General features: G+C 44.4%; 67 protein-coding genes, 3 riboswitches and 1 other annotated feature (2 of these 71 only partly in view). Of the genes, 13 read left to right on the plus strand and 54 right to left on the minus strand.

What is annotated here, in order from left to right:
* The 11 genes from ACSVDE_RS16625 to ACSVDE_RS16675 form a co-directional block, all read right to left on the minus strand.
* A protein-coding gene (locus ACSVDE_RS16625; protein ID WP_439302090.1) for a CpaF family protein crosses the window boundary here: on the minus strand, positions 1–264 show its beginning. Its footprint begins 1,170 nt before the window's first position; only the first 264 of its 1,434 coding nucleotides appear in the window; the start codon lies at positions 262–264; its stop codon lies beyond the left edge, outside the window.
* On the minus strand, positions 261–1,121 hold the full coding sequence (locus tag ACSVDE_RS16630; RefSeq protein ID WP_439302091.1) for an AAA family ATPase: 861 nt from the start codon (positions 1,119–1,121) through the stop codon (positions 261–263). Before ACSVDE_RS16630 ends, ACSVDE_RS16625 begins: the two co-directional genes overlap by 4 nt.
* Positions 1,111–1,791 (minus strand): Flp pilus assembly protein CpaB, encoded by a 681-nt coding sequence (gene cpaB, locus ACSVDE_RS16635; RefSeq protein ID WP_439302092.1) that lies wholly within the window; start codon positions 1,789–1,791, stop codon positions 1,111–1,113. Before cpaB ends, ACSVDE_RS16630 begins: the two co-directional genes overlap by 11 nt.
* A 9-nt stretch (positions 1,792–1,800) precedes the next feature.
* Complete coding sequence (locus ACSVDE_RS16640) at positions 1,801–2,727, minus strand: pilus assembly protein TadG-related protein (protein WP_439302093.1); 927 nt, start codon at positions 2,725–2,727, stop codon at positions 1,801–1,803.
* Between the two features lie 16 nt (positions 2,728–2,743).
* The gene (locus ACSVDE_RS16645; protein WP_439302094.1) at positions 2,744–3,127 is read right to left on the minus strand and encodes a TadE/TadG family type IV pilus assembly protein; all 384 of its coding nucleotides are present in this window, start codon (positions 3,125–3,127) and stop codon (positions 2,744–2,746) included.
* Complete coding sequence (locus tag ACSVDE_RS16650; RefSeq protein WP_439302095.1) at positions 3,124–3,639, minus strand: A24 family peptidase; 516 nt, start codon at positions 3,637–3,639, stop codon at positions 3,124–3,126. Before ACSVDE_RS16650 ends, ACSVDE_RS16645 begins: the two co-directional genes overlap by 4 nt.
* 76 nt (positions 3,640–3,715) lie before the next feature.
* The gene (locus ACSVDE_RS16655; protein WP_439302096.1) at positions 3,716–3,913 is read right to left on the minus strand and encodes a Flp family type IVb pilin; all 198 of its coding nucleotides are present in this window, start codon (positions 3,911–3,913) and stop codon (positions 3,716–3,718) included.
* Positions 3,910–4,272 carry a DUF192 domain-containing protein gene (locus ACSVDE_RS16660; protein ID WP_439302097.1) on the minus strand — a complete coding sequence of 121 codons (363 nt, stop codon included), beginning with the start codon at positions 4,270–4,272 and terminating at the stop codon, positions 3,910–3,912. Before ACSVDE_RS16660 ends, ACSVDE_RS16655 begins: the two co-directional genes overlap by 4 nt.
* An 83-nt stretch (positions 4,273–4,355) precedes the next feature.
* Positions 4,356–4,442: riboswitch (cyclic di-GMP riboswitch) on the minus strand.
* A gap of 466 nt (positions 4,443–4,908) precedes the next feature.
* A complete protein-coding gene (locus ACSVDE_RS16665; RefSeq protein ID WP_439302098.1) occupies positions 4,909–5,415 on the minus strand; it encodes a GNAT family N-acetyltransferase in 507 nt (168 codons plus the stop codon).
* 14 nt (positions 5,416–5,429) lie between these two features.
* On the minus strand, positions 5,430–5,747 hold the full coding sequence (locus tag ACSVDE_RS16670; protein ID WP_439302099.1) for a YbjQ family protein: 318 nt from the start codon (positions 5,745–5,747) through the stop codon (positions 5,430–5,432).
* Between the two features lie 185 nt (positions 5,748–5,932).
* Positions 5,933–6,487, minus strand: a complete 555-nt coding sequence (locus ACSVDE_RS16675; protein WP_439302100.1) for a nucleotidyltransferase domain-containing protein — start codon at positions 6,485–6,487, stop codon at positions 5,933–5,935.
* A 121-nt stretch (positions 6,488–6,608) separates the two neighbouring features.
* Between ACSVDE_RS16675 and ACSVDE_RS16680 the strand changes: the two genes are divergently transcribed.
* The 4 genes from ACSVDE_RS16680 to ACSVDE_RS16695 all read left to right on the plus strand — a co-directional run bounded on the left by ACSVDE_RS16680 (position 6,609) and on the right by ACSVDE_RS16695 (position 11,320).
* The gene (locus tag ACSVDE_RS16680; protein WP_439302101.1) at positions 6,609–8,387 is read left to right on the plus strand and encodes a metallophosphoesterase family protein; all 1,779 of its coding nucleotides are present in this window, start codon (positions 6,609–6,611) and stop codon (positions 8,385–8,387) included.
* Between the two features lie 361 nt (positions 8,388–8,748).
* Positions 8,749–9,495 carry a metal ABC transporter ATP-binding protein gene (locus tag ACSVDE_RS16685; RefSeq protein ID WP_439302102.1) on the plus strand — a complete coding sequence of 249 codons (747 nt, stop codon included), beginning with the start codon at positions 8,749–8,751 and terminating at the stop codon, positions 9,493–9,495.
* Positions 9,492–10,349 (plus strand): metal ABC transporter permease, encoded by an 858-nt coding sequence (locus tag ACSVDE_RS16690; protein WP_439302103.1) that lies wholly within the window; start codon positions 9,492–9,494, stop codon positions 10,347–10,349. The genes ACSVDE_RS16685 and ACSVDE_RS16690 overlap by 4 nt, the downstream gene beginning before the upstream one ends.
* A 17-nt stretch (positions 10,350–10,366) precedes the next feature.
* Entirely contained in the window at positions 10,367–11,320 is a 954-nt protein-coding gene (locus tag ACSVDE_RS16695) for a metal ABC transporter solute-binding protein, Zn/Mn family (protein WP_439302104.1), read from the plus strand.
* A 57-nt stretch (positions 11,321–11,377) separates the two neighbouring features.
* Here ACSVDE_RS16695 and ACSVDE_RS16700 read toward each other — a convergent pair whose 3' ends face one another.
* Positions 11,378–11,968 carry an HD domain-containing protein gene (locus ACSVDE_RS16700; protein ID WP_439302105.1) on the minus strand — a complete coding sequence of 197 codons (591 nt, stop codon included), beginning with the start codon at positions 11,966–11,968 and terminating at the stop codon, positions 11,378–11,380.
* A 39-nt stretch (positions 11,969–12,007) separates the two neighbouring features.
* Positions 12,008–12,478, minus strand: coding sequence for a redoxin domain-containing protein (locus ACSVDE_RS16705; RefSeq protein WP_439302106.1), 471 nt, complete (start codon positions 12,476–12,478; stop codon positions 12,008–12,010).
* A gap of 175 nt (positions 12,479–12,653) precedes the next feature.
* Here ACSVDE_RS16705 and ACSVDE_RS16710 point away from each other — a divergent pair, with 175 nt between their 5' ends.
* On the plus strand, positions 12,654–13,025 hold the full coding sequence (locus ACSVDE_RS16710) for a cytochrome-c oxidase (RefSeq protein WP_439302107.1): 372 nt from the start codon (positions 12,654–12,656) through the stop codon (positions 13,023–13,025).
* A gap of 43 nt (positions 13,026–13,068) precedes the next feature.
* Here the strand turns inward: ACSVDE_RS16710 and ACSVDE_RS16715 are convergent, their stop codons facing one another.
* The 7 genes from ACSVDE_RS16715 to ACSVDE_RS16745 form a co-directional block, all read right to left on the minus strand.
* A complete protein-coding gene (locus ACSVDE_RS16715; RefSeq protein ID WP_439302108.1) occupies positions 13,069–14,379 on the minus strand; it encodes a lysine N(6)-hydroxylase/L-ornithine N(5)-oxygenase family protein in 1,311 nt (436 codons plus the stop codon).
* A 233-nt stretch (positions 14,380–14,612) separates the two neighbouring features.
* Positions 14,613–16,751 carry a peptidoglycan D,D-transpeptidase FtsI family protein gene (locus ACSVDE_RS16720; protein ID WP_439302109.1) on the minus strand — a complete coding sequence of 713 codons (2,139 nt, stop codon included), beginning with the start codon at positions 16,749–16,751 and terminating at the stop codon, positions 14,613–14,615.
* 125 nt (positions 16,752–16,876) lie between these two features.
* The gene (locus tag ACSVDE_RS16725; protein ID WP_439302110.1) at positions 16,877–18,013 is read right to left on the minus strand and encodes a hypothetical protein; all 1,137 of its coding nucleotides are present in this window, start codon (positions 18,011–18,013) and stop codon (positions 16,877–16,879) included.
* 93 nt (positions 18,014–18,106) lie between these two features.
* The gene (locus tag ACSVDE_RS16730; RefSeq protein ID WP_439302111.1) at positions 18,107–18,829 is read right to left on the minus strand and encodes a M15 family metallopeptidase; all 723 of its coding nucleotides are present in this window, start codon (positions 18,827–18,829) and stop codon (positions 18,107–18,109) included.
* A 429-nt stretch (positions 18,830–19,258) separates the two neighbouring features.
* On the minus strand, positions 19,259–20,473 hold the full coding sequence (locus tag ACSVDE_RS16735) for a D-alanine--D-alanine ligase family protein (RefSeq protein ID WP_439302112.1): 1,215 nt from the start codon (positions 20,471–20,473) through the stop codon (positions 19,259–19,261).
* A 12-nt stretch (positions 20,474–20,485) separates the two neighbouring features.
* Complete coding sequence (locus ACSVDE_RS16740) at positions 20,486–22,075, minus strand: Mur ligase family protein (protein ID WP_439302113.1); 1,590 nt, start codon at positions 22,073–22,075, stop codon at positions 20,486–20,488.
* Positions 22,068–22,844, minus strand: a complete 777-nt coding sequence (locus ACSVDE_RS16745) for an alpha/beta fold hydrolase (RefSeq protein ID WP_439302114.1) — start codon at positions 22,842–22,844, stop codon at positions 22,068–22,070. Before ACSVDE_RS16745 ends, ACSVDE_RS16740 begins: the two co-directional genes overlap by 8 nt.
* Positions 22,845–23,428: 584 nt before the next feature.
* Here ACSVDE_RS16745 and ACSVDE_RS16750 point away from each other — a divergent pair.
* Positions 23,429–23,659 (plus strand): hypothetical protein, encoded by a 231-nt coding sequence (locus tag ACSVDE_RS16750; protein WP_439302115.1) that lies wholly within the window; start codon positions 23,429–23,431, stop codon positions 23,657–23,659.
* On the opposite strand, the gene ACSVDE_RS16755 is transcribed toward ACSVDE_RS16750, so the two are convergent.
* From ACSVDE_RS16755 to ACSVDE_RS16765, 3 genes are all read right to left on the minus strand, one after another.
* Positions 23,643–23,930, minus strand: coding sequence for a hypothetical protein (locus ACSVDE_RS16755; protein ID WP_439302116.1), 288 nt, complete (start codon positions 23,928–23,930; stop codon positions 23,643–23,645). The genes ACSVDE_RS16750 and ACSVDE_RS16755 overlap by 17 nt on opposite strands.
* Positions 23,931–23,948: 18 nt before the next feature.
* Positions 23,949–24,182: a helix-turn-helix transcriptional regulator gene (locus tag ACSVDE_RS16760; protein WP_439302117.1), complete on the minus strand. Its 234-nt coding sequence runs from the start codon at positions 24,180–24,182 to the stop codon at positions 23,949–23,951.
* 125 nt (positions 24,183–24,307) lie between these two features.
* Entirely contained in the window at positions 24,308–24,556 is a 249-nt protein-coding gene (locus tag ACSVDE_RS16765; protein ID WP_439302118.1) for a hypothetical protein, read from the minus strand.
* A 115-nt stretch (positions 24,557–24,671) separates the two neighbouring features.
* On the opposite strand from ACSVDE_RS16765, the gene ACSVDE_RS16770 reads away from it, so the two are divergent.
* Together ACSVDE_RS16770 and ACSVDE_RS16775 are read left to right on the plus strand one after the other, a co-directional pair.
* Entirely contained in the window at positions 24,672–25,583 is a 912-nt protein-coding gene (locus ACSVDE_RS16770; protein WP_439302119.1) for a helix-turn-helix transcriptional regulator, read from the plus strand.
* Positions 25,584–25,653: 70 nt separating this feature from the next.
* Complete coding sequence (locus tag ACSVDE_RS16775) at positions 25,654–25,905, plus strand: zinc ribbon domain-containing protein (protein WP_439302120.1); 252 nt, start codon at positions 25,654–25,656, stop codon at positions 25,903–25,905.
* A 327-nt stretch (positions 25,906–26,232) separates the two neighbouring features.
* Here ACSVDE_RS16775 and metG read toward each other — a convergent pair whose 3' ends face one another.
* The 8 genes from metG to ACSVDE_RS16815 form a co-directional block, all read right to left on the minus strand.
* Positions 26,233–27,858, minus strand: coding sequence for a methionine--tRNA ligase (metG, locus tag ACSVDE_RS16780; protein WP_439302121.1), 1,626 nt, complete (start codon positions 27,856–27,858; stop codon positions 26,233–26,235).
* A 50-nt stretch (positions 27,859–27,908) separates the two neighbouring features.
* Positions 27,909–28,185, minus strand: a binding site (T-box leader).
* Positions 28,186–28,210: 25 nt separating this feature from the next.
* Positions 28,211–28,456, minus strand: coding sequence for a hypothetical protein (locus ACSVDE_RS16785; protein ID WP_439302122.1), 246 nt, complete (start codon positions 28,454–28,456; stop codon positions 28,211–28,213).
* Positions 28,457–28,566: 110 nt separating this feature from the next.
* Positions 28,567–29,355 carry a carbon-nitrogen hydrolase family protein gene (locus ACSVDE_RS16790; protein WP_439302123.1) on the minus strand — a complete coding sequence of 263 codons (789 nt, stop codon included), beginning with the start codon at positions 29,353–29,355 and terminating at the stop codon, positions 28,567–28,569.
* Between the two features lies 1 nt (position 29,356).
* Positions 29,357–29,728, minus strand: coding sequence for a DnaJ family domain-containing protein (locus tag ACSVDE_RS16795; protein ID WP_439302124.1), 372 nt, complete (start codon positions 29,726–29,728; stop codon positions 29,357–29,359).
* A 106-nt stretch (positions 29,729–29,834) separates the two neighbouring features.
* Complete coding sequence (locus ACSVDE_RS16800) at positions 29,835–30,284, minus strand: pyridoxamine 5'-phosphate oxidase family protein (RefSeq protein WP_439302125.1); 450 nt, start codon at positions 30,282–30,284, stop codon at positions 29,835–29,837.
* 47 nt (positions 30,285–30,331) lie between these two features.
* On the minus strand, positions 30,332–30,832 hold the full coding sequence (locus tag ACSVDE_RS16805; RefSeq protein ID WP_439302126.1) for a hypothetical protein: 501 nt from the start codon (positions 30,830–30,832) through the stop codon (positions 30,332–30,334).
* A gap of 51 nt (positions 30,833–30,883) precedes the next feature.
* Positions 30,884–31,597 (minus strand): 5-formyltetrahydrofolate cyclo-ligase, encoded by a 714-nt coding sequence (locus ACSVDE_RS16810; protein ID WP_439302127.1) that lies wholly within the window; start codon positions 31,595–31,597, stop codon positions 30,884–30,886.
* A gap of 15 nt (positions 31,598–31,612) precedes the next feature.
* Complete coding sequence (locus ACSVDE_RS16815) at positions 31,613–32,023, minus strand: hypothetical protein (RefSeq protein ID WP_439302128.1); 411 nt, start codon at positions 32,021–32,023, stop codon at positions 31,613–31,615.
* A 102-nt stretch (positions 32,024–32,125) separates the two neighbouring features.
* On the opposite strand from ACSVDE_RS16815, the gene ACSVDE_RS16820 reads away from it, so the two are divergent.
* Positions 32,126–32,842, plus strand: a complete 717-nt coding sequence (locus ACSVDE_RS16820; RefSeq protein ID WP_439302129.1) for a YwaF family protein — start codon at positions 32,126–32,128, stop codon at positions 32,840–32,842.
* Positions 32,843–32,999: 157 nt separating this feature from the next.
* Positions 33,000–33,959, plus strand: a complete 960-nt coding sequence (gene rarD, locus ACSVDE_RS16825) for an EamA family transporter RarD (protein ID WP_439302130.1) — start codon at positions 33,000–33,002, stop codon at positions 33,957–33,959.
* 10 nt (positions 33,960–33,969) lie between these two features.
* On the opposite strand, the gene ACSVDE_RS16830 is transcribed toward rarD, so the two are convergent.
* The 21 genes from ACSVDE_RS16830 to ACSVDE_RS16930 form a co-directional block, all read right to left on the minus strand.
* Positions 33,970–34,623, minus strand: coding sequence for a hypothetical protein (locus ACSVDE_RS16830; protein WP_439302131.1), 654 nt, complete (start codon positions 34,621–34,623; stop codon positions 33,970–33,972).
* Between the two features lie 112 nt (positions 34,624–34,735).
* Positions 34,736–35,629, minus strand: a complete 894-nt coding sequence (locus tag ACSVDE_RS16835; RefSeq protein WP_439302132.1) for a manganese catalase family protein — start codon at positions 35,627–35,629, stop codon at positions 34,736–34,738.
* An 18-nt stretch (positions 35,630–35,647) separates the two neighbouring features.
* Positions 35,648–35,851, minus strand: coding sequence for a YuzF family protein (locus ACSVDE_RS16840; protein ID WP_439302259.1), 204 nt, complete (start codon positions 35,849–35,851; stop codon positions 35,648–35,650).
* Positions 35,852–36,312: 461 nt separating this feature from the next.
* The gene (thiE, locus tag ACSVDE_RS16845) at positions 36,313–36,969 is read right to left on the minus strand and encodes a thiamine phosphate synthase (protein ID WP_439302133.1); all 657 of its coding nucleotides are present in this window, start codon (positions 36,967–36,969) and stop codon (positions 36,313–36,315) included.
* Positions 36,966–37,775, minus strand: coding sequence for a bifunctional hydroxymethylpyrimidine kinase/phosphomethylpyrimidine kinase (gene thiD, locus ACSVDE_RS16850; protein ID WP_439302260.1), 810 nt, complete (start codon positions 37,773–37,775; stop codon positions 36,966–36,968). The genes thiE and thiD overlap by 4 nt, the downstream gene beginning before the upstream one ends.
* A gap of 18 nt (positions 37,776–37,793) precedes the next feature.
* On the minus strand, positions 37,794–38,813 hold the full coding sequence (locus tag ACSVDE_RS16855) for a thiazole biosynthesis adenylyltransferase ThiF (protein WP_439302134.1): 1,020 nt from the start codon (positions 38,811–38,813) through the stop codon (positions 37,794–37,796).
* Complete coding sequence (locus ACSVDE_RS16860) at positions 38,810–39,577, minus strand: thiazole synthase (protein ID WP_439302135.1); 768 nt, start codon at positions 39,575–39,577, stop codon at positions 38,810–38,812. The genes ACSVDE_RS16855 and ACSVDE_RS16860 overlap by 4 nt, the downstream gene beginning before the upstream one ends.
* A 2-nt stretch (positions 39,578–39,579) precedes the next feature.
* On the minus strand, positions 39,580–39,783 hold the full coding sequence (thiS, locus tag ACSVDE_RS16865) for a sulfur carrier protein ThiS (RefSeq protein ID WP_439302136.1): 204 nt from the start codon (positions 39,781–39,783) through the stop codon (positions 39,580–39,582).
* 14 nt (positions 39,784–39,797) lie between these two features.
* Positions 39,798–40,922: a glycine oxidase ThiO gene (gene thiO / locus ACSVDE_RS16870; protein WP_439302137.1), complete on the minus strand. Its 1,125-nt coding sequence runs from the start codon at positions 40,920–40,922 to the stop codon at positions 39,798–39,800.
* Positions 40,906–41,532 (minus strand): thiazole tautomerase TenI, encoded by a 627-nt coding sequence (gene tenI, locus ACSVDE_RS16875; RefSeq protein ID WP_439302138.1) that lies wholly within the window; start codon positions 41,530–41,532, stop codon positions 40,906–40,908. The genes thiO and tenI overlap by 17 nt, the downstream gene beginning before the upstream one ends.
* A gap of 86 nt (positions 41,533–41,618) precedes the next feature.
* Positions 41,619–41,722, minus strand: a riboswitch (TPP riboswitch).
* Positions 41,723–41,772: 50 nt separating this feature from the next.
* Positions 41,773–42,570 carry an energy-coupling factor transporter transmembrane component T family protein gene (locus ACSVDE_RS16880; protein WP_439302139.1) on the minus strand — a complete coding sequence of 266 codons (798 nt, stop codon included), beginning with the start codon at positions 42,568–42,570 and terminating at the stop codon, positions 41,773–41,775.
* A complete protein-coding gene (locus tag ACSVDE_RS16885) occupies positions 42,571–43,998 on the minus strand; it encodes an ABC transporter ATP-binding protein (protein WP_439302140.1) in 1,428 nt (475 codons plus the stop codon).
* Positions 43,991–44,584 carry an ECF transporter S component gene (locus ACSVDE_RS16890; RefSeq protein ID WP_439302141.1) on the minus strand — a complete coding sequence of 198 codons (594 nt, stop codon included), beginning with the start codon at positions 44,582–44,584 and terminating at the stop codon, positions 43,991–43,993. The genes ACSVDE_RS16885 and ACSVDE_RS16890 overlap by 8 nt, the downstream gene beginning before the upstream one ends.
* Before the next feature lie 2 nt (positions 44,585–44,586).
* Positions 44,587–45,285, minus strand: coding sequence for a thiaminase II (tenA, locus tag ACSVDE_RS16895; protein ID WP_439302142.1), 699 nt, complete (start codon positions 45,283–45,285; stop codon positions 44,587–44,589).
* Between the two features lie 104 nt (positions 45,286–45,389).
* Positions 45,390–45,499, minus strand: a riboswitch (TPP riboswitch).
* Positions 45,500–45,787: 288 nt separating this feature from the next.
* Positions 45,788–46,420, minus strand: a complete 633-nt coding sequence (locus ACSVDE_RS16900) for a response regulator (RefSeq protein ID WP_439302143.1) — start codon at positions 46,418–46,420, stop codon at positions 45,788–45,790.
* Positions 46,413–47,462 carry a sensor histidine kinase gene (locus tag ACSVDE_RS16905; protein ID WP_439302144.1) on the minus strand — a complete coding sequence of 350 codons (1,050 nt, stop codon included), beginning with the start codon at positions 47,460–47,462 and terminating at the stop codon, positions 46,413–46,415. Before ACSVDE_RS16905 ends, ACSVDE_RS16900 begins: the two co-directional genes overlap by 8 nt.
* On the minus strand, positions 47,459–48,190 hold the full coding sequence (liaF, locus tag ACSVDE_RS16910; RefSeq protein ID WP_439302145.1) for a cell wall-active antibiotics response protein LiaF: 732 nt from the start codon (positions 48,188–48,190) through the stop codon (positions 47,459–47,461). The genes ACSVDE_RS16905 and liaF overlap by 4 nt, the downstream gene beginning before the upstream one ends.
* Positions 48,191–48,317: 127 nt before the next feature.
* The gene (locus ACSVDE_RS16915) at positions 48,318–48,965 is read right to left on the minus strand and encodes a PspA/IM30 family protein (protein WP_439302146.1); all 648 of its coding nucleotides are present in this window, start codon (positions 48,963–48,965) and stop codon (positions 48,318–48,320) included.
* A gap of 27 nt (positions 48,966–48,992) precedes the next feature.
* Complete coding sequence (locus ACSVDE_RS16920) at positions 48,993–49,343, minus strand: flagellar basal body rod protein (protein ID WP_439302147.1); 351 nt, start codon at positions 49,341–49,343, stop codon at positions 48,993–48,995.
* A gap of 493 nt (positions 49,344–49,836) precedes the next feature.
* The gene (locus ACSVDE_RS16925) at positions 49,837–50,595 is read right to left on the minus strand and encodes a C40 family peptidase (protein WP_439302148.1); all 759 of its coding nucleotides are present in this window, start codon (positions 50,593–50,595) and stop codon (positions 49,837–49,839) included.
* 242 nt (positions 50,596–50,837) lie between these two features.
* Positions 50,838–51,914 carry a nitric oxide synthase oxygenase gene (locus tag ACSVDE_RS16930; RefSeq protein WP_439302261.1) on the minus strand — a complete coding sequence of 359 codons (1,077 nt, stop codon included), beginning with the start codon at positions 51,912–51,914 and terminating at the stop codon, positions 50,838–50,840.
* A 170-nt stretch (positions 51,915–52,084) separates the two neighbouring features.
* Between ACSVDE_RS16930 and ACSVDE_RS16935 the strand changes: the two genes are divergently transcribed.
* Positions 52,085–52,462, plus strand: a complete 378-nt coding sequence (locus ACSVDE_RS16935) for a DUF4440 domain-containing protein (protein WP_439302149.1) — start codon at positions 52,085–52,087, stop codon at positions 52,460–52,462.
* A gap of 50 nt (positions 52,463–52,512) precedes the next feature.
* Complete coding sequence (locus ACSVDE_RS16940) at positions 52,513–52,719, plus strand: YwbE family protein (protein ID WP_439302150.1); 207 nt, start codon at positions 52,513–52,515, stop codon at positions 52,717–52,719.
* 222 nt (positions 52,720–52,941) lie between these two features.
* On the opposite strand, the gene ACSVDE_RS16945 is transcribed toward ACSVDE_RS16940, so the two are convergent.
* Together ACSVDE_RS16945 and ACSVDE_RS16950 are read right to left on the minus strand one after the other, a co-directional pair.
* Positions 52,942–53,685, minus strand: coding sequence for an SAM-dependent methyltransferase (locus ACSVDE_RS16945; protein WP_439302151.1), 744 nt, complete (start codon positions 53,683–53,685; stop codon positions 52,942–52,944).
* Between the two features lie 18 nt (positions 53,686–53,703).
* On the minus strand, positions 53,704–54,843 hold the full coding sequence (locus tag ACSVDE_RS16950) for a DEAD/DEAH box helicase (RefSeq protein ID WP_439302152.1): 1,140 nt from the start codon (positions 54,841–54,843) through the stop codon (positions 53,704–53,706).
* Positions 54,844–55,017: 174 nt separating this feature from the next.
* Between ACSVDE_RS16950 and ACSVDE_RS16955 the strand changes: the two genes are divergently transcribed.
* Positions 55,018–55,703: the 5' portion of a cytochrome P450 gene (locus ACSVDE_RS16955; RefSeq protein WP_439302153.1), read on the plus strand. It continues 556 nt past the right edge of the window; the window shows 686 of its 1,242 coding nt (coding positions 1–686); its start codon is at positions 55,018–55,020; its stop codon lies beyond the right edge, outside the window.

The following is a 55,703-nucleotide window of genomic DNA, read 5'->3' on the forward strand; positions in this document are numbered from 1 at the left end:
TTGAGGGATGATAGTTTCTACATCATCGTTACTGTTCATTTCTTCTAAGATTTTTTTATGTAGACGATTCTTAAGTTCTTGGTGTTTATTGAACTTTTGTTGTTCTTTTTCTTGAACCTTATCTTCTTTTACTTGCTTTTTCTGAGGTCTGAAGCTTGAAACAAGATCGTTTTTCTGGACGGTTTGTGTATCCGAATCATCGAGCTGATCGTTATGAACTGACTTTACCTGGTTTTTCGCTTGCACTTTTTGCAATAAACTCATTCTTTCCCCTCCTTATGGTTTGACCTTTGAAAGATTTTTGAAAAGAATGAAGGTGGTTTGGTTTCATAAACTTTTATTTCTCTTCTTGAGGTAATTTGTTCCGCCATTTTCAAAACAGCTTTGGCTATTTCCGTTTTCCCCTGATTTATTACAAAGGGAATGCCGATATTTAAAGATTGAGAAGCAATTTGAAAGTCGTTTGGAATATATTGAAGTTCTCGATTCTCCAAAATATCTGGAACATCAGATGCATTAATAACGCTTTCCATTGTTGACCGATTAACTACAGTTGTAACTTTATCCTTTAAATCAATAGCCTCTAATGTTTCCAGCATTAGCTTTGTGTTTTTAAGAGTTGACATTTCCAAATTCGTTAACATCAAAATCTGGTCAGCCTTTTCAAGTAATGGCAGAGTCTGTTCTTGTAAACCTACACCAGTATCCACAACTACATAATCAAACTGAGTGAGCATGAGATCTAATATTTTATTAACATGGTTTCTGGTCACTAGCTCAGAGTACTCCGGCCGGTCTGGAGCAGCTAGCACCCTAGCACCACTCTCATGTCGGCTGAAATAGCTTTCCAATGTCACTTCATCTAAATCATCAATATCTTCTATAACATCTTTTAATGTAAAAGCAGATTGTAAGTCCATAGCAAGACTTACATCACCGAACATATAATCGCCGTCCAATATTCCGACTCTAATATTCTTTTTACATAATGAAACGGCCAAGTTGACCGTCATCACTGTACGGCCAACTCCACCTTTCGCACTACATACAGCAATCATTTCGCCACGCTTACGTTTTTGGGTTCCAGTAGATTCCACTGTTTCAATCGTATCAGTTGTCATCCGAAGCAGCCTCCTCACCAGATTTGACCCTGCTTCTAAGTGCGAGGTGTAATGGACCTGATTCCGTTGCATTTGCAAGATTTACCGCTTCATTTGGCATTACTTCCAGGGTTACTGAAGTATATTCAACGTATTCTTCGCCCTCCGTTGTTTCTACCATTCGCCTCCCTACTGCTAGTACGGTCACATTTTCGACGACAACCTTTGAAACAAGTTTATCTCCTTCTTTAACCGTATTGATAACGTCCACTTGATCTTCAGGCTCCAACAAATTTGATACGGATTGAGGTAAATTCACCCCAACTGACACAGCCCGAAAACCATCACGAATTTTTCGAGAGACAAACAACTTCTCCTCTTTTGCACTTTGTAGATGGTTTGAAAGCAATGCCTCACCTCGAGCGATATCCGCAGTTGAAAACTGTCCAATCACAGAATCCAACTCCGTAAGTGCATTAGTATGAATTCCTTCTTCAGGTAAAAGTTTTGTCTCTATCATCTCTTTAGTGATGGACACATTCCGTTTGATTTCCTGAGCTGCAACTACAACCTCGACTTTACTCTTATTTGCCACTGTCTGGGCATCGTATTGCTTCATATAATTAAAAAACAGTACTGTAGTAATTAATCCCATTAAAATTGCTAACGTTAAAACAAGTTTTGACCTCAATATGTTCACCTACTCTGTTAGTCTAATTCCATACGCCCCGTTGTTTTCAACTGTTTCATCTACATGACCAGTACCTGTACGTTTGATGAACATCCCTGTGATTTCTGTACTTTTCTTATCCATAGGTTCTTTCACATAAAAGTAAGCAAAACCTGTAACCTTGATTGACTTCATCTGGTTCTGGTCATTATCGTAAGGTTCATAGACAGGGATTAATAAGATCCGCTTACAGTCGCGAGGGTTTGCTCCTGACTTCATCTCTTCTTCCGATACTGAACATGCATTTACAAGCTCGGTAATAACGGATCTAGTTTTTCCAGCTATATTTCCTGTTTGAGTATCTATGATGTCCCCAATAGTAACTGGGTTTTGGTAGCCATTTCTCAAGTTCTCTTCATATGTTTTTGCACCTGTTCCACCTAGTGCAAGTACTCCAAAAACGCCAGATTCATTATCATGAGGTCCTACTTTCAGTTTATACTCTTTATAAAATTCCAAAGGAACAGAGTCATCAATTCCTAGTGGTGCAGCACCCTTTGCTTCAGACATCGCTCTAATAATCGCTGCAGATTGCACGTTGACTGGAACAGTTTCGAACCCAAATAATTTCGAAAAATATAAAGGCACGTCTTTCATAAGGGTTACCCGAACCTCATCTTGTAACTTTATTGATAAAGACTCAAGACTAGACTTTTCAGTATGTTCATCCAACACTTTATGAACGACTTTTTCTACTTCATATTCATCTGTTACAAGTTCTTGTGCTCCTGATAAAGCTGCTGCATTCGCCACTTTCTGTAAGTGGCTTTTTGTCATATAGAGAGAACCACCGTCCATGACCAGTCCCAAAATGGCTATAAGAGCTACCATTGCAAGCCCAACTAAAACAATTGAACTTCCAGTCTCATCTTTTAATAGATTTAATTTATTCTTCATATAAACTACCTCCCAATCACTCTACTCTGATAGTAGAATCCGTTTTTACTAATATGGGTGAAGGCAGTACTTTAGAAATAAGAGGAGTTACATATTCAACAGGGTATTCGAGTGTAACAGTCATATAATCCCCAGATTCACGCATAGTGTCATTCGGTGAGATGTTAACTTGAAGATTCGAAGAGTCCCCAACATGAACATAATCCCTAGCAAACTGTGCAATGGCTGCATCATCCCGACCTAAGCCACCTAGCCTTACACTCTCTTGAGTCGCCAATTGAAGATGCATATATGTATACATGATTCTACCGAAATCAAAGATTCCTATTAATATTATTAATAACACCGGGAGAACCAGTGCCATTTCCACAATAGATTGACCATTTTCCTTTTTAATCATGAAATCCACGCCTTCCCTACAATGCTAAGGATTGCACCACCTGCTATCGCGACCCCATATGGATAGGTGGATTTCAAAGAGTCTTTTGTCATAGCCAATGGAACAGTCAACCCACTTTTCTTTGCGTAGAGCCAATGGAAATAATACTTTAGTCTACTGAATGCTCCTCCATTGAAGATGAGAATACATATGGCTATTACTCCACCCAATAGTGCCATATATATGGACGTATTGAGTACAAATAACGGACCCTTTAACGCCCCGATCAGAGCAAGAAGTTTAACATCCCCTGCACCTATGCCCCCCATAAAATATGGAATCAAAAGAATACCAATTCCAATAAGGAAACCCAGTAGCGATGCCGCTAATCCAGACCAACCATTTAAGATAAGGTGCAAGATAAGTGATAAAATGAGTGCAGGGAAAATCACCTTATTATAAATCAGTCGTTTTCGGATATCGGTAACTACACATATGATCAGTACAATGATTAAAACCATGTTAAATACCATATGAAAACCCCTTGTATTTTTTGAAAAAATGGCCTTACGTAAAAACTACGTAAGACCATTGAAAACTGTATAAGCCTTAACTTCCGCCTGCAGTTCCACCAGTTTCTCTGTTTGTAACCATATCTTTTACATCCGTAAACATTTCAATGATTTCCGTTCTCAGAAGTGCTAATGCTCCAACTGCAGCGACTGCAATCAATCCCAATACTAATCCGTACTCAGTCATACCTTGTCCTTGCTCTTCTACTACTAATCCTTTTAATTTTTCCATCATGATACTCGCTCCTTTAAATTTTGGATTTGTAATGCTTGTCCGGGTTCTACCTTAGTCTTATGAATGGTTCCAGCTGGCAGCTCAATGACGGATGACGTCCCTTTGTGATGTTTTCCGATTGTTCCAGGACGGACGTAACATTCGGCTGCAATGACTTCATTTGATGCATTCAAATACAGTACGTCAATTTCGAACTTCATAAAATACGTATGGATGGAACGGCAGGGTTTGATGTGGACGGCATAACCTTCCTCGAATGAAGAAGTAAACATAAGTCCTTTAAGCCTTTTAATAAATGAGTAAGCAGGAATCATTTTATCTGCAATGATCTTGCCAGTAGAAAGGTTAACCAATTCCATTCCGACACCTCCTTCTCCAACAAAAAATACCCTGCCTTTACCGAAAGGAGGGTACTTCTTAACGTCAAACACCCCTTGGATCTTTCGGTAACTGGCTGGCTTAGTGCAAGTGCACCTTAGCCCCTCTAGCTTTGCGCCGCTGGTTTTCACCAGGTTTGCCTTTATCGAGATTCAGCGTAGTTTGTCGTTGAATCCGATATCTTGTAGTTTCATCTTACGAAAACACCCATTGTTAATCATCAGTCTATATTATTAAATTTTTCAGAATATTTAGTAATTAAATAGTCCTATCTAAAAATTTATATACCTACAATAGTCTGCTAACTCCCCGCAAATCGAGTTTTTACATATCTTGACTTGAGGACTTTATACTTAAAAAAGCCCCATTTACTTCTCTTTTACTTAAAAAATTTCAACATAAAACCGATAAACCGTATTCTTATAAGTACAAAAGTCACCCCCACAAGAGAATCAATTAAGCTTTCGCTTCGGAACAATTAGATGACATAGCCTACTTTTTGGTACAACAGATAGGTAATTTAGGATAGTATGTGGGAAATCACGGTAAAAAGGATGCTTTTTGGAGGGGTAAAATAGAAAGAGACTGAGCCGTTCAATCGGATCAGTCTCACTGGTTCATTTTTTTAAATGGAATTTCATCAACATTTCATCGTAGTAATGCCCTTCGATTTTCAACGAGCGCTCTTCGACACCATACGATTCAAATCCGATCTTCTCGTAAGAGCGGATCGCTGAGCGATTTTCTGTCATCACGGTCAGCATGATCTGTTCAAGGTCCTCGATCTTACTTGCTTCTTCAACTAAATTTTCCAAGAGCTTGAACCCGATACCATTTCTTTGTACATGCTGACTCACATAAACTCCAACAATTTCACCTTTGTGCTTCATTTTCTTTTTTGTATGTTGAAAAAAGGTTCCTATACCGACGAGTTCTTTCCCATAATAGGCACCCACCGTAAATTTGTCACTCATCTCAATATTCTTCTTCACATCTCCAACTGATCGGTTCACTTCTTCTTCATAAGATGATGCGAAGGCTTCAGGATAATTTTTCAACCCTTCTAATCTTAATTGATAATAATCTGCTGCATCTTCTGATCCGAGCTTCCGGAATTCAATCATGGTCGTTCCCCTCTCTACTCGTTAATGTACACCGCCGTTCCGTATGCAACGATCTCGGATGCATTTGACATAACAGATGATGTTTGCAGACGGCAGGCCACAATCGCATTCGCCCCTTTTGCCTTTGCATCTTCCACCATTCGGGAAATGGCAATTTTACGAGCCTGTTCCATCATTTCGTTATATTCTCTGATTTCTCCTCCAACGATTGTTTTCAAACTAGCAAGAATATCTTTTCCGACATGCTTGGCTTGAATGGTACTACCCTTCACAAACCCCTTCAGTTCAATGATTTCTTTCCCAGGAACAGTATCAGTAGTCACTATAATCATTTTGATCTTCCTCCTCTTTCTCTCTTATTCGTTCAATGATTAGTAAAATGAATAACACGAGCATAGCCACTCCATATAAAAGGAAAAGCGTGATGGAAACCCAGAAGTTGATAAACAAAAAAATGATAGCCGCTCCCTGCGAGACAACCGTTAATAGCAAGATTATGGATTTGTATTTAGACATTTCACACCTCGTTCAGAAGACGCATTGTCCGGTCTATGATTTGGTCGGGTAATGGCTGCTCAAGCGCCTTTCTCAAAATAAATGGATGAAGAATCCCGTTTTCTTTCCAATATAATTCGATCAGATTCGCCTTATCACCTTTATTCGGGATTAATTGATATAAGATGAACCAATCTTCTAATGAACTGAGTGGCAATGAGTACCCATCCACTACAACCTGTTTCGTTAAGGACTCATTATTTAGATGAAAACGATAGATTCCCTTCTCATGTTCGATTGCAAAACCTGCCATAAAGTCGATCTCCGTTTCATCCATCAGGTACCTTCGAAAAATTTCCGTCCTGAACGGAGTATAGGACTCAGCCTCTATAGGCGAAGCACTTTCTTCAATCAAGTGCGACGCTTTCTCCACATCATTTATGTCAATCAGTAAATCAATATCCCGTGGTGACTTAATCAAGCCATATTGAGCAAGGACGTTGGAGCCTCCGGCCGCCCAACGAACATTCGACTCGCATAATACTTTAGTAATATAGCTCAATACATACCTTTGCATTACATCCTCCTAGTAAATTATGGTTGAATTTGTTTTGTAATTAAAAATTAACAAGTATTTCACAAAAACTTGCTACGATTATTGTCGAACACAACAAAGAGACAATGAGGAGGATCCAAACGTGAAGCATAAATTCAAAACCATTGCTGCCGTTTTTACAGCAGCTGCACTTATCGTTCCAACCTTGGGGGCTAATGGTGCCATCAATGGACCGTTAGGCACAACAGGTAAACAGGATGGTGGAATCGGCAACTCAACGAACTACCTGGATGATGTTCCAAATATCAAGGTAGACCAGAAAGTCAATGATATCATTTATCCACTGTTCGGAAACCCTGCAATCAAAAAGCAAGGTGAAACTGTCACTGTAAAAATCGATAGTCAAGGTAAGGAAGCTGCTGGCTGGGATGTTAAATTGAAACCAACCAATCATTCTGCATTTACTGAAACATACGATCTTCCTGTTCAGAAGGTTTCAATGGGTGAATCACACTGGAAAAACAGTGAAAAAATTTATGATGTGACTGTCCAAATTCCTGAGAATGTACCTGAAGAGTTGTATGATCTTGAAGTTTCTTATACAGCATCTGGTCAACGCAAAACGGATGAGCAACCGCATTCCGTTAAAGTCGTTAAAGAATACAAGAAAGACTTTGAATTCTTACATCTGACAGATACACACGTTGGTTCTCCACGTAACCTCGGAAACCACGATGACGTATCAACTATAGACCCAGGTCGTTTGAAAGAAGCTGGAATGTGGGATGCGAAGGAAGAAGATCGTTGGCTATACCTTCAAAAAGCCATTAAAGAAGTCAACTTGAAGAATCCTGATTTTGTTGTTGTTACCGGTGACCTTATGTATGGTCAGATGAATCCGCAAGAATATATCTATGAATATGAAGAAACGTATCGCATTCTTCAACAATTGGATGTACCTGTATACCTTGCACCTGGTAATCATGATGCCTACGCGCAAGATGCAACTCTAGCGGACGGCGCAAAATATTGGGAGCAATATTTCGGACCTCAATACTTCTCATTTGATTACGGCCCGTATGCACACTTTATCGCATACAACTCGTTCGACTGGCATAAGTTCGACCGAAGCGGTCACGGAACGGTTTCCGTACCAACTTGGGGTGGACAAATCCGCGAACAACAGCTTGACTGGGTCAAGAAGGACCTAGAAGAAAACGCGAAGACTGCACAACCGGATCAGATTACTGGATTGTTCTCTCACCACAATCCACTATGGCGTGACCGTGATATCTGGCCATCTGATGATCCAGACGTCCAAAAGTATTGGAAGCAATACGACGAGCAGCACAACCCGCAAAATCTTGAAACATTGATCCTTGGAGAAAAGCTCGGTATCCAATATGACCAGCAATGGCATGGTGAAAATGCCCATGAATTGATTGAAATCATGAAACAGAATGATGTGGATATCAGCCTTCATGGCCATACGCACATCGACAATGTTACAGAGCAAGATGGAATCCTTTATACAACAACGACTTCACTTGAACTCAGCGGTAAGCCTTGGGTTGGATTCCGTCCACTAGAAGTGAAGAATGGTGAAATTACGAATTACAATTATGAAGAGCCTGGTGTCTCCGTCCCTGTATATGAAAATGGAAATACTGAAGGCGGCGTGATGGCACTGGAATCTCAATATGAGAAACCGAACGACGGACATGCTACTGAGCAAACCGTTACTGTCTACAACCGCTTGAAAAAGGAAATGACAGTCACGGTGCCGATGTATCTCGTCAAAGGGGAGTACGATGTTTCTGAAGGAACAGTGAAACAAAACGTAGCCTCTGGAGATAAGCAGTACGTTGAGGTTGAAATCACAGTTCCTGCGAAAAGCACAAAAGAAATTACAGTAAAGTGATTTTTAATAAAAAGCACCTGAGCCGCATAGGCTCAGGGCTTTTTATATGGAAATAAGTTGCTCCCCTCAACCTGGTCATAACATGCATAACCACATTCCCCAACGGGTAAAACAGAAGAGATATCTTTGTTTTCTACAATTGAATAGGAAGTGTTGCTGCAAAAGTTACAGTCACTTTTTTGTTGACAAAAATATAAGAATGATTTAAGTTTTGTCTATAGGAAACATTTTTATAACTGGGCATATATTATGACTGTTACTAAAAAGGTCATTTTCTTTTTAAATAAATGTTGCGCATGTACAACTTTTGTTTCTAAGGTGAATGTTGTTAGTTATACGCACAAGAAAGGAGTGAATTAGGATGCCGAATGTGTTGAACGTTAATAATCTGAACGTATCTTACCTCGGAAACGTCGCATTGACGAATATTTCATTTCAAGTTGAACAAGGAAGCCTGGTCGGCATCATCGGTCCGAACGGTGCTGGTAAATCTACATTGATCAAAGCGTTGATGGACCTCATTCCATCGGAAGCCGGTAAAGTGGAAATCTTGGGGAACCCAGTTAAAAAAGTACGGAAAAAAATCGCATATGTCCCCCAACGAAACGACATCGATTGGGATTTCCCGATCCTAGTGATCGATGCTGTTTTGATTGGCACATATCCACACCTCGGCCTATTCAAGCGTCCAAAGAAAAAGCAACGGGAATGGGCATACGAATGCCTGAAGCGTGTAGGCATGGAGGAATACAGCAAGCGCCAGATCGGTGAGCTATCTGGAGGACAACAACAGCGGGTGTTCTTAGCACGTGCACTTGCACAACAAGCGGATATCTTTTTCCTGGATGAACCTTTTGTCGGAGTGGACGTTTCGAGTGAAAACACGATCATCCAAATTCTGAAGGAACTACAGAAGGAAGGAAAAACGATTCTCGTCGTACACCATGACTTGAGCAAAGCGAATGTGTACTTCGATGAGTTGATCCTGCTGAACAAAGAGTTGATTGCAAAAGGTGAAGTTCGCCAAGTGTTGGATTCACAAACCATCCAGAAAGCGTATGGAAATCCTCTTGCATTCATGAATGATATGGGAGTGAATCAAGCATGAACTTCATAGAAGCAATTATTCAGTATGAATTCCTTCAAAAAGCATTGATCACCTCTGTAATGGTCGGAATCATTTGCGGGGTCATCGGATGCTTCATCATTCTCAGAGGAATGGCATTGATGGGAGACGCGATTTCACATGCTGTCCTGCCAGGTGTTGCCATCTCTTACATGCTTGGGATCAACTTCTTTTTCGGCGCCGTATTCACTGGTGTGCTAACGGCTATCGGCATCGGGTTCGTCAGCCAGAACAGCCGATTGAAAAACGATACCGCGATCGGAATACTCTTTACATTCGCGTTTGCGGCCGGAATCATCCTGATTACATTCATGAAGAGTAGTACGGATCTGTATCACATCCTGTTCGGTAACGTACTTGCCGTTCGCCCATCAGACATGTGGGTCACACTCGCAATCGGTATTCTTGTCATTGGAGGCGTCTACTTCTTTTACAAAGAGTTACTTGTCACCTCCTTCGACTCCACGATGGCACAAGCCTATGGATTATCGACTAGAGTCATCCATTACCTGTTGATGACATTGTTGACGATGGTTACGGTCGCTTCCCTGCAAACGGTTGGAATCGTCCTTGTTGTTGCGATGCTCATAACACCAGCAGCAACAGCTTACCTGTTAACCGACCGACTCTGGGTCATGATTTACCTAGCAGCAGGATTCGGAACCGTCGCTTCTGTGATTGGGTTGTATTACAGCTTTACGTATAACCTGCCATCAGGAGCAACAATCGTGCTCACATCAACAATTTTGTTCATCGCTGTGTTCATGTTGTCACCGAAACACGGCTTCATAAGAAAATTTGTAAAATCAAGAAAGAAAGCTTCATACGCAAACTAGAGAGGGGAATAGGAACTATGATGAAAAAAATGTATGCATTATTTGTAGGGGTGTTGATGATCTTCTTGCTTGCTGCTTGTAGCGGTGATGGAGAAGCAGAAGGCGGTAAGAAAGATGGAGAAAAAATTCAAGTCGTCACAACGTACTCCATTCTGTATGATATGGTCAAAAACGTTGGTGGAGATCAAGTCGAAGTACACAGTATGGTCAAAATCGGCTCAAACCCGCACGAATATGATCCACTACCGGAAGACGTCAAAAAGACAGCAGACGCTGACGCAGTCTTCTACAACGGATTGAACCTGGAAGCAGGTAACTCATGGTTTGAAAAATTACTAGGCACAACTGGCAAAGACGGCGAGGATGCACCTGTCTTTCGTCTAAGTGAAGGCGTAGAACCAAAATACTTAACGACGAAAGGTAAAGAGGGTGAAGAGGATCCTCATGCTTGGCTGAATGTTGCGAACGGTATCAAATATGTAGAAAACGTCCGTGACGGACTGATCAAGGTCGACCCGGATAATAAAGAAACGTATGAAAAGAACGCAGAAGAGTATATTGCAAAGCTTGAAAAACTGCATGAAGAAGCGAAAACAAGCTTCAGTGAAATTCCGAAAGAAGATCGTTACCTCATCACAAGTGAAGGTGCTTTCAAATACTTCAGTGATGCTTATGACATCGAGGCCGGTTACATTTGGGAAATCAACGCAGAGAACCAAGGAACACCAGATCAAGTACGACAAGTTGTCGATCTTATCCGTGAAAAAGACATTAAAGTCCTTTTCTTAGAAACGAGTATCGATGCACGTAGCATGGAAACTGTATCACGTGAAACGGGTGTACCAATCGGAGGTAAAGTGTTCACAGACTCTCTCGGAGAACCAGGTGAAGACGGAGACTCCTACATTAAAATGATGGAATGGAACATTAACATCATCAAAGAACAACTTCAAAAACATTCTTCTAAGTAAAATGAGTAAGGGATGAGCCGATGAAATCGGTTCATCCCTTTTCTTATGGTGAGTAACTTAGCGTAAATATCCGTTTTCAACGGCATCCTCGATGACAGCCTGTGCATATTCCCAGAGGTCTTCTGACCCTTCTGCGATCGTTTTGTTTCGGCTTAACACCTGTTCCTTCCGAATATCGTGCTTTTTCCAGGTGAGTCCTTTCGATTGATGATTAAGAAGCATCGGATGAAGGCGGTCAAGTGTCGCAGCGAATCGCGCTTCAGGTGTTTCACGATCCTCGAACTCCCTCCACAAACTGTACATCGCATCGGCTTGATCATCTGGCAAGATAAAGAAAATCCGATTTGCCGCCTCTTCTTCTCTCTCCTGTTTATCTTCATGACCTTTTTCATCATAAGCGAATGTATCACCCGCATCGATTTCTACGAGATCATGAATCAGCAACATTTTAATGACATGAAGAATGTCGATGTTTTTCTCATTCGCATACTCTTCAAGAGTAAGTGCCATCAACGCTAAATGCCAGGAGTGTTCTGCATCATTTTCTTGCCTTGAACCATTTGTAATGTACGTCTGTCTCAGTATGTTCTTCAGCTTGTCGATTTCAAGCAGGAATCCCATCTGTTGCTGCAAACGATTGATATCCATTAGAATCATGTCCCCCTTTGTGAATCATACCCTATCTCATTATACACAAAGGTCTTTACAACATTGGAAAACTTGCATGTACTGCTCTCGATCGTCAGCATCGAACTCCGTGTTTTTGAATCGGATGATTCCTTCCTTATCAATGAGAAATACAGAACGTTCTGCAGTCTGATCCTTTTCATTCAACACACCATAATCTTTAGCAGTCGTTTTGAACCAATCGGATACAAGTGGATATGGCAATGTTCCAAGGCTTGCTGCAAACACATTATGGGCATAGATATGATCTACACTGATCGCCAATACTTCTGTTTCGCTTTCAATAAATGTTTTGAAATCCTCTTTCCAAGAGGTGATTTCCTTTATTCATCCAGGTGTGAAGTCTAGCGGATAGAACGCGACAAGAACATGCTTCTTCCCTCTATAATCGGATAATCGAATCTTCTCTCCTGTCGTAGATGACAAGTGAAAGTCTGGAGCTTCTTGTCCAATCTCAAGTTGTTTTCCCACAAGTTTAACCTCCTTTTACAAACATCTCTTTAAAGTATTTCTTGATACCTTGTCCACTACTCATAAAATATGTAGCTAGACTGCGTCTTGCGCTATGACAAATGTGCTAAAAGTTCTATTTTCAACGTATACATTAGGGAACAAGTCTTGTTTCATCCTAGAAAGGAGAATGTGTATGGGTATTAAACTGATCAAGATTTCAGCTGTCTATTTTGCAATTGGTGCGGTCTTAGGGATGTATATGTCGATGTCTCATACGTTTAATCTGACACCGGTTCATGCGCACATCAACTTACTCGGTTGGACAGCACTCACGTTAGCGGGTATCATTTATCATTTATTCCCAAAAGCATCCGATTCCTCTCTTGCCAAAATCCACTTCTGGGGGCATAATATCGGGCTTCCAGTTATGATGCTTGGTCTGACACTATTCGTTTACGGGCATGAGCAATTCGAACCTGCCATCGCAGTAGGTGCGACGATCACTGTCATCAGCATTCTGATCTTCGTCGTCAATGTTTTGAAGAATGTGAAGGCTGAAGAATAGCGGTCTCAAAATCAAAGGTTGAGCCAAGTAGGCTCAACCTTTTTTATTTGGATTGAAATTGTTGAAAAACGGTATCATGATTCACACGGAAAATCTCTTTGCCACAAATCGTGTTGAGGATCTTTTGATTCCGGTAGACCGACAAACCAAGATTCGTTGCGCCAGCTCCATGGGAGTGCTCCAAGTTGGTTAAAGTGAAGATATGGTTCTCCCGGTCATCTTTAAATTTCAAACGATAATCAAGTGAGACCTTATATCGTTTGTCATCCTCCCATTCGATTTGATCACTGAACTTTTCGATCCAATCGGGTATATGAGGCTTGTATCCGGTAGCAAGAACCACCTTCTCAGAGTGATGGGTGAACGCTTCTCCCTTTTGCCATTGGTTGCACTTCAGCTTATAGCCATCTCCATCATCAGAAGGCTCGATCTTCTTGACCTCTGTAAGAGGTTGAATCGTAACCGGTTTTGTCTCTCCATCAACCGACCGGTGATAGAGGAGGTCATAGATCTGTTTCAGGGTTTCAGGGTCGATGCCTTTTCGGAGTTGCCCGAGCGTTGAAAGGGCATCCTTCCGCTCATCAAATGTGAGCTGATGAAAGTACGCAACATAATCCGGTGAGAAAACTTCCTGTCCCAGCTTCGCGGATTCCAATTGGAGAAATCCAGCTGACCTCGTAAACCACGTCAGTTCATAATCGTATTTGTTTTCATCCACTAACAATTCATAAAAGACTTCCGCCGCGCTCTGACCCGATCCGATGACAGTAATGGATTTCGTTTGTTTCGCTTCCTTTTCATAAAAGCGATACTGACTGGAATGGAATATGTCATCTCCAGAACAACCTTCGATATCCATCGGCACAAGAGGTACACTACCGGTTCCCATGACAATATGTCTTGCATAAAACTTCTCTACCGCCTGTGTTTCCGTATCATGAACGACTACTTTATAAACCGGTTCGTCTTGTTGTATGTAGTCCACTTTAATGACGCGTTTGCCAAACAGACAATTGTCTAATTGATCAGCAACCCACGCCGCATAATTGTTATACTCACGCCTCGGAATATCAAATCGGTTAAAGAAAAAGAACTTATACAGACGGTTGTTTTCATGGAGGTAATTCAGAAAAGAATAAGGACTTTTCGGATTTGCTAATGTTACAAGATCTGCAAGGAATGGAACCTGCAAATCGGTCCCTTGAATCAACATGCCTGGATGCCATTCGAATTTGGACGTCTGATCAAAAAAGAGGGCATCTACGTCTTCCACCTCATCGGTTAGAGCAGCAAGACTTAAATTGAATGGACCAATCCCAACTCCAATAAAGTCATAAATCCTATCCTCGCTCATTAGACCACTTCCTTTGCTATGTTCGACAATTATTTTATTTCCTTAAACAAATGTTTGATTGATTGGGTAAAACCTTGATGTTGCAAGGGGGAGAAATTTAAACAAACGTTTGATTGAGTAACTGAGTTTTTTGTCGAGAAGAATAGTAGGTACTCCTCTTCTCTACTTTCACCTAAAACAAGGTAGTTAAACAACAAAAAGACCGACACCCGATTGGATGCCGATCTCCCCTATTATTGCTCTTCTGTCGTTTCTTCTGTGGTTCCCTCTTCACCTTCGGAAGTTTCTTCTTCAGTACCTTCTTCGCCTTCTGGAACTTCTGGTATAGGACCCTCGTTATAAGCCTTTACGATTTCGTCAACAATTTCAACGTTCACATGTCCGCCGTTAAGACTTGGGACAACAACCGAGAATGCGATTTCTGGGTTATCATATGGTGCATATCCAATGAACGTAAGATTGTAAGCACCAGGACCGACTATCCTTTGTGCAGTCCCTGTTTTGCCTGCAATCATCGTATTTTTCAACTCTCTAGCTGTGCCTCTGGTGCCATGGGTTACGAGGTAAAACCCTTCTTTCACACGATTGATTTCTTCTTCCGAATTATCAATACGGTTAATTACCCTAGTTTCATATTTAGAAACAAGTGGACCGAGATCCTCTTTCCCCGTAGATTGACGTACTTCTTTCAACAGATGCGGTTGTACTCTATATCCACCATTTGCAATTGTTGAAGCGTACTGTGCCATCTGGATTGGGGTATAGGTGTCAAACTGACCAATTGTATAGTTGAACAAATTTCCTGCTTCAGTATCTTCTATATTACCTTCATAGCCCAATGCTTCCTCAGGCAAATCAATCCCTGTTTTTACACCCATTCCAACCGAAGCATAAACATCTCTCAACTTATAAAAGGTATCTTTATACTTTTGTTTTCTATTAACATATGCTGTGTAATATGTGCCGTGATCTACGATATTGAATCCAGCTATACGACCAATTCCAACCCCCATGTATACGTTAGAGGACTGCTCTAATGCTTGTTTATCATTTACTCTTCCTATTCTATTTCCACCGTAAGAATCAAAAGGTTTTCTACCTTTCATTCTTACAGGGTTATCTTTAAGAACAGGTGCATTACCCATTTGATGCATAGCAAGAACAGTTGCACCTTTAACTGTGGATCCCATTTCAAATGCTTTTTGTAGAGTTGCAAAAGAGTCATCCGTGAATTTTCCACCCTTGTATTCCCTACCAACCATTGCAAGAACTTCCCCAGAGTTCGGGTCCATCATCACAACATACGCACTATCTACTGGACCATCACCACGGCTACGTGCAAGAGTAATTTTTTCTTCAAGGATCTTTCCGACTTTCTGTTGTAAGTTCATATCAATTGAGAGTACAAGGTCGTGTCCTCTTGAACCAGGTGATACGACAGGTGCTCCAATGGGTTGACCTGCTTTTGTCGTCGTAAATGTATAGGTCTTATCTTTACCACTCAGAATACCTTCATATTGCTTCTCCAGGTAACTTGTTCCGACTCGATCGTTACGAGCATATCGTCTAAGTAGATAATGGTCCAGCTCTTCAGAAGGGATATCTTTTATATTGCCAAAAAAGAATTCCTTTCCAGCTGGATAGCTACGCTCGGCTGTCGAAGATATTCCGAAACGTCCCTCGAGCTCACCAAGGTGCTCCCCGATGACAGCCATTTCTTTTTCTGTCAGGTCTTTTTTGATGAAGCTGACCTCGAGGTTCGTCGCTTTATCCAACTCCCGTTTGATGGCTAGGATTTCAAGGTTGCGGGTCTTGTCGGTTCCATCCATTTCTTCCCCATAAACCCCTGCATCCTTTAGATCTTCCTCTGTAATCCGATCAAGCACAAGCTTATAAAGGATCTTATCTTTATCCTCATCTTCACCGTATTCTTTGTCTCTTTCCTCTTGCGTAAGCTTTTGCTCATACGCTTCCAGCATGCCGGTTTCTACAATCCAAAAGTCTTCCCGGTCCCGTTCGGTAATTTTATTTAGAGGCATTTCAATCATAGGAGCGATTTTCTCAGCATATTTCATGTGCTCCTCTTGCCCCGTTCCTTGAATCCGAATGTACGTCAAAGCAAAAGAGGGAATGTTGGATACAATCAATCGTCCATTACGGTCAAACATTTTCCCACGCTCGGTTTGGACAGAGGCTTCAATGTTCGTGGTCATTTCAGATTGCGATCTGAAATGCTCCCCATGGACGATTTGGATGAATCCAAGACGGATGATCAACACTGTAAATAGCAAGAAAACAAACAAGAATAGTAGGTTTATCCTTGCTGGCAGAAATCTTTTCCTCTTCCTTTTTTGTTCTTCAATGCTATCCATTAAAATCTCCCCTTTTTTGCTCTAGCTGCTAAAGACCCCTCGTAGAACTTGGTATCTATTCCAATTATTTCATATAAAGGGTACAAAAGAAACTGCTCTTTTGGAGCAGTTTTGAACATTTTTTTTCAATTTTTGAGGATTGCTTCTACTGGTTTGATAGGAGCTCCTTTTTTAACATCGTCCCATACGAACACCACACCTGCACGAGGCAACACCCATTTATCAAGTTCAACCTTAACTGTATCATTAGGCAACGTACTGATGGCTTCTGCATCATCGAAAAAAGGAATAGCAATGACATCTACCTGATCTTGCAAATGTGAAAAGAGGATATCGACTGAATAAGTAGGTTCAGAAATGACTGCAATAAACTTTTTCTGAGATTTCAATTGTGGCATTTGGAACTTGATTTTAAACTTATGTTCACTTCTCTGGTCTTTATGAGGGGCTTTGGGAAGATGAAAATGCAGATAAAATCCTTCAATCTCCTTATCGTTTCGAACGGTATAAGCAATCTCTTCATCGTCCAATTCAAAACGGAAGTTCAACACATCCTTCACAAACATATGCATTTCTTCATTGCTGAAACCCTGGAGAAGATCAATATGATTATCATTCACCCACAAGTTTTCACGGAAAAAGAAATTTTTTCGATCATACAAACCGTCCAATGTCCTTTCCTTATATGAAAAACCTACAGATATGCCGTTGTCTTCCAGATGATCCTGACTCACATTTTTGAAAAAGGATAATTCCTGCTTCACCCAATCATATGCGGCATCATCGATTACAAACCATTCACTTCTCAGCGGAACATGATTTGTGTAGGATATGTAATACTTAAAATTGCGTCTGAAGCTATACTGATTGTTAAGGTAGGGTTCAATCATCGTACTGTATAGCATGTCACCCTCGGTCTTTCCAAGTAACGACTCTGTCGTGTTTTTGATGAACTGTTTTTTCGTATCATCTGAAAATCGACCAATCAGTTCTTGTTTGAAAACGAGCGCTTCTGTAATTCTGTCAGATACTTCTCGGTTATGATATGTCTTCGTGAAATGATCATAGAGGATATTGAATAATACGAGTGGAATCATTACTCCGATTAAAGAATTAATGACAGATATGTATAAAGAGTCCCAGGTGAATGTTTTCATGAAGATGTTTAAGAAGATGGCAATGATTAATAGCAGACACATGGAAATGAAGAATAAAAGACTAATATTTTTGTACGATTTCCGGTATTCATTTTCATCAAACATGGTTGAATCCCCCTACACACATTTCATTCTACATCCTATATTTTACAACTTTTTTCGTTGTTCGGATAGATGGAGATATAGGGGGAGATTTTCTCAAATTTCTAATTTTACTAATCCGTACTTCGCAGCTGGTTCTTTCCGTTGTTTGGCCCACCATTGGTTTCCATGATCGAAATGCCACCACTCTGCTGAGTAATTCGTAAACCCGGAGGTTGTCATGATATGGTGAAGAAGCCTACGGTTCTGAAGGTATGTTTCTTCCTCTTCACTTAACGTTTCTTGCTTCTTCTTTTCTTCGTAATATCTCGTGTATGCATGTTCACCAAAATCATCGAAGTCCGTTCCCATCGGTAAAACTGAACCATTGTTGTCAACAATCGTGATGTCAACAGATCCTCCAGTGAAGTGAGGAGATGGCGCTTTTTCATCATCTGTTGGATAAGAGACGAATTGACGGGCGCCTTCATGAAGACGTTCCTCTGACCATTCTGGATAATCATTTGTCAACTTATCCAAATAAGAATCGTAAAGCTGTTTCTGAACCGAAAACGGTCGCCATCCGTCCCAAACCATCAGCTTGAATCCATTTGGAAGTTTACGTGCTGCTTCTACCAGTTGGATCGCCACCTCTCGACGGACGTAACAATCATTCAATGCACCTGGAATCCCTAGCTCATGATACTTAGGATTTACAATCAATAAGCCATGTTCGATACTTTGGATCGACACCAATTCTTCTTTGTTCTCATGAATCGGTACCTGTCTCCAATCCTCAATCGGATGGACATGCGGTAATGGGTAATCGTTTCGGTTCATCAGAAAGCCTCCATTCTTTTAATCTAAAAACTAAGATGATGTACAATCAGTACAGTATTCGAGGTTTGCCAAAGGAATCTGTTCGTGAAACCAGATAATGGTACTCTGATTTAAATCATCACTTATGAGTGACGTTCTTAAAAACTTCCATACGTAGCAGGCAAAATCCTTTTTTGGCCGAAAAGCGCAAGCCCCTTGTCTAGCACATGGATGTGCTGACTTCGACGTTATCACAGGAAGTGATGTGTTTAGTCGAAGATTCCCTTTCATTGGAAGTCCAACGAGGAGGCTGTTGCCGCCGCAGTAGGACTGAAGTGAACCAAGAGTCTTGGCGCTGAGCTAGACACCACACCATCGCATCCAAACATTTATACCTTCTTTTCTACTAAAAAAAGGGAGTGACCATACAGTGGTCCTCCCTTTCATAATTTATGAATTGGATCCTAATTTGCTTTTCGAACCGCCTTTAGCGCCACCGCTATGCATCGCGAATAGGTTCGTATCGACAGAGAACGTCAGAGATTCCCGTTCACGCTCACGCTTCAACGCAACTTGAATCATATCAGACGTCAATTCTTTGAACGACTTTCCAGTCGGTTCCCATAGGTAAAAGGAAAGCGATCCAGGAATCGTATTGATCTCATTGACGAATACTTGCTCAGTATTTTTATCAATCAAGAAGTCGATTCGAGACACACCTGCGCAACCGAGGGTTTGGAATGTGTCTTTCGCCAGCTTCTGCACTTCTGCTGTCTTTTCATCAGACATCTCAGCAGGGATCTTACGGTTCGTGCTTTCCATTCCTTTGGATGAACCGCCGCCTTTTGAACTTCCTCCGCTTTGGTACTTATCCTGATAAGTGAGGATATCTGTGCTGCTCAACACTTCTTCACATACGGAACTTTCCGCTTCTTCATAGTCACCGAGTACGGAACAGTTGACCTCTTTCAAGTTGGTCACCATTTTCTCGACGACGATTTTTTTCGCGAATTCAGTTGCAAGCTCAACAGCTTCCTCTAGCTCTTCACGGTTTGTCGCTTTACTGATTCCGACACTGGAACCGAGATTCGCAGGTTTGACGATGACTGGATAATTCAGTTCACTCTCGATTTTCTCGATAAGTGCATCTTGATCGTTCAACCAGTTTGAGGAATAGAACCAATGGTAGTCAAGGATTGGCAATCCAGAGTCACGCAGGATTTGCTTCATCATGACCTTATCCATCCCGACTGCGGATGAGAATACGTCACATCCGACATACGGAAGGCCATGCAATTCGAAATAACCTTGTAAAATGCCATCTTCCCCATAGGTTCCGTGAATGACCGGGAAAGCAACGTCGATCTCAGAGATGAGCTTTTTACCGAACATACCTGTTGTGTGACGGTGGATGACCGGACGGCCTTGGTCGTTGGTCGTGATGATGATCCGCTCGCACTGCTTGAGCAGGCTATCTATGTTCTTATAATTCTCGATTTCTAATAAAGCTTCACCGGTATACCAGTTTTTATTTTTAGCAATATAGATCGGAATCGGTTCGTACTGGTCCCGATCGATTGCATTGATTGCTTGTAAGGCTGATATGACAGATACTTCGTGTTCTACAGATACGCCTCCAAAAAAGACGCCAACTTTTACCTTCATCTATTCCAACCCCTATTCGTTAAATGTATCTGGAAGGTCGTTTTCTATGAGTACAATCGTGTTTTCTTTCGCGATTTCATTCATTTTCGCAATCGCATCATCCAGATTTTGCGCCACATAATATTGACTCTCTGGATATTGTTCTTCCTTCAACCCATCTTGCAATGGTACCGTCTGCTTTTTACCGACAAGGATGACGAAATCACAGACACCTGCAGCATGCTGACCGAGCTTCTTGTTCAAGTTATACTCTTCTTCACCCAGCTCGATCATTCCTGGTGTAATGAGGACTTTATAGCCTTCCATTTGTCCAAGGACTTCGAGTGCCATTTTCGATCCGACCGGGTTCGAGTTGAACGCATCGTCGATGATCGTGATGTTCGCTGAATGTTTCTTGATTTCCATACGGTGCTCGACCGGCTGGATCTTTTTCGATGCAACAGAAATCTTCTTATCTGGCACGCCTAGTTCAGAAGCAGCTGCTACCGCTGATAGGATGTTGTAGACGTTATGTTCGCCAAGAAGCTTCGTCTGAATTTCAATTCGGGTCCCGTCCTTTTTCACAACGTCAAAGGAAGTACCTTTATTCGATACTCGGATGTTCTCCGCCTTATAATCGAGGTCATCCGCATAGATTCCGTAAAAGACGATACGCGCGTTGCTTTTCGGGCCTCTAGACATGATGTTTTGATCATCTTTATTCAAGAAACCGACGCCATCATCCGGGAGGCTGTCGATCAACTCGTATTTCGTCTTCTTAATGTTATCAAGTGTTTTGAACGTTTCTAAATGCTGTTCCCCGATCGCCGTCAGAATTCCGTACTTTTGGTGAACGAGGTCACAGATTTCCTGGATGTCATTCTCCTGCTTCGCACCCATCTCCGCTATGAAAAATCGGTGGAACGGACGAAGCATGTTCCGGACCGTGATCGTCACACCTAGCTTCGTATTATAGCTTTCAGGAGTCATCAACGTATTGGCATGGGAAGAAAGAATCGTATGCAGGATGTGCTTTACGCTCGTTTTCCCGTAGCTTCCAGTAATCCCGATGACTTCTGTGTTTTTGGACTCGTTGATGATGCGTTCCGCGTCATCGAAATAGCCTTGAGCGATCTTTTTCTCAATCGGCATGTTGATGGTGTTCGCTAGTAAAATTACATAATAGGAAACAATCGTCAGCACCACATATGTGAGCAACAGTGGGACGAGTGCTACGTTATAAATCAGTTCGAAATAGAAGCTCAAGCCTGCGATCAATGCGACGACAATCGCTGTCGTGACCATAAGCCTTTTGACACGGGCTGTAACGACCAGCTTCTTCTTCTCTTTTCCGGTCTCTCGAGTAAGATATAAGACCAAATAAAGGGCAATAAACAATAGAATCGCAACGTTATCCAAAAAGTTCACGAATGCAATTAGTGCAGTGATGATCGGAATGAAGTCACGCTTTTTGAAGACTTTCTTGCGGTTTTCCTTCATCCATCTCAAAAACCGCTCATTGCGATACGAGTTCTGTTGCAACATATGGATGGCTCTTCTCAACCTTGACCAAGTGTACAGGGCCCAGAAAATGACCCCGATCATAAATAAAAGACTAAGCATCTTTCCACTCCTTATCTTTTTCAAGGAAGTTATCGATAATAACGAGGAATTCGTTCAATTTTTCTAAGTATGAATAGTGTCCGACGCCTTTCAGTACGACAAGTCCCGCATTCGGGATCGCTTTTTCCATGATCCTTGCGTCTTCCACTGGGGTTGCTGTATCGTTTTCACCCCAGATGAGCAGTGTCGGAGCCTGGATGTCTGGCATGAACCGTTGCAAGTCTTCGTTCACGACCTTGACCATCGTCTGTTGCATGACACCAGACGCATTCTTGTAGTCAGCAGAACCGACCTTGCCTTTCACTTTCGTCAGGATTTCTTCTTTATGTTTTTTCAAGCCTGGCAGGTCCAGGACTTTCTTGAGTGTTTTGTAAGTATACACCTTATAGTAGTATTTCATTGATCGCTTCGGCTTAACACCCGCTGCATCCACCAGAATGATCTTATGGACAGGATGGTGCGCTGCATAACGAATGGACACTCTTCCGCCAAAAGAATGTCCAACGAGGATTGGATCTTCGATGTTCAACTGAGTGATGAACTCGCGCAGCATGTTCGTGTACGCTTCTACATCCCATGCTTCCGGTGGCTCCTGGCTTTCTCCGAACCCAGGAAAGTCGATGGAATACACTTTGAAATGCTTCTCGAGGTTATTGTGAACAGGCTCAAAACTTTTCAGGCTCGTGCCCCAACCGTGCAGGAGTAAAATGCTTCTCCCTTCGCCTGATACACGGTAGTTGACGTTAACTCCCCTGATCTCTATATTCATCTATAAAAACGCTCCTTAAAAAATCATCTACTGTTAATCATATACTTTATTTATATTATCATACCTGATGCTTTCTAGGACATCTACTGACGCGATTTTTCGCCTCTATCCCAATATATTTCAATAGCCTAAAATCGGTACAATAAAACCACTTCGTTCAATTCATTCTATACTGTTCGTAATGAGCGGCTGTTTTAAGGAGTTCTTTTGGGGTATTTCTGTTGGATTGGGGGGCCGGGAGTGCTATCTTGCCGTGGTAACAGCGTTTCTTCTGTTTTTGGGAAGGATAACTGCTCTATCCTTCCCGAAATCAGCTCTCTTTTCGTTTTGGGGAAGGTTAACTGCTCTATCCTTCCCGAAATCAACGCTCCTTTCGTTTTAGGGAAGGATAACTGCTCTATCCTTCCCGAAATCAGCGCTCTTTCCGTTTTGGGGAAGGATAACTGCTCTATCCTTCCCGAAATCAGCGATCTTTCCATTTTGGGGAAGGATTGACCAGCTGAACTCCATTTTATCTTAGGTAATTAACATTTTTGCAGGAGCAAGCTATAATAATAACAACCACAAATTAAGGAGTGATTGAAATGGGTAGAAGTAACGCTTATAAAAAGCGGCGGAAGCTCGAGCGTGAAGGTCGCCGTAATCCAGCGAAAAATCGTAGTGATTATGCATTCATGGATCTTCAAACCAGAACAACGAAAACGAAGAAAGACAAATTGTTTCAGCACAAACATAAAGGCCGATTATCTGACCGGAACTTCGATCATGATAACGGCCTTTTTATTTTACCTTTATACCTTAGAATTGTTTTTTAAATCTAAAGATTAAGAAAGCGTGAACCGTGGCCAATAGTCCATATACGATGGCCAAGACTTGAATCAGTTGTTCCACTGATAATGAAATCATCGCTTCTACAATAACTGTTGCCACAAAACCAACGGTGACAAGGATATATGTATAGATACTTGCTTTCCCCATTATGAGTTGCCCTCTTTCGTCTTTCCCTTCTGTTGCAACAAAGCTCCCAACATAGAAAACAGAGAAAGCTAACATAATCGTCGTAATTGTACTAAGAATAGAAATCATATTTACCCCCTGATAGATTTAAGCATTCTCATCTTCTTGATCTTGGTGGTAAGTGAATAGTTCTGTGATGTCAGTGTCAAGAACACGAGCAAGTTCAAACGCTAAGATTAGTGATGGATTGTAGCGGTTCGCTTCCAATGAAGAAATGGTTTGTCTACTTACCCCAACCTTCTTGGCCAGATCCCCTTGAGACCATTTCCGTTCAGCACGAAAAACATGTAACCGATTTTCAAGACTGCCTTTCTTTTTCATATTCACCCCTCATTTCTTAACTTAAGCTTATTGTAATGTATTTTTACCTAAATGTCAAAAATATATTACATTTAGTAAAAAATATTTTACCTTTAAATGCAAAATTAAAACAGCCTTAGGCTGCTTTAACTGTTTCCATTCGTACTAGAGGAATGACTTGACCACAAAGAGACTGCTAGAATGAAGATTGCAATCACCATGACGATTGCTGAGTATCGTGTAATGTTGAAGAAGAAATCACTATAAGAAACAATCTCTGTGACATAATCATTCGGTCCTTCCTCATACCTGTGTTCTCTTGGAAAAAAGATGAGAAAACCTATAAACGAGATGATAAAACTATAGATCCCCGTTTTTACCAACAACTTCTCCATTTCGAAACGTCTCCCCCTTGTACACTGCTAATCTGAATATATCTCATTTTCAATATTATGGAAACGGTAACTTTTGATACAATGTGTGTAGTTGAACATTCGGAGTGTGGTTTTTATGAAAACAGAACGCTTACTCGCCATTGTCATCAAACTCTTGAACAGGAAAAAGATGACGGCTAAAGAACTGGCGGATTATTTTGAAGTTTCCGTTCGAACGATTCAAAGGGATATGGAAGCAATTGAACTTGCAGGAATCCCGGTTGTTTCGGAAAAAGGGCTGAATGGCGGTTATTCCATATTAGAAAACTATAAAATTCATAATAGCTACTTCAACGACGTCGAGCACCAACTTCTCATGACGGCATTGGATGGAGTCTATAAAACCTATGACGACAAAAACTTGAAGAACATCATCGAGAAACTCTCTTCCATTAAAATGCACCAATCGGCCCCTGAAAGCCAATCTCTTATTCTTGATTTCAGTGATTGGGGACCAGAATCTAAAAGGCAAGAAAAAGTGAGATCAATTCAAAAAGCCATTGATACCCAGAAGGTTGTGCAATTTAGATATATAGATATTAACGGCAATTCCTCCACACGCGTGGTAGAACCGGTCTCCCTCATTTTGAAAGTTAATAAGTGGTATTTATACGCTTTCTGTACTCTTCGAGAGGATTATCGCTTGTTCAAAATCGGAAGAATGGATGACGTTCAGATTACAGAAAAGAGGATCGATCCAAGCAGAGAAGTCCCACCGTTCGACTTTACACATGATGATAGGGAAAGAGTACGCCTACGGCTTAAATTCCAAAAACAAGCCTTAAATCAGTTGGAAGATTATTTCGAACTTGATGGTCTGGAATTTCATGAAGATGGATGCATCTATGTCACGGAGTATTTTCCTGAAGATGAATGGGTTTATGGCATGATTCTACACTTTGGAAACCAGGTGGAAGTGCTTGAACCAGAGCATATCCGATCCATCATCAAAGAGCGCGCTGAAAAAATTTTAGAAAAGTATATATAATTACGACATAATGGTGTCGTATTACCCTCTTTATAATGAGCTTAGATCTTATTAATAGGAGGAATTATAAATGAATCAACCAGTATGCCAGAGTTGTGCAATGCCAATGGAAGAAGAAAAGATGTTGGGAACAAACCAGGACGGCTCTAAGAATGAAGAATACTGCGTGTATTGCTATGAAAATGGAGCATTTACTTCGAATGTCACCATGAATGAAATGGTCAATATTTGCGTGCCTCACCTAGTGGAAGAAGGCATGAAGGAAGCCGAAGCTCGTAAAACGATGGAAGACATTTTACCTAAGCTGAAGAGATGGGCCTAATCATGAAAAAGCGGAACCTTCATCATGGAGGTTCCGCCTTTCTTTATGCGCTCTCTTCGTTTTTGCTATCGCTTTTACGATTTTCTATTTTCTCTTGATAGAAATAGAGCGAAACACAAGTAACCACAATCAACATAACAATTCCGGAGTATCTCGTTATTTGATAGAGTGGCTCTTGGTAACCTCGGCCAAGTGGTAAAGGAAAAGCAGCCATGAGAATGAAGAAACAAATAATAAAGCTATAAATGCCAGACTTCACAATGATCTTTTCGATTTTATTCTCCTCCTTTTACATACGGTAAAATGTCTTGAAACCTTCAACCTACCTCAGCTCCCTAACTTGCTTTTCTCCTCCTCAATCCTCTTAATATCAATTCTCTCAAACAGGGGTGATACCTTTTTCAAATGCTTTTGATTAATTTCATTATATGTCCATCCGTTGTGCTTCAAATCCAGAACATCCCTGATTTCTGCTGTTGAGAACGGCAAGAATGGTGATAACAACGTAGAGAGGTTCGCAATGATCTGTACACACGTATTCATCGTCACTTTACAGTTTTCAGGGTCTTCTTTGTATTGAATCCATGGCTGGCGTTCGTCAAAATACTTATTACTCGTTCGGACCAATTCAAATATCGTCTCCAACGCTTTTTTGAATTGTCCCTTTTCAATTAGTTCTCCAACTGTGGCATATACCTTCTTTACCTCTGAGAGAATGTGCTCTTCTGGCTTCGCATCCGGTATCTTACCTTCAAAAGACTTTTCAATGAATTTCAAAGTCCGGTTCACGAAGTTTCCATAAGCCCCGAGCAATTCACTGTTATGACTGTAGATGAACTCACGCCATGAAAAGTCCGCATCCCGTTGTTCAGGACCATTGATGGTCAAGAAATAACGGATGGAATCCGGGTGATCATTCTCCAAAAGATCCGGCACCCAAACAGCCCAATTGCGACTTGTTGAGAGCTTTCTCTTTTCAACAGTTAGATATTCACTGGATATGATATGATCTGGAAGTTGTAAACCACCCAATCCAGACAAAATCGCTGGCCAAATGATCGAGTGGAACGGAATGTTGTCCTTGCCATGAACGTAGTAGGCTTTTGTTTCTTCCTTCCAGAAGTCCTGCCAATCCCGATTTTGATCAGCTGCCCACTTTTTACTTGCTGTTAAATAACCACTTACAGCTTCAATCCACACATAGATTTTCTTAGCCTCAAAACCTTCAACCGGAACCGGTACTCCCAGCTCAATGTCTCGGGTTGCCGCTCTGTCCCGCAACCCTTCTGACAGATATCGCTGTGTAAGATGGTACGCATTTGTCCGCCACCGATCTTCCTTTTCAGCCTCAGACAAGTACCTTTCAAGTTCAGATTGAAAATTCTTCAACGCAAAATAATAATGCTCCGTTTCTTTTACCACAGGCGTGTTGCCGCAAAGCTTACAGACTGGATCAACCAAATCCACCGGGTCAAGGATTGTAGAGCAGTTATCGCATTGATCGCCTCGCGCGTTGCTACCACACACAGGACAAACGCCTTCCACATAACGGTCAGGCAAAAATTGCTGATCTGTTTCACAATAGCTCTGAGCCACCGTTTTGACGTAGCAATGACCTTTTTCGACTAAGGTTGTAAAAATCTCCTGCACCTCTTGATGGTGAAAAGGATGATCCGTGCGGAAGTAATGGTCATAAGTAAAGCCAAGTTCGTTGAAGCATTTCAGGAATTCATTGTGATAACGATCGGTAATGACTTGCGGCTCAACCCCTTCCTGTTTTGCTCTTATCGCGATCGGCGTACCGTTACAGTCACTTCCAGAAACATAAAGGACTTCTTCCCCTTTCAACCGGTAGTATCTGGCTAAAATATCACCCGGTAACAAACTCGCAAGATGACCTAAATGGAGCGAACCATTCGCATATGGCCAAGCTCCTCCAATAAATACACTCATTCTAATTCCTCCTTATATAAACTAAAAAATCCTCGTCCTCAGACGTTTAGTCTAAGGACGAGGATCAACTCGTGGTACCACCTTAATTCGCTGAACGTTCACACGATCAGCCTCATGAAGTACGAAGTGATGCAATCATTGCACACTCTTATACTCTGACATTGTTAACGGATGCCAACTCCCGTCACACATTACTAATGATTAGAATCACGTTCAAAGTGAAGTTCAGAGGCCATTTTCGGTCAAAAGGTCGTTCGCTTCTTTTCAGCATACAGAAGCTCTCTGTCAGAACACCTGGAGACTTACTTTCCTCGTCATAACTTTTGCAAAAGGTTTATAGAGTTATTATAGTCTAACACATACATTTCTGACATGGAATTTCATCAAAGGTCGGTTGGGTTGAATTCCAATACTGGACCCAGTAATAGCTGCCGTTCGTTCCCTTGTTCGTGATGACTTTTTGTACAAAGCTTTCTTCTTTCATCCAATTGCACCTCACCGAGTGCACCTTATTCGAATCATGATCCAAGACAATAAAGTACCCCGTGCCTTGTCGCTTGATGTGTTGGAAATCATTTAAGTGTTTGACAAGCCTCATTCTCGTCACCACCTAACAATGGATTTACAAGCTATTACCCACTAGTATTCCCTATTCATGTCGAAATTCCTTTATTTTTATTGTAAAACATAAGTATTTTCTTAAGTTTATTATACATTTAGTCGATTTATTTCTTTTATTTGAAGGAGATCTGTCCGAGTCTGATCAATATACCAGTTGGACACAGTTGATAAATCCACTTTTACACGCTTCATGATCGTTTCTTCAGAGACGATTTCTTCTAATACAGAGCCTTTTGGCGAGATCGCGATGGTAGGACATCCTTGTTTCGGATGTGCGACGTTTGAACCGAAGATGTATCTTTGATTTTCAGCAGCTCGACTGATCAAGTGACTTTTCCAAACTGGAAGATGATCTTCAGAAATCACGTTTGTGAGATATATCATACATTGCGCGCCTCTCATGCTCAGTAACTTCCACTGCTCTGGAAAACGAATTTCCCTGCATAATTGGATGCCGAAACGAACGATGCCCTCATTCGTTTTCATTTCAAATACAGGTAATCGGTCACCAGCAGTAAACGTCCCTCTTTCATGGATTGCGAGATTCACTTTGTGGTAAGCTTCCCTATTTCCTTGTGGGGATAAGTAGATCCCAGCATTGTACCACTTGCCCTCTTCATATAAGCAGCTTCCGAATATGAGGTGGATTTTTTTCTTTTTTACATATTCAGAAAGTTGGTTGATACACGCTTGTAATTCATGTACATCTAGATTCTCTAAAAAACCTAAATCATCATCATATCCGGACAGTGCTCCTTCTGGTAAAACGAGCACTTCATCTTCGTCCAACTGATCCATCAGTTTTACAATATGATTCAGATTCGCTTTCATGTCAAAGCTTAAAGGAAATTGTCCGATCCATACGGTAAGATTCATCTTAATACAACTTTCTGTAAATTTTGTTTTGATATTGACTGAAGGCTGATGATTGGTTGATTTTCCGCTTTTCCATGAGGTTGTTGAAACGGATGATCTTTTCATTCAAACGTTTGTTTAACTCTGCCCGCTCTTTTTCATCTTTACAACATGCAATCAGTTCTTCGAGTGTGACCATTTCCTTTTTCAATTGGACTTCAGGGGGGACAAATCCTGAATTCTTCAAGATTTTATAGCCGATGCGCAATTCATCCGGTACGCCCGCTAGATCGTCTTTCGGTAACGGTTTACCTTTACCAGGTAAATTGTCGAAATCCCCTTTTCGGAGTGCCGCACGAATTTTCTCTTCTGCAATGCCAGCCGAAAAATCCATATCATCACCTCATTCGAATGGTTATGTTCATTTTACCAGAAAATGACTCCTGATTTGTGACAGAAAATAAAAAAGTGCTGAACCTGAATGGCTCAACACCTACTTCCTATACTTCTAATACTTGTGGGGTTTTCGATCCGCTGTTCATCAGTCGGAACAGGGTCGGCTTGATCTCGAGCACGATATAGTCCGGGTCGTTCGGTCCGTCGAACCATCTTTCCATGCTATCTGACCAAAGTTTATCTTTAATAGCCGAATCATCTCGGATTTCAGCTGTCCCTTCGATCTCCACATACGCATCGCCAAGGCCATCTCCATTATACCCAAGCAAGATGTGTACGTTCGGATTATCGTCGATTTCTTCGGTTTTATGTGTGTCTTTATCGGTCGGTGTATACAGCGTCAAGCCTTCGTTATAAAACGTCATGTAGCGTGAGTGTGGCTTGTCGTTTTTTACAGTCGCAAGTGTACCGAATTTACTGTCTTCCAATACATTGAGCACTTTTTCTTTGAGATCTTTCTCTGTCACGTTAACATCAGCTCCTTTTATGAACATCCGTTAGTAATATACCTTTCCGGAGCTGAAATTAAACAAGGTTACAATTAGGTAGCGGCAGCCGCATTCGATTTGATGATCATCGTAATGCCCATCACCATGGCTATGAGTTCTTCATTGGAGAGATTATTTGACCGGTTCGTACGCTTGTAAGCATCTGATTGGAAAATCCCGCTTGTTTTTACAAAGTGGGCAACTTCTTGTTCGTTTACGTCTAACACGCTGTATTCTTTAGAGAAACTTTCTGAAATGATCGTGTAAATTCCTCGCCCGTATGCTTCGTACTCATATTTTTTTGTAAAAAACGTAAACCGCTGACGCAGCAATCCAATTTCAGTATTAGTTGCATCACTTATGGTCCATTTGCCAGAAAAAAAGCGGAAGCGCCCTTCCGTAAATAAATTCCCGGAAAGATCCATTACGCGGAGGCTTGAGGAAAACGAACTTTTTAGATCAAGCTTTCCAATTTCATTCTGATTTTCATCATAAATACTTGTTAGTCCAGCAGAAAAAAAGTTGTCCGAAAAATATAGGGTACTCGTTTCCATCCTTCTCACCTCTTACCTATTTTACGGATCACTCTGATAATAGTTTCAAATCTAAGAATGAGTCAGCTTATAGATTTCCTCGAGCACCGGCATTTCTTCTCGTTGTTCATCTGTCACTTGATCCCAGAGGATTCCGGTCGGTTTTTCATAGTCGTTTTCAGTTCGGATCAGTTCCTTCTCTGTCGCAATGTAATCGACAGTCAAGTCATAGGCGTCGCGTGGCAAGTCATCGTCTACAAGCTGGGTTGAGTGGATCGACGTAATGACAGCTACCTCCGGATTCCCGAGCTCTCGAATGATCGCATATTCCCGATCAGCATAGCCTTCTCCTTTTCCAAGCCGTCGTCCGTCTCGATGGATAGCGACAGAGCCGACTACGATCAGATCGATTGGCGGCATTTCTGATAATGGGATGACTTTTCCATAGGAGTTGATATGACTGAGGCTTGCGGCTTTCTTCTCTTCGCCGTCCGGGACCCACTCCGGTTTTACCATAATAAAGCCATCTTTCAGCCTTGGAGTCGGAACGAGCAACGTCTTTCCGTCGATTAAAATCTGTTTGCGAAGCGGAATCTGAGGAGAATCTGGATTCACCTTGATAACGTTTGCGTCTTTATAAATATCCATCGCTGTGATGAAGGCTGCTGCTTTTTCAGCCCCTTTAAAGTTCGGGATGCGTCCTTTCAATGGAAAAGGGAATCGGCCGACTTTCTCTTCGGTCATCCGCTCCCATACACTTTCTCTGATTTCTTGTTTTGAACTCACTGTAAAACCTCCTTCTTACGGTCGATAGCCAAATCCGAGACCGAAAATCATTGCAAAGTATAAGAACAAGACGAGTACGATGAGCAAGGTGATGATACTGAGAAGTCTTGACCAGAATCCCTTCCCATAATAGAACCATTTGTAAAAGATGTATGTAACGAGCGCTGCGGTCGGTATGAAATAAAAGTACGATAACTGTTCGACCCATTCTGTATTCTTATCCCAGTAGATGTCCGGCACAGGCGTTGTGTGGTATTGATCTTTGATCGCTTCTCTTCCCCAGATGAAGACCACCGACAGTATGATATAATACGCGGAAATGATTCCTTTTGCATAAATGTTGAAGATCTTCAATGCGAGTACCGGCACCAAGATCAGCACGAGCAAAAGATAGATGGCTGTATACTCCCCTAAAAACCAAAGCACAAAATCCCCCCTTGAAAATTCTCTTTACCTTTATTGAAAAATATGGAAACATTATATCAAACATTGTTCTCGAAAGCATGTCGGATACAGAGGAGCATAAGGATGAACGACCTATTCCACCCGGAACGTTATAAAGATTTCACATTGTTTTCAACCGAACATCTCTTGATGATCGGGTTGCTGTTTGTCGTCGGACTTGTGTTGGTGTTTTCGAGGGACGCCATTCGTAAGCGCCCGACGGTACAGCAGTATATTCGTTGGGGGTTTTTCACCATTCTCCTTGTCGGCAATGTCGGTTATCAGGCATGGAGTATTTGGCATGCGGTTTGGGATGCACGCATCAACCTTCCATTCCAGCTTTGCTCGATCAGTTCGCTGGTGGTGCTATTTTTCCTACTGAAACCGACAGAATCCCGGTTTCAGATCGTCTATTTCATCGCCTTGATTCCGCCATCTTTAGCCGTTTTGACGCCCGATTTGTTGTATGGAAGTCCGCATTATCGCTTTTTTCAATTCTTTATTTTTCACATTACGCTTGTGGCGACCGTCCTCTATTATTTGATCGTTGACAAATATGAGCCGAGGTTCGTTTCAGTGTTGAAGGCTTTCGTTTTTATCAATATCCTGGCGGTCCCACTCGGATTCTTGAACAACTACCTCGGTTCGAATTATTTGTTCCTCGAAGGACCTCCGGCAGCCGATACGTTGCTAAGCTTGTTTGGAAGTGGATACTGGTATTTGATTAATCTGGAGATCGTGATGCTGCTCACGTTTTTCCTGACCTATCTCCCTTTCTACTTGAAGCGGAAATTCCTTTGACCAACTGAAGACTTTCCGATTGTCTTTTAAGCGAATTGGGACTAAAATTGAAATAATTCCGTGCCAGGCACCGAATATAAACCCTTGATATATCAGCGTTTATAAACGGTGCCTGGTACACGTATGGCATTTTCATCAAGAATCGAGGTCCTGAAAGATGACGGAGAATCAAAGAAAAGAGCAGGTTGCCGGGGTGGCGGCTGGCGCTGGGGCTTACATACTGTGGGGGTTCTTACCGCTCTATTGGAAGCTGATCAACCATGTGCCTTCTGAAGAAATCCTTGCCCACCGGATGATCTGGTCTTTCGTTTTCATGCTGATTGTCTTGATGTTTTTACGTCGGATCAAAAAGTTCGTCACTGAACTGAAAGAACTGATCGCAAACAAGAAAAAGCTGGTCGGCTTACTTTTCGCAGCTATCTTCATTACAATCAACTGGTACACATATATCTGGGCGGTGAACAACAACCACGTCGTTGAAGCGAGCCTCGGTTATTACATTAATCCGCTCGTGAGTGTGTTGTTAGGGATCGTTTTCCTTAAGGAACGTCTGTCGTTCTGGCAAATCATTTCGTTCACCTTTGCGGCAATCGGGGTATCGATTCTGACGTTCAACTTTGGGTCCATCCCGTGGGTTGCAATTTCGCTCGCGGTGAGCTTCGGACTATACGGACTCTTGAAAAAGTTGACTGCGCTCGGTGCTTTGACCGGTCTGACGATCGAGACGATGTTCATCACTCCAGTCGCCTTGCTGTACGTCAGCTTCTTAGTAAATGACGGTACGAATTCATTCGTTTTGTCGGAACCCATGACTGCTTCGCTTTTATTCGGGGCAGGGGTCGCAACAGCGATTCCTTTGCTGTTGTTTGCGACCGGGGCAAACCGAGTGTCTCTGTCCATGATCGGATTTTTGCAATACATCGCGCCGACAATCATGCTCGTTCTCGGGATATTCCTATATAACGAAACATTCTCCCAGATACACATGATTTCATTCATCTTCATCTGGATTGCGTTGGCGATCTTCACATTGTCCAACACACGTTTGCTCGCCCGATTCGAGCCGAGGATGACGAAAGAGAAAAGCTATAAAAAACCGGACACCCACGCAGGGTGATCCGGTTTTGTTATTGCCGATCGAAATCTGTTGTTAAAAATTCTGCTCGAAACAGATAAAAGTGATCGTAATCGGCGATGGCTTCCTTTAACTCTTCCTCCTCTAATGAGAGCAAGTCTGCACGAACCTCTAATGAGTCTCCGGCTGTTTCAATCAGGAATGCCAGGTTCACCGGTTGGTCTTTCTGGACTTCCATCTTTTGATCCTGTTGGCCCCACGAGCTCGAGCTTGGGGACTTTGCACTTTCTATATACTGTTCTGCTCTTGAGTATCCATTCTCATCTGAATAAGTGAAGTACACTCGTTTCAGGTTCTGATTTGCTTGTTCCACTGAAGGATTCGCAATCGTAAAGGCAATCCGTTTATTCTTCACTTCCTGCGTGATGCCAGCACCGAATTCACCTTCATTATCTACTTTTACACCTGACTTATAGTGCTCGACGAATAAGTTCATGCGCTTGATAGGCTGTTTGTTCAAATCAACATCGAACACAAAAACCATATCTCCACCGATAGCATTCAATAAATTCTTATTTTCATCACTCAACTGAGCTGGTTGTATCGTAATGTTCTTTTTAGATGTTACGACTTCTTTTACAGGTGAACAAGACGCTAAGATGGATATCACAAATAGGATTACGATGATATGTATGAACCGCTTCAATCTGACTCCCCCTTATCTTCTATTATGATAACAGATATTGGTAAATGGATGGGTCTATTCATATCCGATAAAAACGAAAAAACAGTAGGATTGCACCTACTGTTTTCCTATTTTACAAATCACGAAGCAGTCTTTTCATGATCTGTTCGTAGTGGTCTTTCGTGATGCCTGGTGCGAACTCTTCTGGAAGTCCATTAAGGTCCGGGATCTTCGCGCCTTGTGGAGCGCCTTCTACAACTCGGAGCGGTTGCCCGTTTTCCGGATTCGTTCCTTTCCAGATCTGTCGGATGCCTTGATATTCCCCCGCATCACTCCATGTGTAAAGGACATTTGCCAACCCGCGTTCTTCAAATTTTCTTGCGTAGTCGAATTTCGTATTAGAAAGGTTCGGGACCGGAAGCATCTTCGTCAAATCCGTTCCTGTCGCGATATATATGGCTTTTGCATAAGCGAGGATATGTGTCCCTCCTCGGACAAGTAAGTATCCGATCATTTCTCTTGCAGTCGGATGATCGGTCATCTCGTAAACACGCATCTTATGGGTACGCGCTCCTACCTCCAGGAAAAAGTTATGAATCAAGTCGACGACCAGGTTCCCACTATTAAACACGTAATCTCCCCGCCAGGAGTTCCCCATCGCATCTGCGCCGAGAGCTGTTTGGGCAGTTGCGATAAACTGATCGGCGTTGCGGGCATCGAGCCCATTTTGAAGCGGTGTCAGGTCAGGTGGTGCCGGGAATGAACTTCCTTTTGTCAGTAGATTGATAGAGGTCGAAACGAGTTCAACATGACCGAACTCTTCCGCAGTAATGCTTGCGACTAGATCGTAGAACGGTTTCAGCTTCTTTTTCTCCCGGAAATTGAACGACTGGAACATGTAATTGTTGAGCGTCGACATTTCCCCAAACCGTCCACCGAGCAAGGCTTGAACAGCTGCCGCTGCGTTCGCATCGCCATGTTCCGGAATAGGGAGCTCAATCAACTGCTGGTTGATTCGTTTAAACATGGTCGGCCTCCCCTTGTGTTAGTTTGGAAAAACCCAAACAATCTGCTGAATGCGGACGAAGAACATGGAACTGTTGATCTGAAGGACAATATGGTCCGGCTGCACATCGCAAAGCTTCCCTCTGAGGGAACCTCTCGTCGTTTCCACCGTCAACATCTTCCCGATCACCGTCTGAAGTGTCTGGTATACATAAGGATCCACTAAACTGAAAAGCTGAGGCATCCGTTCATCCACTCTGCACCTCTCCTTTCGCATAAAAATCCCACTATACTAGCGTACGCATCGGGAGGGTTGTCATAGTCTTGCAGAATGGGGCGTACTCTCAGATTGGTGCGTACCAGGTACCGTTCTGAAGTGCGCGTGTAGCAAGGGGTTTGGAACGGTGCCAGGCACTGTCACGAGTTGGTACCTGGCACTGACTCCTTTGGTTTTAGAAAAAAGCTTCGAGGTTTTAGAAAAATGCGTCGGAGTTTTAGAAAAATGGTGCGCTGTTTTAGAAAAAAGCGACTCCGTCTTGTAAAAACAGCGCTCGGTCTTAGAAATCGGGACTTTACTCCTAGCCCCCAACCACTTCTAATAAAGAAGCTGCCGGACCCGGCAGCTTTCATTATGGATAAAAAAAGAACTGCAACCGATGGTTCCCCGTCGGCACAGTTCTTTCTAGGAGTTTACTCATGAATGCTTTATTGTATGTTTGGTACAAGTTTGTTTAGAACTACACAAAATTGTTTTGCCGCATCAAGAGGTGATTCAGCTCCGCTGATGCCTGATATGACAGCAACTCCGTCTGCTCCTGCTTCCATCACTTCATGAGCGTTGCTCGCCTGGATGCCACCGATTCCAACGAGCGGTACCTCATGACCTGCTTCACGAATTGATTGAATGACCACAGGTCCTCGAACCTCTTCGATGTCGTCTTTCGTTTTCGTCATGAACATCGGACCGACGCCGATATAGTCTGCGCCAGCACGGACCGCGGCTTCCGCTTCCTCTACGTTATGCGTGGAAACGCCCAAAAGCTTGTCTCCGATCAGCCGGCGCACTTCTTCAACCGAACCATCTTCCTGACCGATATGAACACCGTCGGCATCCACGTCCAGTGCCAGCTCCACATCATCGTTTACGATGAACGGAACACCACTCGCGTGACAGATCGCCTTCAAATCAAGCGCAAGCTCACGTTTTGCATCACCAGCCAAGCATCCATTCCCTTTTTCTCGGAATTGAAAGAAGGTGACACCCCCGTCAATGGCTTCCTTCAACACGTTACGAGGATCACGCCCATTACAATTCGCGCTCCCCATTACAAAATACAGTCGCAAAGCTTCCTTCAGGTTCATTGAATCGAGACTCCACTCATCCGGAACGCCCAATGGTTCGTCGGTCCGTGACCCGCACCGATCTGTAGCTGTTCATCAATCGCTGCGGAGATAAATTTCTTCGCCACACGGATTGCATCATGGACCGTTCGCCCTTTTGCTAGTTCCGCTGTAATCGCCGCTGCGAACGTACAACCCGTTCCGTGCGTGTTTTTCGTAGGCTTCCGGATGCTCTTGAATTCGTGGAACGCTTCTCCATCGTACAAGAGGTCGATCACATGCTTGTCATCCGTTGAGTGCCCGCCTTTAATGACGACATTCACTGCGCCCATCGCTTTCAATTTTTCCGCTGCCACTTTCCGGTCTTCCATCGTTTCAATCGTGATTCCGGTCAACGCTTCCGCTTCAGGAATGTTCGGCGTCACCACATAGGCAAGCGGCATCAATTTCGTCTTCACCGCTTCTACCGCTTCCTCTTTTAAAAGGGAAGCACCACCTTTCGCGATCATGACGGGATCGACCACGAGCTTCATCCAAGAATTCTTCTCCACGACCTCAGCGACTTTCTCGATGATTTCACTGCTGAACAGCATGCCGGTCTTGATCGCATCGGGCTGTAAGTCTGTCGCAATAGAGTACAATTGCTCTCCAACTGCCTCCACCGTCATCGGATAGACGGCTTGGACACCGAGCGTGTTTTGCGCAGTGACCGCCGTAATGACGGACATTCCGTACACTTCGAGCTCTTGAAACGTTTTCAAATCCGCCTGGATTCCGGCCCCGCCACCGCTATCTGAGCCGGCGATCGTCAATGCTTTACTAATCATCATGAACCTCCACCTCTGTTAGCCTAAATATCGATGGTACAACGACTTCGCTTCCGCTATGTCCTTCGTTCCGTGAATGAGTGCGCGTCCATCTTTAAACAACACGATCCGTTGCTCTCCTTTTGAAAAAGAGAGGAGAAACGGGTTTTGCTCAATCGTGCCACCTTGCGCAGACAGCCTTTCTGCCACTTCATCCAGATTCCGCTCCTGACGTTCCGGCGGTCGGATCTGTACAGAGTCCCGTCCGCACAACACAGCGGTTTTCGTTTGATTTTCATAAGACAAGTGAGGATACGTCGGTTCTGCTCCGCAAGATAAGCAGTTGTCCTTTTTCGCCTTCGACACGTTGATGGCCGTCTGCTGATTGCTCCATAGATCGAATGAGACTAACTTCTTCCGTAAAGCGTCCCAATCCTCCACTAAAATTTTCAGCGCTTCTGCCGTCTGATAGGCGACGACCATTTGCACAGTCGGACTGATGATACCCGCCGTGTCGCACGTCAAACCGCCAAGCGGCACACTTTCCAACAAGCAGTTCAGGCAAGGAGTCTCCCCAGGTATGACGGTAAAACTGATACCATAACTGCTCACACAAGCGCCGTAAATCCATGGAACTTCGTATTTCTGAGAAATGTCGTTGATCATCATTCGTGTGTCAAAATTGTCTGTGGCATCAAGAATCAAGTCCACGCCATCCACGAGCTGCTCCAATTCCTGAGGTGTCGCATCTAAAATGTGCGCTTCAATCTCCACATCCGAATTGATTTCGCTCAACCGATTTTGCGCCGCCACAGCCTTCGGAATGCGTGCATCCGCATCTTTTTCCGTATACAATTGTTGGCGCTGGAGATTGCTCCACTCGACATAGTCCCGGTCGACAATCGTCAGTTTCCCTACACCTGCTCGTACAAGCGCTTCCGCGTTCCCAGTACCGAGCGCTCCAGCCCCGATGATGAGTACGTGCTTCTGTTTGATCTTTTGTTGTCCTTCTTCCCCTATCGGTGTGAATAGGGTTTGTCGTGAATAACGGTCGCTCAACCTATGCTCATTCCTTCCATAGGGCTGCTCGCTGTTGCGTAACGCTTCTTCGGGATCCGACCTGCTTCATAACCGAGACGACCTGCCTCAATCGACAATTTCATCGCTTCGGCCATTTTCACTGGATCTTCTGCTGCAGAAACGGCCGTATTCAACAACACACCGTCTGCACCAAGTTCCATCGCTAATGCGGCGTCAGATGGTGAACCGATACCAGCATCGACGATCACAGGTACATTCGATTGCTCGATGATAAACCTCAAGTTAAGCGGGTTGATGATCCCTTGCCCTGATCCGATTGGAGATGCACCTGGCATGATCGCATGTGCGCCAAGCTCTTCTAGCTTTCTAGCCAGGACGACATCATCGGACGTATAAGGCAGAACCGTGAATCCTTCCTTCAACAGCTCTTCGGTCGCTTTCAAAGTTTCGACCGGATCCGGCAACAACGTCTTGTCACAGCCAATGACTTCTACTTTCACCATATCACAAAGTCCGGAAGCTTTTGCGAGTTTCGCGTGACGGACGGCTTCTTCGGCTGTTTTCGCACCGGCTGTATTCGGCAGCAATGAATATCTTTCCAAATCCAGCTTTTCTAAAAAGTTCGGCTGACTCGGCTCGAATATGTTCATACGCCGAACCGTGAACGTCAAAATCTCTGTACCTGACACTTCCACTGCCTGTTTTTGTACATCGAAATTCGGGTACTTCCCTGTCCCTAATAACAATCTTGAGTTAAATGTAAAATCACCAATTTTCAACATGATCAACCGCCTCCTACGAATTGTACGATTTCAATTTTATCTCCATCCTGCACTTTCGTTTCCGGATGGCTCTGTTTTTCCAAAATGTCTTCATTATGCTCAATCATAACGACGCGTTCTCCGAGCTGGAAATGCTCGATCAAGTCGGACACGTGTTCAATGGAGTCCGGTACAGTGACCGACTCTCCGTTAATGTGTAGCAACATGTGTATCACTCCCTTTATACGTTGAGGGTTGTTCTATCAATTTGAAAAGCCGATGCCCATTCAGGTTTCATCGCAATTCCTTCTATAACATCTGCCATAATCGCTCCCGTGATCGCGGAAAGCAAGATGCCGTCACGGTAATGGCCGGTTGCGATATAGAGACCTTTTTCAGTCGGATGTGCTCCGAGATATGGGAGGCTATCCCCCGTTTGTGGACGAATGCCTGCCCAGGATCTCTCCCATTCGGCATCTTTCAACTCAGGTAAAATCGCTTTCGCTCGCTCCATCAAAGTGGAGATTCCTTCGATTGTTACAGCCTCATCAAAAGTACCTGCCTTTTCCGTTGCCCCTACAATCAGGCGGTTGCCTGGTTTTGGCACAATGTAGCATCCGTTTGCCGAAATCGTCCCTTTAACAAGTCGACGTTTACTCTTCACCGAGAAGACTTCTCCTTTTACTGGATAGGTATCGATTGTGACGCCTGCTCCACTCAATAACTTTCCACTCCAAGCCCCACCAGCGACGATGACATGTTCGGCACGATACTCACCAAACATGGTCTCCACTCCTACAATACGGTTCTGCTCCTTAACAAATATGTGTACTTCTGTGTGTTCAAGGATTTGCGCACCCAACGCAACTGCAGATGTTGCATAAGCTGTCGTCAGTGAAGATGCCGTCACTTGACCGTCATTCGGAATGAACATCGCGCCGAAATTCGTCAAGTTGAGCGCTGGCTCTAAGAGTCGAAGTTCCGACGGGGGAATCCATTCTGCTTCTTCTCCCATGTCCTTCTGAGCTTGAACCAGTCTTTTGAACTCCACCGCTTCTTCCTCAGATGTCGCCACCTTATAAAAGCCGTTCTGCTGCAGCTCAATATCCATTCCACTCAGTTCTTTCAATTCTTCTGCAAGCTCTGGGAACATCGCTCTACTTGCTTTGGCGAGTTGGAAAAACGGTGTGTCCTTTTCAATTCCAGCTTGAGCACCTAGCATGCCCGCTGCTGCGCTCGATGCTTTCGCTGCGATTTGCCCGCGTTCAAGCACAAGTACTTTTTTACCACGTTTCGATAAGTTGTACGCAATGGAACTTCCAATTACACCAGCTCCAACAATAATCGCATCATAATGTGTTTGCATGCTGCACCTCCTCGATCCGTTTCCGATACTTTTTCACTTCGGCTACTGGATCTTCAGCCTGTAGAATGCCTGACATGACCGCAACGCCACTCACTCCCGCCTCGATGACTTCCCCGACGTTATCAGGCGAGATTCCGCCGATGGCAATGACGGGAATCGTCACCTGGTTAATCAGTTGTTTTAACTGGGAAACTCCTCTCGGATAAAGATCCGGCTTCGAGGTCGTCGCAAAAATATGCCCGAAAAGGACGTAATCAGCGCCTTGCTGCTCAGCCACAAGCGCTTCTTCTATGCTGTGCACGGATTTTCCAACCAGCATATTCGGGAACGTTCGCTTAACTTCTGGAACGCCTAGGCTGTGAAAGGCTAGCTGAACACCTCTCGTTTCCAAGACTGCCGCCACATCCACTCGATCATTGATAATAAGCTTCTCAGTTGGCACTCCTTTTTCAACAAGAAGACTTACGCATTCAGCGATTTCACCTGCAGTTCTCGCCTTTTCCCGGATATGGATGAAGTCGACGTAGACATGGATAGAACTTGCAATCTCTGAAAATGTCTCTAACGTCTGCGTTCCTGTGGAAACGACATGAATCGTTGGGTTAACCATGCGCCTCCCACCTTTCTTTTTTAAATAACAAAAAGGACCACCCTTAAGCGTAAAGAGTGGTCCTCATATAGTAGTAATCCTATTATATACGGTATCGGCCACTTCCCTACGCTGGTACCAACCAGATCAGGTTCAAAGGGTCTGGAAGTTCGTCTTCCATCTCAGTCATTCGACTCCCCTAGTGAAACTATTGCCAATATTCAGTTGTTTCTTCTACTGTAACACCCAACTCTCAGAAACTCAACTTTCATATCGAACATCCCCGACTGGGAATAGCGGCCACAACTCGGCAGAATAGTAAGATAAGAGAATAAGAGCAACGAACGAAAGGATGAACAATCCATCTGTTTTGGAATAGCCAATTTGATAATAAAAAGTACGCTTTGTTGCATCGGAAAACCGCTTCGCTTCCATTGCGACCGCTATCCGGTGCGCCCGGCGGATACTTTGGGAAAGCAGCGGAATCGAGTACGATTTCAGTTTGAAAAAGAACGAACGGATACCCCGTTGTTGTTGGACACCCCGTACTCTCATCGCATTCCGGATCGTGAAGAATTCCTCAATCATGATGGGGATTAAGCGCATCCCCGCCATGAAACTATACGCGTATTTCGGCTTCAGCTTCGCTTGCTGCATCAAAGAGTAAAACAGGTTGACCGGGCGAGTGGTGAGCGTGAAGGTAAGCCCAAGCGTCGCGAAAATGAGTGCCCTGAACCCGAGGTGAATCCCTCTGTAAAAGCTTTCTTCCGTAATGTGAATGAGCCCGAACTTGAACCAGGTCGTTTCCCCTTTTCCAAAGAAAATCATCGAGGTCGCCGTCGAGACAAACACGAGGATGAACGGAATCATCAGCAGTGCGAGCCGCTTTTTTGGATGACCGGAAAAAAACCAGAACAAGAGGAATGCCCCGGACGTCAGGTAGATCAACCAGTTCAGCTGGTGAACAAACAGAACAAAAAGAAACATACCGACCATGAAGAAGAGCTTCAAGGTCGGATTGATTTTATGCAACCACGTTTCGTTGTATTGGAATTCCATTTACAAACACTCCATTACAGGTTCTCGTTCTTGGGTGTGAACGAGCCGATCTTCTGTTAACAAGCCGTTTTCGATTGTCCAAATTCGAGTCGCGAAATGCTCCACGACCTGTTCATCATGCGTGACCATAAGGATGGTCGAGCCTTCCTTCTGGTAGTCTCGCAACATCTCAAGGAGCGCAAATGTATTTTTCGAGTCTTGACCGAATGTCGGTTCATCCAGCAACAGGATTGGCTGATTCCGAACGATTGAAGCCGCTACCGACAACCGACGCTTTTGTCCCATTGAAAGCTGGTACGGATGATGTTTTCGGAACGAAGTGAGGTGGAAACGCTCGAGCAGTTCGTCCACCATCGCACCCACTTCCTGTTGGGGTCGTTTTTCTACCCGCAAACCATACGCGATCTCTTCATAAACCGAATTCGTCACAAACTGGAACTCAGGATTTTGGAAAACGAACGTAAGATCCTTCGGAAGCTTTTTGACGGGCTTACCGTAAAGCTCGTACGCCCCCGATGTTTTGATGAATTGCATGAGCGCGTGTAGTAGCGTCGATTTGCCTGCTCCGTTGTCACCTGTTACCGCAATCCATTCACCTTTGTAGACCGTCGCTTGGGGCACATGGATTTTAGACTCTTTTTGCCTTAACCCTTTGAACTCCTCGAGTCGAATGATAGGTTCGGTTGAAGCGACGACCTTCTTGGGTGGCTCATAATCCTTCCAAACACCTGGGTACCAAATGCCTTGTGTGTGCATCGTTTCTTGATATTGCGACAGGACGTGTTGCTTCGGACCATCGGCAATGATTTCCCCTTCTCCGTTAAAAAGGACGATCCGATTGATCAGGTCGATGACGTGCTCCAGCTTGTGCTCGACGATGATGAGCGTCTTGTCTTGGCTGATTGCTTTTACCGTATTCCAGATGTCTTCTGTCCCTTGCGGATCGAGCAACGCCGTCGGTTCATCCAGAAACAGCACTTCCGGTTCAAGTGCTAATACCGATGCAATCGCGAGGCGCTGTTTCATCCCGCCTGACAACGTATGGATATTCGTATGGATGTTGTCGAGCTCAAGACCCACGGCTTCTAAAAGCTGACGAATCCGTGGACGCATTTCCTCTCGAGGGATGCTCTGATTTTCCAATACGAAGGCGATCTCTTCATCCACATACGGCATGCAAAATTGAGCGTCCGGGTCCTGGAAGATATAGCCCCAGGACGCCGGTTTCTCAATCGATTCTGCTTTCATTGGCACTTCGACAGATTGTGGTATGATGCCGGATAACACTTGCAAGAGCGTCGACTTTCCGCATCCCGAAGGACCGAGGAGCAGAACCTTCTCCCCTTTTTCAATGTGAAGGGAAAGGTCCTTGAACAGCAATCCGCTGTCTCCAGGGAATTTCAAGCGGAGTTTTTCAACGTTAAGCATGTTCGCGTTCGTCTAGTGCGTCGTAATCCTCTTGGGCAGCTGGTCGGACAAGGCTCGTTACCCCGGTTTTTTCAAGCGCTTTTACAAGTAGATAAGCAGCCACACCCGCAATCAGGATCGATCCGATGATCCGAAATCCGAGGAAAAGCGACAGGTTCCAGAGCGCGAGATCCTCGATATAGCCTTTGTAGAAATCCATGATGATGGAGCCGATCGCAGAACCGATAGCTGCAAGACTGACTACCCCTACGTCAAAGCGCTTGTAGCGGAACGCCATGAATACGAGCTCCGCGAAAAGTCCTTGCACGACACCGAAGAGGAGCACTTCTAGACCCCACTCAGAGCCGACGAGGAATTCCCCGGATGCAGCGGCCACCTCTGCTAGGAAAGCGACGCCCGCCTTACGGATGATCAGGAATGCGACGGTCGCAGCCATGAACCACATCCCGTAGATGAGCTGATCGACGTGGAGTCCGAACGGTTTGACGAAATAGTAGAGCGGTCCCCATAGTTTGTATACGATTCCGAACACGATGGCGATGACGATCGTGACGAGGATATCGGTTAATTTCAGTCCTTTGTTCATGTTCATTCTCCTTTTCCAAGTGGTACAGTCTTGTTCATCGAGATCGGCCACTCTTCAAGCGTGTATGCCATATTCCAGAACTCGTATTCATACTGGCTACTAATCAGGAAATGTTCCTTCATTCGTTCGCGATCAGCTTCTGTCACCGTTTCAGCAATCTGATCAAGTCGGTCGATCTGCTCTTTCACGAGCGTTTCGAACCAGTCTCCGCCGTACGCCTCGATCCATTCTTGATAGATAGGCTCTTCCGGCTTGAACCCCTTCATCTGTTGACCGATTTCGTAGTATAGCCAATAACACGGTAAAATCGCAGCGATGATGTCACCGAGATGTCCGTTGTAAGCGGCGCGATACATGTGGGATGTGTACGCATATGCGGTCGGTGAAGGCTTGAAATTCTGGCGTTCTTCCTCTGTGATGCCGAGCTGTTTCGAGAAATTTTCATGAAGCGAGAGTTCCGCTTCGTAAGTCCCTTGCGCGTGGGCAGCCATACTTGCAGTCGTCACCATGTCGTGTGATTTCGCAGCACCGAGCGCTTGCACTTTAGCAAAGTGCGACAGATAATACGCGTCTTGCAGAACGTAATAACGGAAATTCTCGAGCGGAAGTGAGCCACCTGCGATGCCAGTTACGAATGGATGATTGAAGCTCGCCTCCCAGATCGGGTCTGCTTCTTTTCTCAGAAACTGTGAAAATTTCATTAGATCAATCCTCTCCTTTTCCAGACGACCCACTATCACCAATAAAAAAACCACTTTCCATAACGGAAAGTGGTCGTATGTTTCGGCACATAGTCGGTATATGTAACTTCCAACCACCACTTCCCTACGCTGGTATCAACCAGATCAGGTTCCAAGGGTCTTAAAGCTACACTCTAATCTCAGCCTTTATGAGAAGGCACCCCTAGTGGATCGTCTATTGAATTATATTTCGATGTAATCGTACCACTATTCTTCAGATTGTCAACTTGAAAATCGAGCAGGTGACTTTTTCTAGTAAAAGATGACTATAATTTTTCTTTAAAAATGAAATGTTGGAACATTTTCTACCTACTTGATTTTCGTTTGAACTTGGGGAACTTTCCTCTAATTTGTGGAACTTTTGCTCTGACTTGTGGAACTTTCACTTCAACTTGGGGAAGTCAGCACTTTTTTACTACACGCGCCCCAACAAAAAAGACCTGCCCGAATTCTCGGACAGATCTTATTTCACGAGCGAATTTTTAAAAGCATAGATGACAGCCTGCGTGCGATCCTGCACTTCGAGCTTGTCGAGGATGTTGCTGACGTGGGTTTTCACCGTCTTTAACGCGATGATGAGTTCATCGGCGATTTCCTGGTTCGTTTTCCCTTCCGTCATGAGCAGCAGAATTTCCCGCTCGCGGTTCGTCAGCTCTTCGTGAGGAGGCCGTGCGTTACCGCGCCGCATCTTCGTCATCATTTTCCCAGTGACCTCAGGCTCCAACACCATCTCACCGTTAAAAGTCGCACGAACAGCATTGGCGATTTCGCTCGCCTTCGACGTCTTCAGCATGTAGCTCGTCGCACCGCTCTCGAGCGCTGGATACACTTTTTCATCGTCCAAAAAGCTTGTCACGATGATGATTTTCGCTTCTGGCCACTGGGCGATGATACGTTTCGTCGCCTCAATCCCGTCCATTTCTTTCATGACCAAGTCCATCAGGATAACATCAGGTCGTAAATCCAGCACGAGATCGACAGCCTCTCCACCATCGCTCGCTTCCCCTACGACTTCAATATCCGGCTGATTCGACAAATAAGACGATACGCCGATCCGCACCATTTCATGATCATCTGCAAACACGACTTTAATCATCGTTTTCCTCCTCCTCTCGAATGACTGGAATCCGCACTTCGAGGCGTGTCCCTTTGCCCGGCACACTGACGATCTTCATCGTTCCGCCAAGCTCCAACGCCCGTTCATGCATGTTTTGCAATCCGTATGATCCAGTTTTACTCGATTCAACGTCAAATCCGACACCATCATCGACCACGCGCAGCAAAACGGTTCCTTCCCGCTCAAGGCAGAGCACTTCCAACGTGGTTGCCTTCGCATGACGGAGTGTATTCGACACCGATTCCTGTAGAATCCGGAACAAGTGGTCTTCCACACCTTTTTTCAGCTGAATGGATTCGACTTTCCATTCGATTTCTAGCGGGACTTTCTGTGCCAGTTCCATGAGCAGTTCCTGGATGCCCTCTTCGAGTGTTTTACCTTTAAGCGCGACCGGCCGTAAATGTAAAAGCAATGCCCGCATCTCAAGCTGGGACTGATGAATCATCTCTTCAACGAGGTTTAATTGCTTTCGTTCCCCGTCTGTTTTCGCAGCACCTGATTCGTTGACAGCAGACATCAACATCGAGGCGGCGAAAAGCTGCTGGCTGACGGAATCGTGCAGCTCACGGGCCAACCGGTTCCGCTCCTCACTGACGACTTTCTGGATCCGTTTTTCTTGGTCCTCCGCACGCTCATTGGCAAGTTTTTGAGAAAGCTTCGTCTGTTCCGACACGTGCTGTTGCACTTTCTCTACCTGTTTCCACATCAGCTCGATTTCCTGCGTTTTTGAGACGGATGGCTGCTCCTCGACAGGTCGTCCTTGGCCCAATTGTGTCAACGCGGCCGTCATTCCTTCGAGCTGCTTACGCCAATACATCCCTGAAGTGAGTCCAAACGCAACGCCGACTAGAATGCTGACTCCAGGTGCAAACAAGATGAATGGCAGATCGAGGATTTTCTTTTTCCATAACAAGGACCAGCTCGGCAACGGATAGGCGAGTAAAAACACGCTCAACAACAAGATGAAAACTGTAGTCGCAAGCGCAATGCCCCAGACAATTTGGCGATGCACGATAGTCATGTCCGCTTCACCTCGAGATCTCCGACGATCATGGAGGTGACGATTTTCACCTTCTGTTGGGCTTGATCGTAGCTTTCAGACTGGAAAGAGACGGTCTGGTTCAGCATTTTCGGCTCATGATGCTCGAAGATTTTGCCGGTACCCGCAATGACAGAATGCGTCGCACTCACGTCCATTTCATACGGCACTAAAATTTTCACATTGCCGATGAAGCCTCGGATGACGATGACCGATTCGCCCTTCGGCAGGACGGTGTTGCTCAGGTCGATGATCGTATCTCCGATGCCGCATTGGATGTTCACGTCGTGCCATTCATATGCGTGATCAGGCGTCGATTGCCGCCCGAACAGCATATTTTTCATAAAAGGAGTGCGCTTGATCGTCGGTCCATCGCTTGCAACCGTCGGATTATCCTGGATTGTCGGCTCGATGTAAGACGGCGCTTGCTTGGACTGCGCAAACCGAAGCACCGCATAAATCAATATGGCAAAAAGTAAAAACTTGATGGCAAGCGTGTTCAGGAGCGTGACGAAAAATCCGATGATACCGCCCCAGAACAGCAGCTTACCGAAGGAAGACCGATACTTTTTCCGACCGATGTAAATCGCACCAGCTGCGATCGCTAAAAGGATGATGGCATCCGGTCCTTGAAATGAAAGTTCAAGCAACAGCAAAACTACGCCGATGATGATCAGCCAGCTGATGTGATCTGTTTTTGTCTGCGTCATTGTATAGTCCCCCTCCCGATGCACGTTCATTTCTATATGGACACTTTTCTTTTTTAGAAAAGTTTCTGCTCTATTTTGAAGAAGGCGTAGCAGTACCACGCCTTCCTTTTAGCATACCATTATTCGTTTAGACCGTAGTAGGATTTTCCTGATTTTTCATCTCTTTTTCAAGCTGGGCGATCCGCGCGTCAATCGTGTGGCGGTGATAGCCTGTGTTCACTTGATGCTCGAGGCGATCAAGGTAGCGCTCCATTTCGTCGAAACGTGAGAACGATTTGTTCGTGAACTGGTTCGATGCCATCACTTTGTCCATTTTATGGTGCGCGCGCGTCATGTTCTCGCGGCCCATCAGCTCCATGCGCTTGATGTACATATCCTTCAGCTTGTGCTTCATTTCCTCGTATTTCTGTTCGAGATCGTCTAGCTGCTTTTCAGCCTGCTCTTTGGATGTCTTGAGGCGAGCAGATCGCGCGCTGTATTGCTCGTATTCTTGCTGAGCGAATTTGTGCAGCTCTTCCTCTCCTGCTTTTGAAGCGATCTCCGCTTGATACTTCCGCTTTTCTGTCAGTTCTGCCGCTTTTTCATATTCGCGGGTGAATTCTTCGCTGAGCAGATATTGTCGTTCAACGAGCTTCCGGACTTTCTCGACTTCCTTTTCACATTCGCGCAAATATTGGTTCAGGAGCGCAATTGGATTCTTTCGCTCTTTATCGTCGAGCATTTCGTGGAAATCCGCTTCGATTGTATTTTTGATACGGTTAAAAAGTTTCGCCATCTTTCATTCTCTCCTTTTTGAGATTAGTTAGTTACGGTTCAATTCGGCCCATTCGCGTTCAAAGTTCGTGAACGGATCGTCGTCTTTCGGTTCAACTGGTGTGCTGTCGTCCTTTTTCCATTCCTTGTACACGATATATAAGATGTACAGGGCAGCGATTCCTAGGATGGCAGGTACATTGGATGCTGCGACGCTTAGTGCAATGAATCCTACCACTGCCCAAAGCACTTTCTTGGATGTCTGATCAGTCTTGGTGAACTGCTTGACGGAGTAGTAGAGGACGACCAAGCTGATCGCGAGTCCGATGATCGGACCGAGATTCGCGATTGCGATGATCGCAGCGATTGCTCCTAGGATGAAGAGTCCTAACTTTTTCATCGATTTTGTTCCCTCCTTCTTTTCTTGTTTCTATCGTACCTTGGTTGCGGTTTTCCTATAAGGAGCCTCAGCTTTAACTTTCACTAAGACCTGAGACGTAGAGGGGAGTAAGTGAAAAGCTGTTCAGTACCAGGCACCATTCCGGAAGCCTTGTGTCACAAGGGATGAGGAATGGTGCCTGGCACCGTTTTGAATGCGTTGGGTGGCAAGGAGTTTGATTCGGTGCCTGGTACCTTCTTCTGCTCTTTTATTAAAAGTCGGGGGTGTTTTAGAAAATCTAGGCAGGGTTTTAGAAAAACGACTAGAGGTTTTAGAAATAAAGGGGTTCGTTTTACAAAAATCGCCCTTAGTTTTATAAATCGGGTACTTTTACTACAGAAAGCCGCTCACCTCACTCCACCTGAAATTCATATCACACAAAAAACACCCGCCACATGTTGTGACGGGTGTTTTTTAGTTTGGGGGATTATATGGGTTGTTTTCACTGTCAGTTTTATTTAAACGACTTCACACCAAGATAGTGCTCTTGCCAATAATCAATGGTCAGGTCGCTGACTTCGACACCATCTGAGCCGGCGTGAATCATCTTGTTATCGCCGATGTAAATTCCGCTGTGAGAAGCGCCTTCCGTGTCATATGTTCCTTCGAAGAAAACAACATCTCCGACTTCTGGCGTTTCAACCGTTTCACCATCGTATTTCCACATATCGCTTTCTTTGCGGTGAAGATCGACTCCGACTTCACCAAACACGTACTGGATGAAGCCACTGCTATCAAAGCCGTCTGGTGTTGTGCCTCCCCAGACATACGGCGTTCCAATCAAACTTTCTGCAATCTCCACTACTTCTGATTCCGATGCTTGATCATCCTCACTCGGTTGGAGGTCCACGGAATTCGTCGTTTCCGATAGTGCTTCAAGTGTTTTAGGACCCGCGATGCCGTCAGTCGTCAGACCACTCTCCGCCTGAAAATCCTTCACCGCTTGCTCTGTGATCGGTCCGAAAATGCCATCGAGGTTATATGTATAATAACCCAGCTTTTCCAACTCCGTTTGCAGCGTTTCTACTTCTTGACCACGATCTCCTTTTTCAAGCAAATCCACTGTTGGTTGACTAGTAGATTCACCTTCTTCAACAGGCTTCGAATCCGCATTCGCGAACACCCCGTCACTCATGACTGGTGAAAGCGCCAGTGACGTTACCAAAGCCGTTGAAATCACATACTTTCGTGCAGACACTCTTGATGTAAACATTCCATTCCTCCTCAGTGAACTTTGTTTCACAATCGTGCTGAACCTGCTTGAAAAAACCTTGTCTTTCAAGCATGCATCCAGTCTATCAAACAAGTTCTGTAATGAGGTTGCACCCGTGTTAAGGGGGCTTGATATTCTTTTTACACCGCAAAAACCCTACCTCTGCAAGCAAAAATCGCACTCAGCAATCTTTTTCACACATAAAAAATACCCACCACAACGTGTGATGGGTTCGTATTTTGTCATATATATGGTTTTTCCTGATAAAAATAGATCGGTTTGACAGTTCGGTTCTTATACGGTTTATGGAAAATATGGGTCGTGGCTGGAGACATCGGCGGAATGAGCCACACCCAATTGCCAGTCACATCTCTCCCACTCGACTCTTCCTTCTCTTCGAACTTTTTGAATTGCTGCGCGGCGGTATGGTGATCGACGATGCTCACCCCATCGGCTTTGTAAGAATGGAGCACCGCGACATTCAGCTCCACCAACGCCCGATCCTTCCAGAGCGTCGCATTCGTACTCCGGTCCAGATCCAGAATTGACGCCACTTTTGGCAGCAGATCATAGCGATCCTGATCGGCTAAGTTCCGCGCTCCGATCTCCGTCCCCATGTACCAACCGTTGAATGGCGCAGCCACATACTCGATCCCGCCGATTTCAAGCTTCATGTCAGAAATCATCGGCACCCCGTACCACTTCACATTCAGATCTTCAAATGCCTCATAGTGCGGATGGCGGATCGGCACTTCTAGCACCTTGTCATGAGGAATGTCGAACCACACCGGATCTTCACCGCACACCTGAATGACATGGGGCAACACATCGAAATGGGTCCCTTTTCCCTTCCAACCGAGTTCCTGACATTTTTTCGTAAAATCAATCGACGCCGGGTCTCCGACAAATCCATACTCCGTTTCATATCCTGCATATCTAATCAGCTGGTGGTTCCATATCCGCACCGGGTCTTCTCCATTTTTACGAGGCTTAAAAATAGTGATCGTCGAGCGGATCTTCCCGCCGTTCGTCGCATAATCGATGTGCCTCAGAAGCGCATCGCGCACCTCTTCTGCTGACTCCGCTTCCCGTTCATCAAGCACTTTCAAGCTCTCCCAGAACAACCGCCCGATACACTTGTTGCTGTTGCGCCAAGCGACACGCGCGCCGTACTCGATCTCTTCAAATGTATGTTCATAATGCCCGGTCTCCTCAATCTCCTGCAGCACTTCATCCTTGCGCTCGTGGATTTCGTGCTCTGGTTTACCGAGCTCTGTATAACAATTCATGATGAATTCCATTGCTTCATGTTTCAAAATATCGCTCAAGTTGTACCCTCCAATGAAGCTGGGGCTAAACTCCCAGTCCGTCATTGTTTCAGTATAGCACGAACAGGTACCTTTCATCCTAGCGAGTGCTTGCCGTGTCAATTCGTTACAGGAATCAACTTCTCTCTGTAGAAAACAACTTTTAAGGAGGCGATGGTAAAATGAATGCAATCCATGAGGTGATCGAGCAATATTTTGAAAGCTGGAATAGAGCATTTGAAAGCAAGAATGGCGAGGAAATCCGCACGTATTTTTCCGATAGTTTCGTCGGGTATTGGGGGAATTCCGAGGTCGAGCAGCCGATGGTGTATGACCGTGATTACGACCTCGAAACGGTCCTGGGCCAGTATGGGGAGGCACGGAAAAGCTTCGAACCGTTCTCCATCACCGAACGGAAAACGGATGAAGAATACCTGGTGATGGGTACAGAAATCAATGTAGTCAACGGTGTTCCGCACCCAGCGAAGTGCATGTTCGTCTGGCAAAAAGAGAACGGATCGTTGAAATTGCGGCGCGAATTCATCGAACTGGAGAGATAGGTGGTATACTAAGCAAAGGCAAGTGACTACATATCTTTTGAGGTGTAAAAATGAACGGACAAAATCGTAAGGACATATCAGCTGGCTTAGAGGTTGATATCGTATTGAAAAAAGACCAACGAACAGGGAAACGGACACGCGGAGTCGTCAAAGATATCCTCACGAACTCCAGTTTCCACCCGCATGGCATCAAAGTGAGGCTTCAAGACGGCCAAGTCGGCCGAGTTCAGGAGATTATCTCTGGAAAAAGCGATTGATCAGAACGAAATCGGCATCGATTTCGGCCATTTGAAGGCTTGTTTTAGAAAAAATGGGGTGAGTTTTGCAAAAAACGGGACTGGTTTTGCAAAACTTCCGTATTGTTTTAGAAATTCCGCTCGCGGTTTTAGAAAATCGTACCCCCGTTTTAGAATTCGGGTCTTTTTTCCTAGAGCCCACTATCAGTAGAGGGACTGTCTTCACGACAGTCCCTCCTCATCTTACTTTTTATAAAACAGATAGAGCCCGAAGCCGAGCGTGTCCCGGCCCCAGCGCAAGTAAGTGTTGCGCCACTTGCGGATCCGATCGCTCATCCATCCGACGTCCGAGTCGTCCGGATGCTCGACGCAATATTTTTCCACCGACGATGAATAGAGCCATTCATAATGATCCCATTCATCTTCGTTGGTGACGGCTGCCCACATTGGAATCAGCCCGAGCTCTTCACCGACCCGGATGTTCTCCGCATGGGTGTGAAGCTCCTCCTCTTTCGCTCCGAGCGCTTCTAGGTACTCTGCCTCAGGCTGCTGCTTCCAGTATCCTTCACCAACCAACAGATAGCCTCCTGATTTTACCGAACCACTCATCGCTTCCAACGTAGCTCGATAATCTCCGATCGCATGCGTCGCTCCGAGACAGATTGCAGCATCGAAAGTCTCCTCATACTGCGTCATCACTTGCTTCGCATCTTCATTCACGATTTCTAATCGGCCGGTGTCGATCCGAGGAAATGCATTGTCCCGAGCCTCGTCAATGAACGCTTCCTCAATTTCTATCGCTGTTCCGAACAACTCATAGCGCTCGATCAAATCGATCAACACGCCACATTTTCCGGCACCGATATCGAGTACGCGCGCATCTTTACGGAACGGAATCTTATCGAGCACACCCATCAATTTGTCATGGCTGATCGGGTTACAGATCTGATGATTTTCGTGCGCAATGACGGAAAACTTGTTCCCCACAAGCATGCCCCCTCTTCTCTAGTGATCGTCTACCATTTCTCCTGCGTAAAATTTCTTTTTCTCAAGGCGCAAATCGAGTTTGTTCGCGATGCGTTTCAACGTCTTCTCCTCGGCTGGTGTCACAAGCGATACGACGGTTCCACTCGCTCCCGCTCGTCCGGTTCGACCTGCGCGGTGTAGATATTGATTTTCGTCTTCTGAAATGTCGACCTGAACGACATGAGTCAGCCCTTTAATGTCGAGACCACGCGCAGCAACATCCGTTGCCAGCAGCAAGTTCGACTTGCCTTCCCGGAATTGCTTCAACGCGGTTTGCCGCTCCGTTTTTTTCATCTCACTGTGTAAAAGGTCGGCCGGAACACGGTTGTAATCGAGTTTTTCTGTAATCACGGAGAGTTCACCAATCTCGTTCCCAAAGGCAAGACCTTTCACACCTTTCAAACGGGACAGCTTCTCCAGGTTTTTGATTTTATCGCGACGGTCGCTCACCACATAAACATGCTGAACGTTTGTGTTTTTTCGCGGCTTACGGTCCACTTTCAACACTTTCGGTTCGACCATGAAGCTGCGTCCGATTTCCTCTGTTTTCTCCGGCATTGTCGCGGAAAAGAGTAGCACCTGGCGTTCAGCAAGCGTCGACTTGATGATCGATTCGATCGTCCCGATATGCTCAGGGACGAGCAATTGGTCCCCTTCATCTAAAACGATCGTTTTCACTTCATGCATCTTCAGCTTTTTCGACTTAATCAATTCTTCGACACGTCCAGGCGTCCCGAGAATGACTTGCGGGCTCTTCTTTTTCAGCTTTTCGATCTGCCGTTTGACGTTCGCCCCGCCGATGAGGGATGCGCCGGAAATGCCACTGCCTTCCGCCCACTTCTGCACCTCTTCGAAAATCTGCATGACGAGTTCTCGTGATGACGCCATGATCAAGGCTTGGGGGTCCTTCGATTTCGGATCCACTTTTTCTAAAATCGGCAGCAAATACGCGAGGGTTTTACCCGTACCGGTCGGGGATTCTGCGATCACATCCGTCCCTTCCAGGATAGCCGGAATCGCTTCATTCTGGATTGCGGTCGGTTGTTCGAACTGGGATTTCTCCCATGCTTTTTGTAAAAATGGCTGAGTGATGTTCAGCGTTTCTAACGTGCTTGTCATATTTATATCTCCTTTAATGAAGGGTTCATCCAATTTCTATTGTCGTCCGTTACGGAAACTTACATACAAAACACTTCCCTACTAGCCTACACCATGTCCTACTCCATGAATAGTGGCGAACCGGCAAAGTCCTCAAAATCCCGACAAGGAATTTTTTCCCAACAGTCGAATACAGTGATAAACCCAACTTTCAAGGAGGATATGATGACCAACGATACAGCTTTACTACAGGAAAAGTTCAGAGACAACCCTTACGCATATTTCGATCAGTTCCGGAACAATCCGATTGAAACCGTCGATTTTCTGGGTTTCCGCACCAATGTTGCAACCGGCTATCAAGAAATTGAAGCGATCCTGAAGGACCCTCGGTTCATTAGAGAATGGCGTAAAGTCGCTCCCCCTGAACAAGTCGTCGAGCCGCCAAAACGAGTGCAACCCGTCGTTTACCTGATGAACAACATGATGCTGTTCCGTGATGCTCCGGACCACACCCGGTTAAGAAGTCTCGTCAACAAAGCGTTCACGCCACGGATGGTCGAACGGCTTCGCCCGCAGATCGAAGAAATGGCGGATGACCTCATTGAACGAATGAAGCAGAACGATGAGCATGAGCTGATTAGGGACTTTTCCTATTATCTACCTGTTGTCGTAATCGCCGAACTGATCGGCGTTCCGCGTGAAGACCGCGAGTACTTCCGGAAATGGGCAGACGCGTTCGTCCGGTTCATTGATTTCAATGCCGATTATGAGGGGATGGAATTGGTCGCGGACGATATCCGTGATTCCGCCGAATACTTCCGCTCGCTCATTCAGAAGCGTCGAGTCGATCCCCGTGAAGACTTGATCAGCGGGTTAATTCA

This window comes from Pseudalkalibacillus sp. Hm43 (genome assembly GCF_051842935.1).
GTDB lineage: Bacteria > Bacillota > Bacilli > Bacillales > Fictibacillaceae > Pseudalkalibacillus.

Excerpts from the sequence above, each read along its gene's own strand:
- ACSVDE_RS16630 (WP_439302091.1), bottom strand. The coding sequence starts at position 1,121 with ATGACAACTGATACGATTGAAACAGTGGAATCTACTGGAACCCAAAAA.
- ACSVDE_RS16640 (WP_439302093.1), bottom strand. The coding sequence starts at position 2,727 with ATGAAGAATAAATTAAATCTATTAAAAGATGAGACTGGAAGTTCAATT.
- ACSVDE_RS16645 (WP_439302094.1), bottom strand. The coding sequence starts at position 3,127 with ATGATTAAAAAGGAAAATGGTCAATCTATTGTGGAAATGGCACTGGTT.
- ACSVDE_RS16650 (WP_439302095.1), bottom strand. The coding sequence starts at position 3,639 with ATGGTATTTAACATGGTTTTAATCATTGTACTGATCATATGTGTAGTT.
- ACSVDE_RS16655 (WP_439302096.1), bottom strand. The coding sequence starts at position 3,913 with ATGATGGAAAAATTAAAAGGATTAGTAGTAGAAGAGCAAGGACAAGGT.
- ACSVDE_RS16660 (WP_439302097.1), bottom strand. The coding sequence starts at position 4,272 with ATGGAATTGGTTAACCTTTCTACTGGCAAGATCATTGCAGATAAAATG.
- ACSVDE_RS16665 (WP_439302098.1), bottom strand. The coding sequence starts at position 5,415 with ATGATTGAATTCCGGAAGCTCGGATCAGAAGATGCAGCAGATTATTAT.
- ACSVDE_RS16670 (WP_439302099.1), bottom strand. The coding sequence starts at position 5,747 with ATGATTATAGTGACTACTGATACTGTTCCTGGGAAAGAAATCATTGAA.
- ACSVDE_RS16675 (WP_439302100.1), bottom strand. The coding sequence starts at position 6,487 with ATGCAAAGGTATGTATTGAGCTATATTACTAAAGTATTATGCGAGTCG.
- ACSVDE_RS16685 (WP_439302102.1), top strand. The coding sequence starts at position 8,749 with ATGCCGAATGTGTTGAACGTTAATAATCTGAACGTATCTTACCTCGGA.
- ACSVDE_RS16690 (WP_439302103.1), top strand. The coding sequence starts at position 9,492 with ATGAACTTCATAGAAGCAATTATTCAGTATGAATTCCTTCAAAAAGCA.
- ACSVDE_RS16695 (WP_439302104.1), top strand. The coding sequence starts at position 10,367 with ATGATGAAAAAAATGTATGCATTATTTGTAGGGGTGTTGATGATCTTC.
- ACSVDE_RS16700 (WP_439302105.1), bottom strand. The coding sequence starts at position 11,968 with ATGGATATCAATCGTTTGCAGCAACAGATGGGATTCCTGCTTGAAATC.
- ACSVDE_RS16710 (WP_439302107.1), top strand. The coding sequence starts at position 12,654 with ATGGGTATTAAACTGATCAAGATTTCAGCTGTCTATTTTGCAATTGGT.
- ACSVDE_RS16715 (WP_439302108.1), bottom strand. The coding sequence starts at position 14,379 with ATGAGCGAGGATAGGATTTATGACTTTATTGGAGTTGGGATTGGTCCA.
- ACSVDE_RS16720 (WP_439302109.1), bottom strand. The coding sequence starts at position 16,751 with ATGGATAGCATTGAAGAACAAAAAAGGAAGAGGAAAAGATTTCTGCCA.
- ACSVDE_RS16725 (WP_439302110.1), bottom strand. The coding sequence starts at position 18,013 with ATGTTTGATGAAAATGAATACCGGAAATCGTACAAAAATATTAGTCTT.
- ACSVDE_RS16730 (WP_439302111.1), bottom strand. The coding sequence starts at position 18,829 with ATGAACCGAAACGATTACCCATTACCGCATGTCCATCCGATTGAGGAT.
- ACSVDE_RS16735 (WP_439302112.1), bottom strand. The coding sequence starts at position 20,473 with ATGAAGGTAAAAGTTGGCGTCTTTTTTGGAGGCGTATCTGTAGAACAC.
- ACSVDE_RS16740 (WP_439302113.1), bottom strand. The coding sequence starts at position 22,075 with ATGCTTAGTCTTTTATTTATGATCGGGGTCATTTTCTGGGCCCTGTAC.
- ACSVDE_RS16745 (WP_439302114.1), bottom strand. The coding sequence starts at position 22,844 with ATGAATATAGAGATCAGGGGAGTTAACGTCAACTACCGTGTATCAGGC.
- ACSVDE_RS16750 (WP_439302115.1), top strand. The coding sequence starts at position 23,429 with ATGGGTAGAAGTAACGCTTATAAAAAGCGGCGGAAGCTCGAGCGTGAA.
- ACSVDE_RS16755 (WP_439302116.1), bottom strand. The coding sequence starts at position 23,930 with ATGATTTCTATTCTTAGTACAATTACGACGATTATGTTAGCTTTCTCT.
- ACSVDE_RS16760 (WP_439302117.1), bottom strand. The coding sequence starts at position 24,182 with ATGAAAAAGAAAGGCAGTCTTGAAAATCGGTTACATGTTTTTCGTGCT.
- ACSVDE_RS16765 (WP_439302118.1), bottom strand. The coding sequence starts at position 24,556 with ATGGAGAAGTTGTTGGTAAAAACGGGGATCTATAGTTTTATCATCTCG.
- ACSVDE_RS16770 (WP_439302119.1), top strand. The coding sequence starts at position 24,672 with ATGAAAACAGAACGCTTACTCGCCATTGTCATCAAACTCTTGAACAGG.
- ACSVDE_RS16775 (WP_439302120.1), top strand. The coding sequence starts at position 25,654 with ATGAATCAACCAGTATGCCAGAGTTGTGCAATGCCAATGGAAGAAGAA.
- metG (WP_439302121.1), bottom strand. The coding sequence starts at position 27,858 with ATGAGTGTATTTATTGGAGGAGCTTGGCCATATGCGAATGGTTCGCTC.
- ACSVDE_RS16785 (WP_439302122.1), bottom strand. The coding sequence starts at position 28,456 with ATGAGGCTTGTCAAACACTTAAATGATTTCCAACACATCAAGCGACAA.
- ACSVDE_RS16790 (WP_439302123.1), bottom strand. The coding sequence starts at position 29,355 with ATGAATCTTACCGTATGGATCGGACAATTTCCTTTAAGCTTTGACATG.
- ACSVDE_RS16795 (WP_439302124.1), bottom strand. The coding sequence starts at position 29,728 with ATGGATTTTTCGGCTGGCATTGCAGAAGAGAAAATTCGTGCGGCACTC.
- ACSVDE_RS16800 (WP_439302125.1), bottom strand. The coding sequence starts at position 30,284 with ATGTTCATAAAAGGAGCTGATGTTAACGTGACAGAGAAAGATCTCAAA.
- ACSVDE_RS16805 (WP_439302126.1), bottom strand. The coding sequence starts at position 30,832 with ATGGAAACGAGTACCCTATATTTTTCGGACAACTTTTTTTCTGCTGGA.
- ACSVDE_RS16820 (WP_439302129.1), top strand. The coding sequence starts at position 32,126 with ATGAACGACCTATTCCACCCGGAACGTTATAAAGATTTCACATTGTTT.
- rarD (WP_439302130.1), top strand. The coding sequence starts at position 33,000 with ATGACGGAGAATCAAAGAAAAGAGCAGGTTGCCGGGGTGGCGGCTGGC.
- ACSVDE_RS16835 (WP_439302132.1), bottom strand. The coding sequence starts at position 35,629 with ATGTTTAAACGAATCAACCAGCAGTTGATTGAGCTCCCTATTCCGGAA.
- ACSVDE_RS16840 (WP_439302259.1), bottom strand. The coding sequence starts at position 35,851 with ATGCCTCAGCTTTTCAGTTTAGTGGATCCTTATGTATACCAGACACTT.
- thiE (WP_439302133.1), bottom strand. The coding sequence starts at position 36,969 with ATGAACCTGAAGGAAGCTTTGCGACTGTATTTTGTAATGGGGAGCGCG.
- thiD (WP_439302260.1), bottom strand. The coding sequence starts at position 37,775 with ATGATTAGTAAAGCATTGACGATCGCCGGCTCAGATAGCGGTGGCGGG.
- ACSVDE_RS16860 (WP_439302135.1), bottom strand. The coding sequence starts at position 39,577 with ATGTTGAAAATTGGTGATTTTACATTTAACTCAAGATTGTTATTAGGG.
- thiS (WP_439302136.1), bottom strand. The coding sequence starts at position 39,783 with ATGTTGCTACACATTAACGGAGAGTCGGTCACTGTACCGGACTCCATT.
- thiO (WP_439302137.1), bottom strand. The coding sequence starts at position 40,922 with ATGCAAACACATTATGATGCGATTATTGTTGGAGCTGGTGTAATTGGA.
- tenI (WP_439302138.1), bottom strand. The coding sequence starts at position 41,532 with ATGGTTAACCCAACGATTCATGTCGTTTCCACAGGAACGCAGACGTTA.
- ACSVDE_RS16880 (WP_439302139.1), bottom strand. The coding sequence starts at position 42,570 with ATGGAATTCCAATACAACGAAACGTGGTTGCATAAAATCAATCCGACC.
- ACSVDE_RS16885 (WP_439302140.1), bottom strand. The coding sequence starts at position 43,998 with ATGCTTAACGTTGAAAAACTCCGCTTGAAATTCCCTGGAGACAGCGGA.
- ACSVDE_RS16890 (WP_439302141.1), bottom strand. The coding sequence starts at position 44,584 with ATGAACAAAGGACTGAAATTAACCGATATCCTCGTCACGATCGTCATC.
- tenA (WP_439302142.1), bottom strand. The coding sequence starts at position 45,285 with ATGAAATTTTCACAGTTTCTGAGAAAAGAAGCAGACCCGATCTGGGAG.
- ACSVDE_RS16900 (WP_439302143.1), bottom strand. The coding sequence starts at position 46,420 with ATGATTAAAGTCGTGTTTGCAGATGATCATGAAATGGTGCGGATCGGC.
- ACSVDE_RS16905 (WP_439302144.1), bottom strand. The coding sequence starts at position 47,462 with ATGACTATCGTGCATCGCCAAATTGTCTGGGGCATTGCGCTTGCGACT.
- liaF (WP_439302145.1), bottom strand. The coding sequence starts at position 48,190 with ATGACGCAGACAAAAACAGATCACATCAGCTGGCTGATCATCATCGGC.
- ACSVDE_RS16915 (WP_439302146.1), bottom strand. The coding sequence starts at position 48,965 with ATGGCGAAACTTTTTAACCGTATCAAAAATACAATCGAAGCGGATTTC.
- ACSVDE_RS16920 (WP_439302147.1), bottom strand. The coding sequence starts at position 49,343 with ATGAAAAAGTTAGGACTCTTCATCCTAGGAGCAATCGCTGCGATCATC.
- ACSVDE_RS16925 (WP_439302148.1), bottom strand. The coding sequence starts at position 50,595 with ATGTTTACATCAAGAGTGTCTGCACGAAAGTATGTGATTTCAACGGCT.
- ACSVDE_RS16935 (WP_439302149.1), top strand. The coding sequence starts at position 52,085 with ATGAATGCAATCCATGAGGTGATCGAGCAATATTTTGAAAGCTGGAAT.
- ACSVDE_RS16940 (WP_439302150.1), top strand. The coding sequence starts at position 52,513 with ATGAACGGACAAAATCGTAAGGACATATCAGCTGGCTTAGAGGTTGAT.
- ACSVDE_RS16950 (WP_439302152.1), bottom strand. The coding sequence starts at position 54,843 with ATGACAAGCACGTTAGAAACGCTGAACATCACTCAGCCATTTTTACAA.